A 55,303-nucleotide genomic window follows, 5' to 3' on the forward strand; every position below is an offset into this window, starting at 1 on the left:
CATCGTTGGTGCCGGTAACAGTGATATCGATCGTCCGGCTTGCCGTTCCGTCCAGCGACTTCACCACCAGGGTGTCGTGGACTATCTCGCCACCATAGAGGTGGTTGGCCTTGTCGTGGTCGAGGTTGTAGGTCCACTGCCCGCTCAGCGCGTTGAAGGTGAAAGTGCCGTAGGTGCCGTTGAGGCTGGCCGCCGCGGGCGCCTGGAAGACGTTCTGGCCAACATCGAGGTCGTCGACAGCAAGCGTTCCCTGGGCCTGCGTCTGGCCGGCAGTATCTTCAACCGTGCTGCCTGTGGAGGTGCCGGTGATCGTCGCGGCATCGTTAACGCCGGCAATCTTGATCTGCGCCGTCGCCCAGCTCAGCGTGCCGTTGGCCATGCGGATGGCATAGGTGAACGTATCGGTGAAGTACTCCCCTGCTCCGAGCCCCTGGATCTGCAAGAGCTTGGCCGCACTCAGGGTGCTCGCGTCATAGCTGACCTGGCCGTCGGCGGTAATCCATATCCGGGCGCCGTTGGCGCTGGTGTCGGTGCTGGTGGCGGCAGTGCGCCCCATATCCTGCGTCAGCAGATCGGTCGGGCGGATCCCGCCGTCGCTCGTCCCATTGTCAAGCGAGTAAAGCGTCTTTGCGCCGCCCGCCTTGTCGTTGGCCATCACGTCGATGAGGATGGGAGTGAAGGGGCCGCTCGAACCGATGCCAAGCGCCAGCGCCGTAGCGTTGAAGACGTCGTCTACCGCCTGAGGCGTGTTTCCGAACGACGTGACAATGCCCTTGGTGATCGCGGCCATTCGATATCCCCCATTGGCCGCGTCGGAGCGCGGCATGCTCTAAGTCTGCCCCAGGTCCCGGCCGCAACGGGAATTAAGACATAATTAGCAATTACTACTTCGAACGACTGTAGATGGACCTTCTTAATACCTGGAATATGGACCGAGGTCGCCATTGAATGCTCGGGATACGGGTGAGGTAAGCAGACCCTACTCGCCGCAAAATCCACTATTAGGCCCGAGAAGCGGGAGACGGACCACGAGCCAATACCCGGACGGAGCGCTAGGGACCAAGGTCGCCATCGGTTACCCCCCGATTCCACGCTAAGGTTAATGCTGGTGTTCTCTTGGTCCGTGACGCTATTTTGCGGCAGACCAACAAGACAAATATTTCGACCCTCCGCGCAGAGCATTGTCTGCTCATCGTCACGACTACGAGACCACAAGGTGACCGAACTGCTGACTAAGGACCATCGGCAGCCATATTCATCCGGCCCATCCGGACGCCGACGCCTTGCTCATCTTTCCTGTGTGATCGCCGCGCTCGGCCTGTTGCTGAGCTGGCCTGCCATCGCTGCCGGGGCAAAGTGGGTTGCCGTAGCGGTCAGCGGCACAGTGCTGTCGATGAATGGCGATCAATGGGCCGAGCTGCCGGCACGCTCGCAGGTGCTCGACGGGATTCCGGTTCGAACGCTGCAGGGGGCCGAGGCCGAGCTGGTGCGGGGCGAGATCACGCTCAAGCTCGGGCCCAACACCGCGCTGCAGGTCGACCAGGCCACCCACAACCTTACCCTCATCACCCAATATGCCGGAACGGTAAGCGTCGACGCCCGCATCCCGTCAAATCAGCGCCTCATGCTGAAGACGCCGAAGATGACAGTGGTTGTGGGGATGGGACATAGCCGTCTGATCGTTGCCGGCGACACCGGCGAGGTGATCGTGGACCTGGGCAAGGCGACGGTGGTCGACCTGCTGACGGGACAAGAGCAGACTGTACCCGCCGGCGTCACGCTTGCCGAGGCCACGGCAGGGGCGGCGCTGCTGGAAGCCGGCAACGGCCGGAACAGCGGCGGAAACGAGAACGTCAACAGCAGCGCCGGCGGCAACGGCAACGGTAATGCCGGTGGCAATGGCAACGGCAATGCCGGCGGGAACGGTAACGGCAGTTCCGGTGGCAACGGCAACGGCAGTTCCGGCGGCAATGGCAACGGTAATTCCGGCGGCAATGGCAACGGTAATTCCGGCGGCAATGGCAACGGTAATTCCGGCGGCAATGGCAACAGCAATGCCGGCGGGAACGGCAACGGCAGTTCCGGTGGCAATGGCAATGCCGGCGGCAATGGAAACGGCAGTTCCGGGGGGAACGACAATGCCGGTGGTAGCGCCGGGGGCAATGGAAATGGCAATGCCGGCGGTAACGGCAACGCAGGCGGCAACAGCAACGCCGGGGGCAACGGCAACAGCAATGCCGGTGGTAATGGCAATGGCAACGGCAATGGTGGCGGAAATGGCAACACACCCAGTGAGTGACGCTGCCGATCGCTCAGCGCCGGACAGCCAGCCAACCAGCATCGCCTTCGTGGATGATCATCCGACCCTGCTGGCCGGCATCGCTTCGCTGTTCGCCGACGATCCTCGCTACACCATCGCGGGCACGGCCTCCTCGGCCGATGGGGCCGTGGAGTTGGCCGCATCGGGCCGTCCCGACATCATGACGCTCGACCTGAGCATGCCGGGCGACGTGTTCTCGGCCATCCGTTCGATCGCCGAACGCTGTCCCGCCACCAGAGTGGTTATTTTCACCGCCTATGCCGATGTCGACATGGCGCTGCGTGCCCTCGATGCCGGGGCACACGCTTTCGTTTTGAAGGGTCGCCCGTCCGAGGACCTGTTTGCGGCTATCGAAACGGTAAAGAGTGGCGGCCTGTTCGTTTCGCCCGATTTCTCTCCGATGCTGATCGGCGGCTTCCGTAACCGCGCGCGGCGCGAACGCGAGCGTCCGGCCGCGAAGCTGAGCGCCAGGGAGCAACAGTTGCTGCAAGGGCTGTTCGAGGCCAAGACCAACAAGGAAATCGCGCGGGCGCTGGGCCTGACGGAGAAAACCGTCAAGCACTACATGACCAACCTGATGACCAAGCTGAAGGTGAAAAGCCGCCTCGAGGTTGTGCTGGCAGCAAAGCGCCTGGGCTCGCCATACAACATCGACGGCTTAGCCCCGGACGAGAACGACTAGACCACTCTGCCAACTGGAATGTGGGCGCCAACCCTGGCCTGGTCGGCATCGATGTCGACCGACAGGCTGCCGCCCTGCGACTCGACGCGAAAGCGCATCGCCCTGAGGCCCACCTGGTTGGCCGACGAGGTGCCGGGTCGGCGAATGGTCGTGCTGTTGGTGACCTCGAGGCGAAGCCAGCCGGCGTCGACGCTGGCCCGAACCCTCTGGTCCTCGCCGCCGCCGTGCCGGTAGGCATTGTTCAAAGCCTCCTGCACCACCCGATAGGCGCAGATCCTGACGGTGATCGGCACCTCGACGTCGTTGGCGAGATTCAGCTCGTGCCGGACCAGCGTGCCGGTCAGGTTCTCGTGACGGCTTATCGCCAAGGCGATGGTCTCGGAGATGCTGAGCTTCGCCAGCTCGGGCAGCACGAGCCCGGCGGAAATGCCGCGCAGATCTTCGAGGGCCTCGCTCGCCAGCTTGGCCTCTGCGGCAGCCTGATCGCTCGCTGCGCTACCCCGCGTCCCGGTCAGCTTCAGGATCAGCAGGGTCAGCAGTTGCACCGGACCGTCATGAATGTCGGACCCCACCTGGGCCAGCACATGCTCATTGGCGAGGCCGGAGTCGACACGCAGTTTCTCCGAGGCGAGCTGCAGCGCGACATTTTCCTTGAGCAGCGCCCGCGTGGCGATGAGGTTGGCAGCCAGCCGCTGGCGCTGTCCGGTGATGATGCGGCCCGTCACATCCACCAGCAGCGCCAGGGCGCCAACCGACACCATGCCGATGACCGCCACGATGATCCACACGTCGGAGCGCGCCTGCGCCTGCAGTTCACGAACCGTCCTGGCGCTGAAGTAGAGCTCGGCGATGGCGGCCACCCGATCACCGTCACGCCGCAGCGGCGTGTAGATCTTGAGGATCGGCAAGGTCGACCTGGGCAGATCCCCGACAGAGCGCAGTGGCAGATCGACCACATGCGCAGTCACCATGCCGCCCGCGGCCTCGGACAGACCGACTGCCGATGCCTCGTCCTCCAGCCCACCGAGGGATTCGAAGGCCACCCGACCGTCTGCGTCCCGCACACGGATCTGCAGCAGCCGCGTGCTGTCGGCACTGTTGGCCACCTTGAACACGGCTTGGAACGCGGACTGGCTGTCGGCTGCCGACAGCGCGCCGTCGAGACTTTGAGCCATCAACGCCTCGAAACTCGCCGCGGCCGTCTCGGCCACCCCTCGGGTGATGCTCTGGCTGATATAGGCGTTGGTCCAGTTGCCCAGCGCCAGCATCGCCGCAAGCACAACGGTCAGAGCCACGAGGAAAAAGCGCTGCGACAGCGAGACCCGGCGCCAGACTCGGGCCACCACGGTTCTGATGCGCCGGGCGACGCGAGGGTAGTGCATCAAGTCGAAGCTCGGTTGGGCTGCACGGGCAAACGTTACACGAAATACGCCCCGCCACAAAAGTCGTCTGATTGCCTGCCACCGGCACCTCAAAATTCATCATACGTTCAGTCGAAAATTCATCATACGTTCAGTCGCGAGGTGGAAGAAGCGGCGGCCTGGTCTACGCGGCGAGGGCGGCCGCTGTGCCACGCCGGGGTAGACGTCTATGCAGCTGACCTTTGGTCCCTTCGTCCTCGACGAGGAAGCCCGTGCGCTGATGTTGCGCGGCCAGGCGCAGCACATCCAGCCGCGGGTTTTCGATCTGCTCGCCTATCTGGTTCGGAATGCCGGGCGCGTGGTGCCCAAGGACGAGCTTCTGGACGCGCTGTGGCCCAATGTCACCGTAACCGAGTCATCACTGCAGCGCGCCGCGAGCCTGGCGCGGCGCGTTTTAGCGGAAGGTGGGGTCGGCGAGGCGCTGCGCAATTTTGCCCGCCATGGCTATCGTTTTGCGCTCGACGCGCCAGAGTTTGCGGTGGCGGCGCCGAAGTCATCCGCCGCGGCGGGAGGACGGTTGGCGGCGGCCCGCGCAGCCGTGAGCAGATACGATTGGGTCACGGCCACCCGCCTGTTTGCCGAGGCCGCAACGACCGACCCGCTCGATGCCGAAGACCTCGAGCTCTGGGCGCTCGCCGACGAATGCCGCGGCCATGCCGTCGCCGCATTGCCGGCGCTGCAGCGGGCGATCGAGGCGCACCTGGCGGCCGGACGGAACGACAGGGCAGCGCGGACTGCAACAACGGTTGCCCGGGTGGAACTCGAACGCGGCTCGAGCGCCGCAGCGCAAGGCTGGCTCAAACGGGCCGACACCATCCTCGCCGACTCGGACAATGCCGGCGTGCGGGCGCACCTATTGTGGATGCAATCGCGCCTTGCGGCCTCCGGCGGCCGGCCGGAAGACGCCTTGCAGCTCGCCTGCAGGGCAGCCGAGCTCGGGGCCAGCGCGGGCGACCCGGGCCTCGAGGCGCTGACGCTGGTCTATAAGGGCTTTTTCCAGATGTCGCTGGGCCAGGTCGAGGAAGGCAGCAGGTTGCAGAACCATGCCGCCGCCATCGCGCTCTCCAGCCATGTCGACCCGATCACCGGGAGCCTGGTCTATTGCAACATCCTGTGGACGTGCCGGACCTTTGCCGATTGGGAGCGCGCACTGCAATGGAGCGATGGCTTTGATAGCTGGTGCGATGCCAGCTTTGCCGAGCGCCCCGGCTCGTGCAACCTGCATCGTGCAGAGATCCTGGGCGCCCGCGGCACGCTGATCGAAGCGTTCGACTCGATCAGCCGGGCCTTGCCCAAACTGATCGAGGAGGAATCCTGGTCGCTGGGCGATGGATATCGCGTGCGCGGCGACGTTGCCGCCATGCTGGGCGATTTCGCCACCGCCGACACGGACTATGCCATGGCCTATGGGCTGGGCTGGGATGCCGAGCCGGGCCACGCGGTTCGGCTGTTCGAGCAGGGCGACGCCGCGGCGGCGCTGACGGCGCTCGACCGGACGATGCAGGGGCGCGGCTGGTTCCACCTGCAGCGCCGTGGCGTGCTGCTGGTCAATGCGGCGCGCATCGCCGCCAAGTCCGGCGACGCGGCGCGCGCCGAGGGTTACCTGGCGGAGCTCACGGACAGCGAGGAGCGCTGGCCGCAACCCGCCATCCGCGCCATGCTCGCCGAGACGCGGGCTGCCCTGCTGCCGACGGGCGACCTCAGGGCGACGCAGCTGCGCATCCTCGCCCGCCAGCTCTGGACCAGCGCCAAGGTCGATTATCACGCCGCCCGCGTGCGGCTCGAGCTGGCGGAGGGCTACCTCGTTGCAGGCGACCGGCCGGGAGCCGAAGCCGAGCTCGGCGCGGCCGAGATGACGGCCCGCCGCATCGGCTCGCCGCGCCTGGTCGAAGCCGCCCTATCGCTGCGCCGCGAAGCGAGCATCGGCAAATGATCAGCGTCTGATCAGGTCGCGGTAAGGACAGTCAGCCCCGGTCCGCCTATTGCAATCCCCGTTCCGCAGCCTCCCGCCCGGGCGGCTGCAGCGCATGAGGATTGAAATGCAACTCTATGTCGTCCGTCGCCCCAGCGCCTGGGTTGCCATGCCCGATATCGAGCAGGTCAGCCAGGTCTGCGACCGCATCGCCAATGATGAGATGCAGGGTCGCGTCAGCTGGATCCGCAGCTACGCGGTGCACGAGCCGGATGGCCGCCTCGGCACATTCTGCGTGTACGAGGCGACCGATGGCGAAGCCATCCGCGAACATGCGAGGCGTGCCGGCATACCGGGAGAAGAGTTCTACCCGGTGGCCGAGACCCTGGTGGTTCGCCCCGATCCGGGGCGGCAACAATCCTGAGGCTGGACGTTTCAAAAGACCCTACCGGCGGGGCGCCATGCGTCGCCGAGGCAGGGGGGCATCACCACAATCTGTTCAGGACCCAAGACAAATGAACTTCACTCTCCCCCGTCTGGCGCACGACGCCAGCAGGCGAGCCTTGCTCGCAACGTGCATGCTTGCGGCGGCAGTCATCGCCCAGCCGTCCCTGGCGCACGACCATGCCGCCGGCGTTTCGCCCGACAACCCGCTCGCCAACAAGGTGCGCGAGATCAACGCCCGCTTCGCCGATGTGAGCGTCGCAACCGCCGAAGGCTATGCCCCGATCCCCTGTGTCTCGGGTGTCGAGGGTGGCGCCATGGGCATCCACTACGTCAACGGCGCACTGATCGAGGACGGCGTCGTCGATATCGGTAAGCCCGAAGCGGTGATGTACGAGCCGCAGGCCGATGGCAGCATGCAGCTGGTGGCGGTCGAATACATCACCACCAAGGGCCCGGCCAATCTCGACGGGCACCTGTTCAGCTTCACCAACGCGCCCAACCGCTATGGCCTGCCGCCCTTCTACGAGCTGCATGTCTGGGCCTGGCGCGCCAACCCCACCGGCACCTTCGCCGACATGAACCCCAATGTCTCCTGCGACGCGACCGTCGCAGCCACCAACTGAGGAGAACTGAGAATGAAACGCTATGTGATTGAACGCATGATCCCCGGTGTCGGCAAGCTCTCGGCCGAGGAGCACCGCGAGGCGGCCAAAGTCTCGAACGAGGCCCTGGCCAAGCTCGCGCCGCGGGTACAGTGGGTGCATTCCTACTTCGCCGACGATATGACCTATTGCGTCTATCTGGCCGAAGATCCGGAAGACATCCGGCGCCACGCCGAACTCAGCGGTTTTCCGGCCAACAAGATCACCCAGATCCGGGTGGTGGTCGATCCGGGCACCGCTGAAGCGGCCTGACGCAGCGACCGGGCGGAGTGCCTCGCATGGCGCTTCGCCCGGGTTACGCCGGTGAACTTCTCTTTGGAACCGATCGAGCCACGGGGACTTCCCCCTTTGGCGGCGGAGACAAGAAGAAGGATTGCAAAAATGAAGAAACTGATCCTGGCCACCCTGGCAGTGTTCACCCTTGGTAGCGGTACGGTGCTCGCGCAGAGCGATGCCGGCGCCGCGGTCGGCGGTACGGCAGGCGGCGTCAGCGGCGCCATTGCCGGCGGCCTGATCTTCGGCCCGATCGGCGCAGTCATCGGCGGCTTTACCGGCGCGGTGATCGGCGCGAGTGCGGTCGCCGATACCTCCATCGAGTATGCGCGCCTCAACCCGACCGAACCGATCATCATCGAAGGCGATATCGACGTCGGCTATGTGGTGCCAGACACCATCGAGCTGCACGTGATCGATGGCGACCCCGACCACGCCTACTTCTACACCAACGACCGCCTCTACTTCGTTGAGCTGGAAGGGCGAACGGTCGTCTACTCGCCGGGCATCGTCGTCGCGGCGAACTGACCGAGAAACCGGCACGGCGCGGGCCAAGTCCCGCGCCGGACCTCCGGGGCTAGGTTGCCGGCGCGGGCGGGATGCGCACCGTGGCCTCGAGCCCGCCGGCTTTGGAACGGCCGATACTCAGGGTACCGCCGTTGAGTTCAAGGATTTCGCGCGCGATCGAGATGCCGAAGCCGGTGCCCGATCGCTCCTCATCGAGACGCCCACCGCGTTTGCCGAGTTTGCCGATATCTTCGTCCGACAGCCCCGGGCCATCGTCGCGGATGATGAACTCGGCCAGCTCGCCGCCCGGCCGGCAGACCACCTCGACTTCGGTGCGCGCCCATTTGGCGGCGTTCTCGAGCAGCACCCCCACCAGTTCCATCAGATCATGGGGGTCCATGTCGACGCTGGCCGGGTGGGCATCGAGCTTCCAGAACAGCTCGGGCCCCCGACCAGCCTTGCGCATCACCGTGACACTGCGCAGCAGCACGTGGTCGAGCGAGGCAGTGAGCACGTGCTCGGCGCTGCGCATCCGCAGTTGCGCCAGCCGCAACTGGTAGTCGATCCGCTCCGCCATCTCCTCGCTGAGCAGCTCCAGCACCTCGGCATTGCCGGTGTCGCCCTCGGCTCGGAGGCGCCCGGCGGTCGCCGTCAGCACGGCCAGCGGGGTCTTCAGCCCATGCGCCAGATCGTCGGCGCGGGTACGGGCGAACTGGATGGCACGCTCGTGGCTGGTCAGCAGCGCATTCACCTCGTGCACCACCGGGCCGACCTCCTCCGGATAGGGTCCGTCCAGCCGCCTGGTCCGTCCCTGCACCACGTCCTCGACGGCGCGCTGCAGGGCCTGCAGCGGGCGCAGCCCGAGATAGACCTGCAGCCAGGCGGCGAACACCAGCGCCGCCCCGACCGCGAGGAGCGCCGTCGCAATGTCGGTGGCGAAGCGCCGGAGATCGTGCCCCCTGAGACTCAGGTCCTCGGCGACACTGACCCGCAGACGCCGTGGCCCCGTGGCGGCGTCGATCAGCACATCCTGTGTCGCGATGCTCAGCATCTGGCCCTGCGGCCCCGGTACGTGGGCAAAGGTCGGCTCCCCGGCAGTTGCCGGCTCCGGCGCCCGGATCTCGGTGTCCCAGAGTGACCGCGACTGGCCCAGCTCGCCGCTATCGAGGTCGACGACCTGCCAGTAAAGACCTCCCGCCGGGGCGGTGTAACGGGGATCGCTGAGGCGGGGGCTCAGGTCAGCGAGGGAGACCTCCGAGTCGATGCCGCTCAGCACGCGGTCGAGGCTGGCGAGCAGATCCTCACGCTGGTCGCGCTCGACCGTGGCCGCGAAAATCGAGACGATAGCGACGCCGGCGAGCAGCAGCGCCACGAGGATCCACAGGCCGGCGCCTGCCAGCAGCCGGAGCCGCAGCGAGTGCAGCTTCACCCCTCGTCACCGGGCAGCACGTAGCCGTATCCACGTCGCGTCTCGATGATTCCTGGTCCCAGGCGCCGCCGCAGCCGGCCGACCAACTGCTCGATCGAGTTGGGATCGCGGTCGCTGTCCTGGCTGTAGAGGTGATCGGTCAGCTCGATCTGCGACAGCACGCGGCCACGGCTGTGCAGCAGTTGCGACAGCAGCCGGAACTCGAGTGGCGTCAGCTCGATCGGCACGCCATCCTTGCTCACCTGCATCTGCCTCGCGTCGAACACGTAGTCGCCGAAGTTGATGCGCGAGGAGGCCAGCCCGTTGGAGCGGCGGATGATGGCGCGAACCCGAGCCAGCACTTCCTCGACGCGGCAGGGCTTGACCACGTAGTCGTCAGCGCCGGCCTCGATGGCTTCGACTTTCTCCTCCCAGCGACCGCGCGCGGTCAGCACCAGGACAGGAGAGTTCCGATCGGCACTGCGCCAGCGCTTGAGGATGGTGAGACCGTCGAGCGTCGGCAGGCCCAGGTCGAGGATCACGGTCTCGAATTCCTCGGTATCGCCGCGATACCAGGCGACCTCGCCGTCGGTCTCGATTTCGACCACGAAGCCGGCACTGGTGAGCGCCATGCTCAGCGGCTGGGCGATGCGTTGGTCATCTTCGGCGATGAGAATGCGCATCAGTGGTCCACCAGCGCTCCGGAGCGCGCATTGTAGTAGAGCTTGTGCAGGCGGCCATCGGGCTCGAGCACGGTGACCTCGTAGAGATATACGCCCGCAAGCCGCACCAGTTCCACATCGAGCACCCGGCCCTTGGTGCTCTCGCCGACGAGCGCCGTGACGGTCGCCAGCGACAGCACCTCGCGCTTCTTCACCGCCTCGCGCGCGACGTTCTCGTCCTTGGGAACCCTGGTGAGCTGGTTGCCGGCATTCGCACTGGCGTTGCCACTGGAATTGCCGCTGTTGTTGCCGCTGCCGGCATTGGGGTTACCGGAATTCTCGCTCCCCTGGCCGCCGGCGTTGCCGCCGCCATTGCCGCCACCACCATTGCCATCGCCGTTACCGGGGTCGGCAAGGACCGGGGCAGCCAGAGCGGCGGCCAGCAGCAGGGCGAGGATGGGAGTGAAGGTGCGCATAATGTGCAATTGTAACGAAGCTCAGCTGTAATTTCCCTGAAATTCGAACTCAGGCGCGCATCAGCATGTGCCTGCTAGGTGAGAGGTGTCCTGGCAGTTGCACACACCGCCGGGGCGGTGCCGAAAGGCACCTTCCAACCCGGCGGCATCGCGCGCCCCCATCCGCTAGCCCACGATGCCGCCACCCCGCCCCAGCGAGCCGCAACCCTCCAGAACGGGCTGCTCCCGTTGCCATTACTACGCCAGTACTTTGAGGCGTGCTGGAACCTGCAATTTCGCTGAGACGGCGCCTCAGCGGCACATCAGACGTCGAATGCTAGCCTTGGATTGCCCTCCCTGCCCCCAGGGTCGGGCGCGAGCGCCGAACGGCGCTCCAAGCGTGGCGGCACCGCAAGTCCATCTCCGCCGCAACCCATGCGGTGCCGCCATCCCGATCAGCCGACCCGACTATGAGGGACTGACTTGCCAATGACTGAAGCTTGGTTTTCGGCGAAACGACAGGTTCGCCGCGCCCAGATCATCCTCGACAAACTTGGAACGCGCCTTGCCTGCGAGGTGCATAACGGCTCGCGCGCCGGCGCGACGCTGCGTGTCAACAGGGCAGCCAACGTGCCTTCCTCGTTCGACCTCGAGCTGCAGCCCGGGGAAACACTCAGCTGCACAGTGGTGCGGCGCTCGCGGATCGATATCTCCGTCCGCTTTCAACCCGCCTGATTTGAGGGGAGAAGTCCCGGGCACCGGGCCCGGGACTGATCGTCACTTGTCAAAGTGCGTGTTGCACAGCTCTTCCGCCGACGCGTATCGACCGCCAGTCACCAGCGGATCGCTGGTGTAGTCGAACACCCGCTCCCTGCTGGGATCCTTCTTGGCCTGCGCCTCGGCGGCCTTGCGCGGCAGCCACTTGGTGCCGGTCACATCGACATCGTTGAAGCTGTTGGGCGTGCCTGTGGTGACCAGGCAAACACGATCCTGGCCAGGAGCGCCAGGGTTCGCGTTGTTGTCCTGGGCCACCGCTGGTCCGATGCTCAAGGCCATGATGGCGGCAAGGATGGGTAGGGTTCTCATTGTTCTTCTCCTTTGCGTCCATCTCCATTCCCTCAACCTCGCGCTGCCGGCATGGTTCCGTAGAACTGCGCAGCGTGGGAACAATCCTCTTACCGGCGGTGTTTAGCTGATGCGGCTGTGACGCGGCACCGTGAAAAGAGTCGATCACCATGACGGCCTATACAAAGCACGCGCGACTTCCGGGCCAGATCGTCATGCTCGGGTTCGGTAGTATTGGACAAGCCGTCCTGCCCCTGCTCATCCGTCATCTTGACCTGCCAGACGAACCGATCACGATCTTCGCGGCTGACGCGAATGGCGCGGAAATCGCCCGCGAGTCGAATGCCAAGCTGGTGGTCGAGGCGGTGACGCCGGAGAATTACCGGGTGCTGCTCGGCCCGCTGCTCACCAAGGGCACCCTGCTGCTCAACCTGTCGGTCGGGATCTCCAGCACCGCGCTGATCGAGCTCTGCCAGCAGAACGGTTCGCTCTATCTCGATATGTGCCTTGAGCCCTGGCCGGGCGGCTATGTCGATCCGTCACGCCCGCCGGCGCAACGCTCGAACTATGCGCTACGCGAAGCGGCGCTGGCGCTGCGGCAGAAATATCCGACCGGCCCGACCGCCGTGCTGACCATGGGCGCCAACCCAGGTCTCGCCTCGATTTTCGTCAAGCAGGGCCTGTTACGCATCGCCGCCGAGAACGGTCTGCAACTGTCGCCGACGGAAGCGATCGACTGGGCGGCACTGGCGCGCCGGCTCGATATCAAGACCATCCATATCGCCGAGCGCGACACGCAGGTCACCGGCCGACGCAAGCAGCGCGGCGAGTTCGTCAACACCTGGTCGGTGGCGGGGTTCATCGGCGAAGCGCTGCAGCCGGCCGAACTGGGCTGGGGCACGCACGAGCAGCATTGGCCGACCGACGCTTCGCGCCATGGCAATGGCTGCGATTCCTCGATCTATCTCAACCAGCCGGGCGCCGCGACGCGGGTGCGCAGCTGGACGCCGCTCGAGGGCGCCTATCACGGCTTCCTGATCACGCACGGCGAGTCGATCTCGATCAGCGACCACCTGACGATCTGGGAAGACGGCGAAGTCGCCTATCGACCGACCGTCCACTACGCCTATTACCCGTGCGACGATGCCGTGCTGTCACTGCATGAGCTCGCCGGCAGCAACTGGTCGGCGCAGCGCACGCGGCGCATCATCCGCGATGAGATCACCTGCGGCATGGACGAGCTGGGCGTGCTGCTGATGGGCAACTGCAAAGGCGCCTACTGGTTCGGCTCGCGGCTCAGCATCGCCCAGGCACGGGCGCTGGTGCCGCACAACAATGCCACGAGCCTGCAGGTGGCGGCGGGCGTGCTGGCCGGCGCCGTGTGGGCGGCGCAGCACCCAAACTCAGGCATCCTGGAGCCGGACGATCTCGGCTATGACGAGGTGATGCAGATCGCCAGGCCCTATCTCGGCGATGTGGTGGGGGTCTATACCGACTGGACGCCGCTGGAGGGTCGCGGCCAGCTGTTCAGTGAAGACCTCGACCGCGACGACCCCTGGCAGTTCAAGAACATCCGGGTGCACTGAGAGCTTCCGCTTACCCCTCTCCCCGCGGAGAGAGGGGCTGCCGGTTTCTCTCTGCTAGAAGCTGTTGCGGCCGTCGCTGCGCGGATCGCCGGCGACAAAATGCGGTTCATAGAGTCCGGCCCGGGCCGTCCGCCGCCATGGACGCGACGGGTCGGCCGGATCAGTGGTGATGTCGGCCAGCGCGACCGCCGGTGTTTCGTCCGCCGGGCACTGAGCCACCCATCGACCATTGGGGCCGACAATACCGGCAGGCGCGCTCAGGCTGTGCTTGGCGAGAACCGCGAAGCTGACCCAGTAGCTATTGCTGGCCGCGTGCCCTTGCGCCTCGGCCGCGAACGCGCCACCGCCATGGGGAAGTCCGTCCCCGGTGCTCGAGAACAGCACGCAATCGACGTCAAGCCGCTCGTACTCGGTGAAGATTTCGGGGAAATGCGTCTCCATGCCGAGTGCGCAGCCGAAACTGATCCCATCGACCTCGAACGTCATCGGGATCGACCCCGGGGCATACATGAAGGAGATCTTGGTGTTGGAGAGCAGGCGCTCGTCGTAGCGCGTGACCAGCTCGCCACGATCGGAAACGATGTAGAGGCTGTTATGCGGCCGGTGCGGCGACGACAGCCGATGCACTGCACCAAACACCACCCAGATGCCGAGCTCACGAGCGTAGCCGCGGGTCCGCTCTAGCTCCTCGTTGAACACGCCCCAGTCGCAGCGATCCCAATCGGCTGGCCCGATCTCGTCTGGCCCGGTGGACGACAAGATGCGCTTATTGGGCGAGCAGATCGCGCCTTCGCCGAAGTGAACGATCCGCGCACCGGCCTCGGCCGCCTGCTGCATCAGGCGCCGCAGCGCTTCGCCGCTGGCGCGCAGGGCCACGGCGTCGCGCGGATCATCGCACAGCGTCGTCTGCGCCACGGCCAGGCGAACCGAGCGGGCCATGGCGTCTGGCGGGGAGCTGGCACGAACGTGCCGCAGAGCGGCGGTGTAGGATTCGCCGGTCTTTTTGGCGCGGCTGCGCACGCGGCGCTTGAAGTTCTGGTTTTGCGTCATTTGTCAGGCCTTTCGCGTCCCGGACGAGTTCCCCAGCAACGGCATCCGAAACGGAATGAGACCAATGACAGCGACCCGAGACTGAAGTCCCTTTGCCTCCGTTCGAGACCATGCTGGGGAAGGTCCTGGGAGGTTCGGCGATGGGCCACGCACAGGTTGAAGATGGCGGGGTGAGGGTCGATTCGTCAATGATGGGGCGGCCGAGCCGTCGTGCCCTCCAAAACCCCCTCTCTTGCAAAATCTAAGGCTTAGCCAAACGGCTAAACCTAAGATTTTGCTTTCTCCCCCGCCAAGGGGGAGATGATCCGTGCCTTCCACTTGCGCCTGAGTATCAGTCGGGACTCTCCCCCTTGGCGGGGGAGAAAGCGAAAACTTGGGCTTAGCGCAGCTAAGTCCTTAGTTTTCGGGAAGAGAGGGGGTTGTTGGGAGCCACCCGGGTTTGCCGCGGCGTGAGCCGCGAGACAAGACCGGCAATCCTGGAGCGCGCACAAAAACAGCAGGGGAGCGATTTTCATCTGCTTCCCTGCCGCTTTGCAATCTGATCGACTCTTTCGAGTGTTCACGGATCGCACATACAAAACGCCTTAGCCCGATGTGGGTTCCAGGCTTTGGCGAAAAAAACTAGCCGAAACGATGGGCCGCGATCGAGGCGGGCTTCATCTCGATGGAGAAGCCGGCCCGCTTTGGCGGCATGTAGGCGGCTTTTTCGATGACGCAGGGATCGAGGAAGTGCTCGTGCAGGTGGTCGACATATTCGATCACCCGGCCGGTCTTGGTGCCGGAGACGGCGAGATAGTCGATCATCGACAAATGCTGCACATATTCGCAGAGCCCGACGCCGCCGGCATGCGGCCACACCGGCAGGTTGTATTTGGCGGCCATCAGCAGCACCGACAGCACCTCGTTGAGGCCACCGATGCGGCAGGCATCGATCTGCACGATATCGATGGCGCCGCGGGTGATGAACTGCTTGAACAGGATACGGTTCTGGCACATCTCGCCGGTCGCCACCTTAACCGGGGCAATGGCCTCGCGGATCTTCCGATGCCCCTCGATATCGTCGGGGCTGGTCGGCTCTTCGATGAAATAGGGCTTGAAGCGGGAGAGCTCCTTCACCCAATCGATCGCCTGGCCCACTTCCCACACCTGGTTGGCGTCGATCATCAGGTAGCGATCGGGGCCCATGATCGAACGGACGATCTCGAGCCGGCGGATATCGTCGGCGAGGTCGCGGCCGACCTTCATCTTGATGTGCGAGAAGCCGGCTTCCACCGCCTCGGTGGCGAGCCGGGTCAGCTTCTCGTTGGAATAGCCGAGCCAGCCGGCCGACGTGGTGTAGCAGGGGTAGCCATTCTGCTCGAGCTCGGCGATGCGCTCGGCCTTGCCCACCTCGGCTTGCCGGAAGATCGCCAGCGCGTCATCCGGGGTGATGGCGTCGGTCAGATAGCGGAAGTCGATGATCGAGACGAGCTGCTCGGGCGTCATGTCGGCGACATAGCGCCAGACCGGCTTATCGGCCTGTTTGGCGAGAAGGTCCCACACCGCGTTGACCACGGCACCGGTGGCGAGGTGCATGGCGCCCTTGTCCGGACCGATCCAGCGCAGCTGGCTGTCGCCGGTGACATGGCGCCAGAAGCGGCCGGGGTTCTCGGCGATCCCATCGAGTTCAAGCCCGGTGACGCGATCGCGCAGCGCTTCGATCGCCGCCACCACCACCTCGTTGCCGCGACCGATGGTGAAGGTCAGGCCGTGCCCCTCGAGTGCCCCATCGGTCTCCAGCACCACATAGGCGGCGGAGTAATCGGGGTCCGGGTTCATCGCATCGGAGCCATCGAGCGAGGCAGAGGTCGGGAAGCGGAGGTCGTAGGTGCGAAGGCCGGTAATGCGGGTCATGGATCTGGTGAGGTTCTTTGGTCTTAGGTCTCTCAGGCGGCGAGGGCAGCGCCGGTTTTGCTGTCGAAGCAATAGACGTCGGACGCCCCGATCGCCAGCCCGATCACCTCGTTGTCGCCGAAGCGCTGCTGGCCCTGACGCCTGATGACGATGCGAGCCGGTTCGGCCGCCTCGCCGACATCGCAATAAAGGAACGTCTCGCCGCCCAGCTGCTCGGTGAACTGCACCCGGGCCCGCGCCGCGGCGCCCTCGGGGGCTACCACTTCGAGATGCTCGGGGCGAATGCCGATCTCGATGGTTTCGCCCTGCCGAGCCGGTTGCGGCAAAGGCAGCACGCCGCCGGGAACCTCGACACAGGGACCGGACACCGTCTCGGCCACCCTGCCCTGGAGGAAATTCATCCGGGGCGAGCCGAGGAAGCCGGCAACGAAGCGGTTGGCCGGCTTGTTGTAGAGATCGAGCGGGGTGCCGACCTGCTCGATGCGGCCTTCGTTGAACACCACGATGGTATCGGCGAGCGTCATCGCCTCGACCTGGTCGTGCGTCACGTAGATGGTGGTGCGGCCCATGCGCTTGTGGAGGTTGGCGATCTCCACCCGCATGTGGACGCGCAACTCCGCATCGAGGTTGCTGAGCGGCTCGTCGAACAGGAAGATGCGCGGGTTGCGCACGATCGAGCGGCCGATGGCGACGCGCTGGCTTTGGCCGCCGGAGAGCTGGCCGGGGCGGCGCTGCAGCAGCGGCTCGATCTTCAGCGTCTCTGCCGCTTCCAGCACCAACTCGCGGATCTGCGCTTTGGGGAGCCTCGCCTGTTCGAGGCCGAATGCCATGTTCTGGTAGACGGTCATGTTGGGATAGAGCGCGTAGCTCTGGAACACCATGGCGATGCCGCGACGGGTCGGGGTTTCCTCGTTCATCACCGTGCCATCGATCAGCAGCTGGCCCTCGGTGATGGTCTCGAGCCCGGCGATCATCCGCAGCATGGTGGATTTGCCGCAGCCTGAGGGACCGACGAAGACGACGAACTCGCCATCCTTCACGTCGAGGCTGACGCCGTGGATCACCTCATGCTTGCCGAAGGATTTGCGGATGTCGCGAAGGGCGAGCGTCGCCATGTCAGTGCTCCCTGATCGCCATTTGCTGGCGGTATTCGGATGGGGTGGTGCCGAGGTATTTCTTGAACACGCGCGAGAAGTATTGCGAGCTGCCGAAGCCGAACTCGACGGCGATGTCGGTCACCGGCTCGCTGGTGGTCGCCAGCCGGGTGCAGCAGCGCTTGATGCGGAGCCGCTGCGCATAGTCGCTGGGCGACATGCCGACTTCCTTGCGGAAGCGGTTGTGCAGGTAGCTGCGCGAATAGCCGAGCCGGGTCGCCACCTCGCCGATATTGAGTTCGGTGTCGGGGTCGGAATGCAGCACCTCGAGGAAATCATCGATCAGCGCACTGTTGTCGCGGTCGGCGAGCTTTTTATCCTGCGCCTTCCAGGCCTCGATCAGCACGGTGTGCAGTGCCGCCCGCATCTCGGCAATGAGGAGGCTCGAGCCGGTATAGATGCGCGGGTCGCTCATCAGCCGGTGCAGCTCGCCGATGGCATCCATGCAGCGCGCCTCGATGTCGTGGGTCAGCCCACGCCGCCCGAGATAGTTCTGAAAGTCGCGGAAACCGTCGCGGGTCAGCAGCGCCGGATCGGCGACGTTCGTGGCATTGGCCATGACGATCCAGAACGAGTGGCTGGGCGGATAGAGGCCGTTGACGATGCGGTGCTTCTTGCCGGCGGGGAACAATGCGAACTGGCCGCCCGAGACTGGCACCAGCGCCTCGTCTTCCAGTTCCCAGCAGGCCTCGCCCTCAATGACGAACACCAGCTCCGGCCCGCCATGCGACGTCCAGCTGTCGGTGGTGGCCATCGCCTTCTGGAACGTGGCAAAGCCGAAGGTCTTGATCTCGGGCACGCCGATATCGGCGCCGCTGATCGAGGTGTTGAGATCGAGGATTTGCGATCCGAGCATGATGGTCTCCGCTTAGCGCTTGATGCCGGTGCTGGCGATGCTCTCGACGATGAAGCGCTGGGCGACGAGAAACACCACGAGCAGCGGCAGCACGCACATGGTCACGGCCGCCATGATAACCGACAGCGACAGCGCGCCGAAGGAATCCGACAGGCCGAGCAGGCCCACTGGCAGCGTCATCACCTCGAACTTGCGCACGAAGATCAGCGGCAGCAGGAAGTTGTTCCAGCTCGAAGTGAAGACGATGATGGAGAGCGCGGCGATCGGCGGGCCCATCTGCGGCAGCGAGATGCGCCAGAAAATGGTCCAGTAGCTGGCGCCGTCGATAAAGGCGGCCTCCTCATATTCGCGCGGCTGGCCTTCCATGAACTGGCGCATCATGAAGATGGCGAGCGGCGAGGCGAGACCCGGCAGGATCAGCGACCACAGACTATCGAGCAGTCCGGCAGCGGCCATGCCGTAGAACAGCGGGATCACCACCAGGGCATGCGGCACCATCAGTCCGACCAGTAAGAGACCGAACAGCAGCGAGCTGCCGGGAAAGCGCAGCCGCGAGAAGGCGAAGGCCGCCATGGCGCTGCTGACCACCACGCCGATGGTGGTGGCTGCCGCGACGATGAAGCTGTTGAGATACATGCGCAGGAACGGCAGCGGCGAATCCAGCACCGCGGCATAGGCATCGAAGTTGAGCCGCGTCGGCAGGAAGCTCGGCGGCAGCTGGTAGGCCTCGCTGGCCGGCCGCATGCTGGTGGCGAACATCCACAGGAATGGCAGCAGCATGAAGATGGCGCCGATGCCGAGGACGATCATCACCGGCAGGTTGCGCCAATCGATCACCTTGGTGGCCGAATGGACGCGGGCGGTGACGGAGGCTTGGGCAAGGCTCATGGCTATCTCCCGGCGAAGCGACGGCCGAGCGTCAGCTGGATGGCGGTGACGATGGCGATGACGACGAGCAGGGTCAGGGCGGAAGCAGCGCCGGTGCCCAGTTCGCCGGCGCTGAAGGCTTCGGAGAACATGTACATCACCACCGAGCGGGTGGAATCGCCCGGCCCGCCATCGGTGATGATCTTGATCGAGTCAAAGACCTGGAGCCCGCCGATGGTGGCGTAGGTGACGCAGAACAGGATCACCGGGGCGATGTAGGGCAGCTTGATGCGCCTGAGCGCGGTGAAGGGCGAAGCGCCATCGATGCGCGCGGCTTCCATCAGGTTGCGCGGCACGCCTTGCAGCGCGGCGAGCAGAATGATGACGAAGAAGCCGACATTCTTCCACACGTCGATGATGACGATCGAGAACATGGCGACGTTCTTGTCGGTGAGCCAGCCGACCGGCGGCAGGCCGAGCATGCGGATGTAGTAGTTGATGGCGCCGAGGTCGAACGAGAACATGAAGCGCCAGATGAAGGAGACGAAAGCCAGCGACACCAGCACCGGCAGGAAATAGGCGAGACGGAACAGATAGAGCAGCGGGCCCGGGATGTTGCGGTCGAGCAGCACGGCGAGGCCCAGACCGAGCCCGACATTGCCCACCACCGCCAGCGCGATGAAGTAGAAGGTGTTGCCGAAGGTTTTCCAGAAGCGCGGGTCGGTCAGCACCCAGTCGAAGTTGGCCCAGCCGACGAACTGGGTGGCGAGGGTCAGCCGGTCGACTTCCAGCACCGAGAGCAGGAGCGACGCGACCATCGGGATGGCCAGGAACAGCAGGTAGATGAGGTAGGCCGGTGCGAGGAAGCCATAGGCTGCCAGCGTTTCGCGTTGCCTGAGGGTTGCCATGGTGTCCTCCGCCGGTGGCGAGAGGGGGCGCCCGAGCGGGCGCCCCGGGTCAAGCGTCAGTTGTAGGCGCGCTTCATGGCCCGCGACAGTTCACTGTCGAGGCCGCTGATGGTGGTATCGAGGTCCTCGTTGCCGTTGAGGTAGGCGCCGACGTAACGCATGGTCATCTCCTCGACCTGGGCAAAGTTCGGCGGCGAGGCGACCGGCTTGGCGGTGGCGGCCGAGCCGTAGAAGATCGCGGCGTTGTCGGGGAACGACAGGTACTTGTCGGTGGTGGCAAGGCTGCGCCAGGACGGGATCGAACGCTCGGAATCGGCGAGCTCGGTCTGGAACTCCTTGCCGGTCATTTCCTTGACGAATTCCCAGGCGAGCTCGGGGTTCTGCGAAGCGCTGGTGACGGCGAGACCGCCAATGCCGAACACGGTGGTTTTCACCTTGTTCACCGGCATGATCTGCACCCCGACATTGGTTAAACCGCTGGCGCGGATCTCGGGGATCGGCCAGTGGCCGGCCGAGAACATCGCCACCTGGCCGGCGACGAACTTGCTGTCGCCGACGCCGGACTCGAAGGCCGGGGCGGATTTGTCGACATTGATCAGGTCATGGAGGAACTGCAACGTCTCGCGGAAATTGTCGGTCGCGACGGCCGACTGCTTCCAATCCGCATCGAGCACGCTCGCCTCGTTGGTGAGGAACCAGGGCGTCAGGCCGAAATTGAAGCCCGGCACGAAATAGCCGTACTGGGTGACGTTGCCATTGGCATCGGCGATGGTCAGCTGCTTTGCCGTCTCGCGGAAATCGGCCCAGGTCCAGTCATCCGCCGGGTAAGCGACGCCGGCTTTATCGAACATGTCCTTGTTGTAATAGACGACGATGTTGTTCCACTCGGTGGGAAAGAAGTTCAGCTGCCCGGTGGAGCGGGTGCGCATCCCGTCGAGGAGGTTGGGGTCGAGCTCGTCGAGCACCGCCTTGGCGGTCGGATCGGCGTCGATGAGCGGCCCCAGGTCGCGCAGCAGGCCGCGATTGGCGGTCTCGGCAAACCCCTCGATGGCCGAGAACATGATGTCGGGCGCCGCGCCGGTCGCCACCTGGTTGATGAACGAGGTGTTGTACTCGCCCCAGGAGGGCTGCGGCACAAACTGCGGTTCGATGGTGACGTTGGGATACTTCAGCTTGAAGCGGGCGATCGCCTTGTCGGTCGAGTCGATCATCTGCTGGTTGACCGGCTGGAAGATCGTCAGCTTGGCGGTGATATCGGCCGCCGGCTGGGCGAGCGCGGGCGATGCGGCCATGGCAAGCGCCATGACGCTGAGGGTCAATCGGGTGCGCATAGGGTCCTCCCTGTTGGCGCTAAGCTTTTATTGGGCGATGTCCGGTTGGTTGCTGACGGCGATCCCCGCATGGCGGAGCATCAAGCCCATGCCGGGGTTGAAGATCGAGCGGCCGTCTCGCCGCTCGGGTTTGCCGCCGAAATGATCGGTGGCTTCGGCCTTGAAGACGTGGCCGCAGATGGAGATTTCGGCGACTTCGAGCGTGCCGCCGATGACGGTGAGGCGCGCCTCGCCATCATCGATGGCGACGCTCCCCCAGGCCGTGCCGGTCGACCACAGCGAGCGGAAGCGGCCCTCGCTCATCAGCTTGGGCGCGAAGGCGATGCGGCCCTCGCTGAGGTCGAAGCCGAAGCCCGAAAGCACCAGGACGGCGGCATAGCTCGCCATCGAGCGCGCATAGTTCGAGCCGCACTCGATCTCGTTGAAGGGGTTGCGGTTGTGGCCGCGATAGCGGTCGCGCACCGCGGCGAACACTTCGATGGCCTTGTCCAGCTCGCCGATCATCATCAGCTGGCAGCCGAAGGCATATTCGAAGCCGTGCATCGATTCCTGGCTGTAGGGCACTGGGATCGCCGGGCGCACCGCGCCCTCTGGCCAGGCGCACATCAGCGTGCCGGCCTCGTTCTCGAGCCCGAAGACGCGGCACGGGTTGGCCTCGTCGCCGAGCCGGCGCTTGAAGTTGTGCTGGTAGACGGCACGCACCGCCGAGGCAAACTGCTCGGGCTCGAACACGTCGCCCAGCCCGTAGAGCCCGGCATGCCACTGGGCCAGCACCTGGTCGATCTCGCAGCCTTCGCCGACCTGGTACTTCACCTGGCCGTGCTCGTCGGACCAGTAGAGGTCGTAGATCGAGCCGCGCACGTAATTGGATTGACCGAGCTTGGATTCGAAGCGCGCCAGCTGCTGCTTGTCCTCGAGGTCAACGTCCTGGATGAAGTAGCTGCCGTTGAACAGGTTGTCGTGCGTCCACCTCCGGCCGCGGGCGTAGATCTCGGCGAACTCGGCTGCCGTGTCGGCCTCGCCGACCGCTTCGGCCATCTTCGAGCCGGCGAGCAGTGCGCCGAGGTAGAAACCGTTGAGCCATGAGCTCGGCCCGAACAGCTCCATATCGAGCGTGTGGTGCTGGCGGCCGGTGAGCACACCGGATTTCTCCGGGTCCCATTTGTCGTAATTGTCGGGGTGCCAGGCGTAGCCGATGGCTGCCTTCACCTCGGGCCAGATCGAGCGCAGCCAGGCGAGGTCGCCGGTAAGCTTCCAGTCGCGATAGGCCTTCAGCACATTGCCGAACTGGCCATCGACGCAGGGCCGGTCGTTCGAGGTGCCGATGCCGAGCGGCAATGCCAGCCGGAACGCCATGCCGCCCGATGGTACCTGGTTGTTGAAGAAATCGGCCTCGCGCATCGAGCGTTCGAGGTCGGGAAACAGGAAGGGCAGCACCTGCTGGTAGTTCCAGACGTGGGTACAGCTGCCCTCGCACGAGCCGGCATCGGGGTGGCAGCCCTCCCAGCCGTAGAAGGTGCCATCCTCGAGCCGCAGCACGGTGGCGGTCTTGACGATCGAGAGGTTGGCCGACACCGCGTCGAGCACCGGATCCGGCAGCGTCGAGGCGAGCAGTTCGGCCTGCAGGCGCTTGGTCTGGCTCGCCAGGCGATCCCAGCCGGCGAAGGCCTCGGCGGCGACTGCGTCGGCGCTCGGCCACTGCGTGGCGTAATAATTGCGCCAGACGCTGGGGATATCCTTGGGCTCGCCGATCAGGGCGTTCTGCGACACCCAGTACTTGCTGGCGTTCGGCACGTACCAGGCGATGGCGACGCGCAGTGTGCGGCTCTCGCCGGCGGGGATGGTGACGTGCGAGGCGAGCGTCGAGTGCTCGGCCACGGCACGGCTGCCCGACATGCGATGCGTCGCGGCATCGTCGTAGAAGCGGTCCTTCAGCCTGCCGGGCCGGTTGATGTCCTGCCAGTAGACCTCGAGCGCGTCGAACCAGCTGCCGCGGAAGAAATGGCGCTGATAGCTGGTCTCGGCGCTGTCGGTCGTGATGCTGAGCTCGCTGTAATGGATCGACTTGCGGTCGGAAGCCGAGCGCCCGGTCAGCGCGGTGCGGCCATCCGGCGCGCTGGCGGTGACACCAGCCTGGTCCTTGAACTCGAAACCGAGGCAGCCGAACAGCGTGTAGTCGATCGGCTCCGCGGTGGTGTTGGCCAAGGTGAACTCGAACATCGCCACGGGCAGCGAGGAGAGCCGGCTCTCCATCGGCAGGTAGGGGCTGAAGGCCTCGAGCTTCACCGTGCCCGGGAAGCGCTTATCGGCGAAATCGAGGGTCGCCACCGGATAGGGACCAGAGAGCGTCGCCGCCTCGAAGCTCGGGAACCCCGCCATGTGCTCACGGCGGACGCCGAAGCCAAACGAGTTGAAGTGCTTGCCGAGGTAATCGCCGGTGAGCGAGCCCTGAAACGGGCCGTGCAGCACCCGGGTATCGAGCACCTTGCCGTCGCGCTCGGCCTTGACGGCGAAGTGCGAGAAGCCGTTGACGCTGCCCTTGCTGGGACGGTTGTAGATTTCCCAGTCGCGCAGACGCCCATCGCCGCCGATGCCGATGGAGCCGGCGCCGATGCCGCCGAGCGGAAACACGACGTTGCGGGCGTTTTCGCCGGCGTAACGGAAATAGGCTGCACGATCCATGTGCACATCGCTCCAAGAGGCAGGACACGGAGGGTGGTTCCCCCGTCATTTCCTGCCTAATAGCGCGATCTCACGCGGCGCGCGTTCAATCCTGTCGCGAGGACATTTGTGCACATGGACTGACGCGCAGCGCCGGAACCCCGGCGCTACGACACGGCCCAGTCCAGCGAGCAGTGAATAGCTCGGTCGCCCTTTGGTGGGTATGAGGGCGCCGGCAGATCGTGTAGAGGGCTAGCCGTCTCATGATGCGGTGGTAGCTCAGCATGAAACTGCAAAATCGGCGGGTGCTGCTGATCATCGGCGGCGGGATCGCTGCCTACAAAGTGCTGGAGCTGATCCGGCGGCTGCGTGACGAAGGCGCCAAGGTGCGCTGCGTGATGACGGCGGCGGCGGCCGAGTTCGTGACGCCGCTTTCGGTGGCGACCCTCAGCGCCGACCGGGTGTTCACCAACCTGTTCGATCGCAATGACGAGCACGATGTCGGCCATATCCGGCTGTCGCGCGAGGCCGACCTGATCGTGGTGGCGCCGGCGACGGCGGACCTGATGGCCAAGGCTGCGACTGGCGCGGCGAACGACCTCGCCAGCGCCGTGCTGCTCGCCTCCGACAAGCCGGTGCTGATGGCGCCGGCGATGAACCCACTGATGTGGTCGGCGGCGCCGACCCGGCGTAACCACGCGACATTGCTGGCCGACGGCGTCCAATTCATCGGGCCGAAGTCTGGCGCGATGGCAGAAGCGGGCGAGGCCGGCGAAGGCCGGATGGCCGAGCCGGCGGAGATCCTCGCGGCCATTGTCGAGCAACTGGCCCGGGCGACGCCGCTGTCGGGCAAGACATTTATCGTCACCTCGGGGCCGACGCACGAGCCGATCGATCCGGTGCGCTACATCGCCAACCGGTCGTCGGGGAAGCAGGGGCACGCCATCGCCGCGGTGCTGGCGAAGCTCGGGGCAAACGTGCGGCTGATCACCGGGCCGGTATCGATCGCCGATCCCGATGGCGTCGCCACCACGCATGTCGAGACGGCGCGTGAGATGCTGGCCGCCGTAGAAAGCGCCCTGCCCGTCGACGGTGCGGTGTTCGTCGCCGCGGTGGCGGACTGGCGGGTCGACAGCGTCGCCGCCGACAAGATCAAGAAGCAGCCGGGGACAAGCGCTGTTCCCAGCCTCAGCATGGTCGAGAACCCCGATATCCTCGCGACAGTCGGACACCATGCCCAGCGCCCCGGGATCGTCGTCGGTTTCGCCGCCGAAACGCGCGATGTGGTGGCGAATGGCGAGGCCAAGCTCAGGCGCAAGGGCGCCGACCTGATCGTCGCCAACGACGTCTCGGCCGAAGGTGGCGCCATGGGTGGCGACCGCAACAAGGTGACGCTCTTGAGCGCCGCGGGCGCCCAGGCGTGGCCCGAGCTGGACAAGCTTGAAGTGGCGGAGCGACTGGCAAAGGTGATCGCCGCGCGGCTCAATGGCGGGCCGACGCGCGCATGACGCAGCCGGCTGAACTCTCCCCCTACCACCACTTCAGCAAGGCGGAATGGGTGGCGCTGCGCGCCGACGAGCCGATGACGCTGAGCGCCGACGACGTGATGCGGCTCCGCGCCCTGTCGGACCCGATCTCGCTTCAAGAGGCCGAGCAGGTCTACCTGCCGCTGGCGCGCCTCCTCTCGCTCTATGTCGAGGCGATCCAGGGGCTGCATCGGGTGTCGCAGCGCTTCCTCAATACCGGGGCACCGAAGGTGCCGTTCATCATCGGCGTCGCGGGGTCCGTGGCGGTGGGCAAATCCACCACGGCCCGCATCCTGAGGGCGCTGCTGCAGCGCTGGCCGTCGAGCCCGAAGGTCGATCTCGTCACCACTGACGGGTTTCTCCACCCCAACGCCACGCTGATCGAGCGCGGGCTGATGCGGCGCAAAGGCTTTCCGGAGAGTTTTGACCGGGCGCGGCTGGTGGCGTTCCTGGCGGCGGTGAAATCGGGGACGCCGGCGCTCGAAGTGCCGATCTACTCCCACCTCGTCTATGACGTGGTGCCGGGCGAGCACCTGATCGTCGACCAGCCGGACATTCTGATCGTCGAGGGGCTCAACATCCTGCAGCCGGGGGCACCGGGCAAGGCCGGCACGCCGATCCTCTATGCCTCGGACTTCATCGACTTCTCGATCTATATCGACGCCGACCCCGAGGATCTCGAAGCCTGGTATCTCGAGCGCTTTTTCCGGCTGAGGGAGACGGCGTTCCGTAACCCCGACTCGTTCTTCAAACGCTATGCCGACATGAGCAAGGACGAGGCGGGGAAGTTCGGCCTCGACAACTGGCGCTCGATCAACCTGCCCAACCTGATGGACAATATCGCGCCGACGCGGACGCGGGCCGACCTGATCCTCAAGAAGGGCAGCGATCACCTGGTCGCCGATGTGCTGCTGCGCATGGTGTAGAATGGCCCTTCATGGCGCGCCCGCAACGGGTTAGGCTCCGCTGCCTATTCATGCGGGGATGAACCATGGCCAGCCTGCTGACACTCACCTATTCATCGCCGACGCTCGATGTCGCCAAGGGCGAGGAGCTGGTCACGCAGGGCACGCCCGGGCGCGATCTCTACGTGCTGGAGAGCGGCAAGTTCGTGGTCGAGCGGAACGGGGTGGCGATCGCGACGATCGAGCATTCCGACGCAATGATCGGCGAAATGTCGGTGCTGCTCGGCCGGCCGCACAGCGCCACCGTCCGGGCCGAGCGCGACAGCAAGGTGCGGGTGGTGCGCGACGCCATGCGCATCCTCGAAAAGCACCCGGAGCTGGCGCTCAGGATCGCCCAGTTGCAGAGCCAGCGGCTCGACGCCACCTCGGCGCTGCTGGTGGAGCTCAACCACGAGCATGTCGATAAGCCCGCCGAGCGGAACCTGATCGGGCGGATTTTCTCGACGCTGATGACGCCGGGGCAGCACTAGATATTTGGCACGGTGCTTCAGCTGTCGCCTCCCTCCCCCCGGCGCTACGCGTCCGCTAGGAGGGGAGCTAGGTCAGATCGCCACCAAGCCTTCGCGCAGGATGATCGACACCGCATCGGCGCGGTTGCGGGCGCCGAGCTTTTCGAGGATCGCGGTGACGTGGAACTTGGCCGTGTGCACCGAGATATCGAGTGCGCGGGCGATCACCTTGTTGGAGGCCCCATCGACCAGCAGTTCCGCGACCTGGCGTTCGCGCTGGCTGAGCCGCGGCAGGAGAGAGGCGGGCAACCGCTCGTTGCTGGCGCGCTCGACCGTCTCGCGCTCCAGCGCATAGCCGGCGCCGATCAGCAGGGCGGCGGCGAGGATCAGGCCGGGATCGAGGCTGTCGATGGCGTTGCGGCGCGCTTCGTCGGCGCCGACGCGCAGCACGCGGTGCGCACCGGTGACGCCGCCCAGCGCAGCCGGGCGATCGGTGATGGTGACCGCCGCCTCTTCGGCGTCGGCTTCGTAAAGGTCATGACGGCCGGCGATCAGAGTGCGGAGCACCTGTTCGAGGGCCGGGTCGGTGAGATCGAAGGCGACGCCGAGGACCAGCCCGCCGAGGACGGACTGCCCAACCGAAGCTTCAGCTCCGCGGACGTTCGCCGATAGTGATCTCGAGTTCCAATGCACTGCCACCGCGTTGCACTCCCAAGCTGATAGTCTTACCGACGGTGCCGGCGTTCAGGCGATCGGCGATATCGCTGACCGAATGCACCGCTGCTCCACCCCATGTGGTGATTATGTCGCCAACAAGGAAGCCCCCATTGGCAGCCGGGCTCGCCGGCTCGAGACCGACGACGATGGCGCCGCCAGCCGCTGCGAGTGGATGGAGGCTGACGCCGAGCCAGCCGCGCGGGATATAGCCCTTCTCGCTGAGCGTCGCCACCGAGCGGGCGATGGTCGAAGCCGGAATGGCGATGGTGCGGCGGCGAGCCCCGGTAACGGCCATGCCGATCAGGCTGCCATCGGGCGCTACCACGGCGCCGCCTTCGCTGCGCGGCGAGAGCCGAAGCCCGAGCGTAATGCGCGCATCGATCTCGCCGCCGCGCATGCTGCGCCAGGCCGAGCCGACCTCGGTGACCGAGGCGAGGCCCGACAACACCGAGTCCTCACCGCGTCCGACCAGCACTGCCAACGAGCCCGGCGCCGGCAGGGCGGCGTGGGTCCAGTCGGCAAACTCTGGGGTATCGAGCTTAAGCAGCGCCACGTCGGTGCTGGGATCGCGGCCGATGATCTGGGCGGTGGCGAGCTTGCCATCGGCGCCGAGCGCGGCGATTTCGTCGTCGCCCTCCAGCACCTCATCGGCGGTGATGGCAAGGCCGGTGCGCCAGATGAAACCCGAGAGTTCGCGGCCATCACGGCCCTGCAGAGCGATGATGCGGGGGGCGACGCCGGCGGTGAGCGCCGCAAGGGAAGCGGAAAGCGCCTGGAGTTCGGGGAAGGACATGTGAGTGGCCTGTTGCGGATGCTGGCGAAAACTTGCTCCCGGACCCGGCACCTCGAAAGCTCCCCATATGGGCAGGATCGCGGGCGGCGACCGCGAAACCCACATTTCTCGCTACACGAAACTGCCGGAGCATCCCAATGGCTCAGCCCTTGCCCTTCCCCACCGACCAACGTCTGCTCGATGTCTATTCGCTCACCGTTTCCGAGGTCGCCGAGACCGTCGGGCCGGCCGTCGGCATGGTGACCACCGACGGCAAGGGCCACGGCTCGGGCGTGGTGCTGTCGCAGGATGGGCTGGTGGTCACCAACTCGCACGTTGTCGGCAGCCACAAGGACGTGCATCTGGCGCTGCCCGACGGGCAGCGGCTGGCCGGGCGGGTGCTCGGCGCCGATCCCGACACAGATCTCGCCATCCTCAAGGTCGATGGCAGTGCGCTGCCGATCGCTTCGCTGGGCGACAGCAGCGAGCTCAAGCGCGGCCACATCGCCATCGCCATCGGCAACCCGCTGGGGTTCGAGTCGACGGTTACCGCCGGCGTCATCTCGGCGCTCGGGCGGAGCCTCCGCTCGCCTTCCGGGCGGCCGATCGAGGACGTGATCCAGACCGATGCGGCGCTCAATCCGGGGAACTCGGGCGGCGCACTGGTCTCGAGCCTCGGCGAGGTGGTGGGGATCAGCACGGCGATGATATCAGGGGCGCAGGGCATCTGCTTTGCGGTGGCCAGCAACACGGTGAAGCTGGTGCTGGGCGAAGTACTGCAGCATGGCGGAGTACGGCGCGCCTATCTTGGCGTCGCGGCCGACACGGTGAACCTGCCGCGGCGGGTGGCCGACGCCGCCCATGTCGGCACGCAGACGGCGGCAGTACTGCACTCGATCGTCGTCGATGGCCCCGCGGCCCGGGCCGGGGTGCGTGAGGGCGACGTGCTCTTGAGCCTCGACGGTCGTCCGGTCGAAGGCCCCGGTCCGCTGCTGCGGATGCTCACCGCCGACGCCATCGGCCGGCGCGTCCGGCTGCAGCTGTTGCGGCAGGGCCGGCTGCTGGAACTGGATGTGGTGCTGACGCAGCGGCCGAGCGGGCCGGAGGGACGCTGAGTTCCGAGCGTGTGGCCCACCCCCACCCTTGATCCCTCCCCACAAGGGGGAGGGAGACCCTCACGCCGACATCTCGGTTCCATCGTCTCCCTCCCCCTTGTGGGGAGGGCAGCAAAGCTTGTGAGCGAAGCGAACTAGCGTCGCTGGGTGGGGGCGCCCCACGCACCGGCTGGAGTAACCTCACCACCGTCTTGCTGCTGTGACGCCCGTTCACTACGGTGCCGCTCAATGGCGGAGGACATGTCATGGCGGCTGAGTGCAAGGTGATCCGGGGCGGCGAGGGCTTCCGCGGCAAGCAGGGGCTCGACTATTTCGCCGGTGTTTCGGCGCAGTCGGCCGGCGCGAAGGGCATCTGTATGCACATGGCGGTGATCCCGCCCGGCGCCGAGGCCAAGCCGCACTATCACGAGGCGCATGAGACAGCGATCTTCCAGATCGAGGGCTCGACCTCGTTCCGGCACGGGCCGAACCTCGAGTTCACCGATGTCGTGAACGAAGGCGACTATGTCTACATCCCCGCCGGCGTGCCGCACCAGCCGTTCAACCCGACCAACAGGATGGCGCGGGCGATCATCGCCCGAACCGATCCCAACGAGCAGGAAAGCGTGGTGCTGATCTAGCTCCCGCTGTTCGCCACTTTCCTCGATCCCGCTCAGTTTGTTTGTCGCGCAATCGATTTTCCTGATCACGCTCCGGAAGCTCCACGATGCAGAAACTCCTCGTCCTCCAATCGCTGTGGACCATGATCGGCCTCAAGGGGGCGCCGCGCGAGCGCTCGCTCGAGGCCAATGTCGAGATCATCGCCAATGCCGGGTTCGATGGCTTCGGCACCCAGTGGATCGATCCCGAGATGGCGCAGCGGGCGGGCCGGCTGGCGAAATCCGCCGGGCTGGTGGTCGAGGGTCTGTGCTTTCCCACCGATATCGACAGCCTCCTGCCGGTGCTCGAATGGGGCGCGGCCTATGGCGTGCACCACATCAACATCCAGCCCAACCTCCGCCCACGGACGCTGGCCGAAGCGGTGCGAGTGGCGGAGGGCTGGCTCAAGCTTTCCGAGCAGGTGCCGTTCCCGGTCTATGTCGAGACGCATCGCGACCGGATGACCAACGACCTGCATTTCACCCTCGACCTGATCGCTGCCCTGCCCGAGCTGAAGCTGCTCGGCGACCTCTCGCACTACGTGGTCGGCCGCGAGATCGCCTTGCCGGTGCCCGAGGAAATCGAAGCGCAGATGACGACGATCCTCGAGCATTGCTGGGCCTTTCACGGCCGGGTCGCCAGCAGCGAGCAGGTGCAGCTGCCGCTGTCGTTTCCCCAGCATGCCCCGTGGCTCGAGCAGTTCGGCACCTGGTGGCGCAACGGCTTTGCCGACTGGAAGAACCGGGCCGGCGCGGATGCGGAGCTCAGCTTCCTCTGCGAGCTCGGCCCGCAGCCCTACGCCATCGCCGGGGCTGATGGAACCGACCTCACCGACCGCTGGGCGGAGTCGCTGCAGCTGCGCGACCTGGCGCGGGCGGCGTGGGGCCGAACGATAAATTGATCGACAGGCAACTTGCCTGAGCCATAATGGTGCGCAAGCTGAGGTAGTAATCAGCTCTGGTGGGCAGCCTTTCAGGGGGCGAGTTCCGTGCAGGCGAAGACGATCGGCAATAACGGCCCGTCGCGGCGGGCCTTTCTCTTGGGTGCAGCGAGTTTCGGCGGGTTGGCGCTGACCGGTTGCTCGACCACCATCGGCAATCGGCAGGTGACGGTCCCCAACCTGCTGCCGGCGATTATCTCGCCCTATTACCTGCAGATCTACGGTGCGATGCCGGAGGAAAAATTCCCGGTGCCGGCCGTCGACCTCAATAAGGTCGACCAGCGCTATCTGAGGACCGAGGTGGACGATCCCACTGGCGAGAAGCCCGGCACCATCGTGGTCGAGACTTCGGCGCGCTTTCTCTACCTGGTGCAGGACAATGGCACCGCCATCCGCTACGGCGTCGGCATCGGGCGCGACGGCTTCACCTGGTCGGGGCGCGGCAGTATCGGGCGCAAGGCGCAATGGCCGACCTGGTATCCGCCGGCCTCGATGATGCAGCGGCAGCCCGAAACGCGCGAGTTCGCCGGCGGCATGCCCGGCGGCATGAACAATCCGCTGGGCGCACGGGCGATGTACATCTACCGCAACGGCGTCGACACCATCTACCGGATCCACGGCACGCGCGAGTACTGGAGCATCGGCAAGGCGGTGTCGTCGGGCTGCGTGCGGCTGATCAACCAGGACGTGATCGACCTCTACTCACGCGTGTCGGTGGGGACACCGATCATTGTGCGCGGCTGATCAGTTCTGCTTGCGGATTGTCGCCTTGGGCACCGGGCAGTTCATCTTGCCGGTGAAGGGATCGAGGGTGCAGGTCGGCCAGATGTGGCAATTCAGCTTCTTGGTGAACGGGTCGAGCGTGCAGTTCGGGGGAATGCTGTCGCCGTTGTTGCGCTCGGCAAAGGCGGGCGCGGCGCCAAGGGCAGTGACGAGAACGGCGGAAAGCAGAGCAATGCGGAGCATGGTCTTGGTCCTCTCGGCTGGTTCTATGGTTCCGACCGTGCGCCGGGCCGACTGAACGAGCGCTGAGGAGCGCGTTCAGGGAACCAAGCGGCCAGGACCTACTTGTTCGATCACCATCGGAGGGAGATGCGATGAGTGCCGACGTGAGACGAACGCCCAAGGTGGCGCGAGTGGATCAGTTGATCGACGAAAACGGCCAGCCGATCTCGCTGCCGGAGAACTCCACCCTCAGGGTGACGCGCGATGTCGAGGAGAGCATCGGCGGCACCGGGCCGACCAATTGGTGGAAACGCGGACTGATCGGCTTGGGGATCGTGGCGGTGATCCTCCTCGGCTTCCAGCTGCTCGCCAGCACCACCCGCTCGCCGGCCACCGCGCCAGCGGCCACGACCGCCGGGCAATGAAAAAGGCCCGGGAGATGCCCGGGCCTCGATCTCGATGTCGCCGAACTCAGCCCTGGATGGGCGAGAGCTGGATTTCGACGCGGCGGTTCTGCGCGCGGCCCGACTCGGTGCCGTTGGAGGCGATCGGATCCTCCTCGCCCTTGCCGGTGATGTAGAAGCGGCGCTGGTCGACGCCCTGGCTGGCGAGGATGGTCGCCACGGCCGTGGCGCGCTTCTGGCTCAGCTCCAGGTTGTAGCTGTCCGAGCCTTGGGAGTCGGTGTGGCCATAGACGTCGATGACGGTCTTGTTGAACTTCTTCAGCACCAGGCCCACCGAGATCAGCGTCTCGCTGAACTTGGGCTGCACTGTCGCCGAGTCGGTGGAGAAGGTGATGTTGGACGGCATGTTGAGGATGATCTGCTGGCCGACGCGGGTCACCGAAACCCCGGTACCCTGCAACTGGGCGCGCAGCTCGGCCTCCTGCTGGTCCATATAGCTGCCGATGGCCGCCCCGGTGAGGCCGCCGACGCCGGCGCCGATCAGCGCCGCGACACGCGGGTCAGCGCCGGTCGCCGCGCCGATAATGCCACCGACCACGGCGCCGCCGCCCGCACCGAGCAGCGCGCCGCCGGTGGTGTTGGAGAGCTGGCTCTGGCCGGTATAGGGATTGATCGAAGTACAGGCGCTCAGCGACAGGGCCGCGAGGCCGGCGATCAGTATCTTGGATTTCATCGAGTCCCCCGTAGGTGTGGCGCACGTTCTCGCCACCGATTGCGGCAGCAAGGTGTCGCCTCGCCGCCTTTGCCCGCGGCGAGACTAGATCATGAACGCCCCGTGTTGAAGCAGTCGTTTGCGGCCGATCAGCCGTGCGCCCAGCCGCCATCGACGATGAAATCCTGAGCGGAGATCATCTTGGAATCGTCGGCCGCGAGGAACAGCACCATGCGGGCGATATCCTCGGGGTAGAGCCGCCCCTTCAGCGCCTGCTGCTGGTCGAGCGAGGCCATCGCCTCGGGAGTGGCCCAGAGCGAAAGCTGCCGCTCGGTCATGATCCAGCCCGGCACCAGGGTGTTCACGCGCACGCCATGCTGGCCATACTCCTTGGCCATCGAGCGCGACATGCCATGCATGGCGGCCTTGGCGGCGGTGTAGACAGTGAGCTGCGCCGAGAGCGTCATCCAGCTGACCGAGCCGAAATTGATGATCGAACCGCGGTTGGCGGCGACCATACCCGGGGCCACCGCCTGCGCGGCGAAGAAGGCGTGCTTCAGGTTGACGGCGATACGCTTGTCCCAATCCTCGGGGCTGACCTCGGCGATATCGTGCCGGTGGTCGTTCGCCGCGTTGTTGACCAGCGCCAGGGTCGGGCCGTGTGCCGCCTCGAAACCCTTGATGGCCGCCTGGTAGGCAGCAATGTCGGTGACGTCGCAGCGGGTGAATCTCACCGTGCCGCCGGCTGCGTTCAGCTCGGCCGCCAGCTTGTCGCCCGCCTCGCCAGAGATATCGACGAAGCCGACTTTGCTGCCCTGCGCCGCGAAGGCGCGGACCATGCCCTCGCCGATACCCGAAGCGCCGCCGGAGATGATCACCGGCATGCCCTTGAGACTGGGATAGATTGCATATTCAGACACGGAAACCCCCGGGAAACAGTATTGGCGGGGGATTTAGCGCGCGGTTAGGCGCGCGACAAGGCGCGATCCGTACGCCGGTGCGTTTCACCGTTTCGATGAAACGGCGATACGCACCAGATCGTTGATTTGTCGCGCTTTCGAACCGGAAAAGTCTGCAACTTTTCCTGAAAGCGCTCCGGGTTACGCCAACCCACGATTTGTCACCGGGACGACATATCGGCTGGCTAGGGGAGGCGTTCCCCTCCTCGCTGACCAAGTGCCAACACCCATGTCTCTCGATCTCGTCAAACCCGCCCAGATTGCCCTGCTGCAAGGGCCGCCGCAGGCCGAGCGCGACCGGCTGGACGCGCTGGAGCGGACCGAGGCCAACCATGCCGAGGCCCTCGCCGGCCTCGCCTGCCTGCAGCGCGTCGAAGTGCCGGTCGCCGAACGCGGCGACGTGCTGGCCTTCCCGCTGACCGTCGCCGCCTGGAACCTTGAGCGCTGCTACAATGTCGAGAAGTCCGCCGCGGTGCTGCAGCGCGAAGGCGCAGAACTGGTGCTGCTGTCGGAAGTCGACAACGGCATGGCGCGCACCGGCCAGCGGCACACCTCACGTGACATCGCGGTCGAACTCGGCATGAACTACGCCTTCGGGGTCGAATTCCTCGAATTGGAGCTCGGCGCCGAAGTGGAGCTCGAGTTCTGCGAAGACGATTTCAACCGCCATGGCTTTCACGGCAACGCGCTGCTGTCGAAGGCGGCGTTGCAGGCGCCGGTGATGATCCGGCTCGAGCCGCATGGGCACTGGTTCACGCCGGAAAGTCCGGCCCGCCGGGTGGGCACGCGCTGCGCCATCGCAACGGCGGTTGAGACGACCGAGGGGCCGCTCTATGCGGTGTCGGTGCATCTCGAGAACCGCGGCGATGCTGGATATCGCGAAGCACAGGTGAGGCGCCTCATCGACGCGATCGACGAACTCGCCGGCGCCGCGCCGGTGATCATCGGCGGCGACCTCAATACCGGGCTCGCCGATGGCGGCGACTTCGAGAAGGAAACGCTGTTCGCCCACGCCTATGGCCGCAGCTTCGAACGGCATGGTGGGCCGATCGGCCAGACCACGACGCGCCCGAGCCGGGTCAGCCGCAGCCCACGGGGAACGTGGAAGCTCGACTGGTTCCTGACGCGCGGGCTGCTGGTGGAGGACAGCCGCATCGTGCCGTCGCTGGCCGACGACGGCGAGGTGCTGTCGGACCACGATATGGTGGTGGCGAAGCTGGGTGGGTTCAGGGGCTGAGTGGCCCTCGTCCCCACTCACGGTCAATCGACGACCGCGATTGCATCGACCTCGATCAGATAGCCGGGTGATAGCGTAGCGACGCCGAGGACCGTATCTGCCGGCTTGTGATCGCCGAACAGTGCAACCCGCGCCTGCTCGATAATCGGCAGGCACGCGTCGCGCTCGTAGTTGACGACATAGATGTTGATCCTGGTGACCTGGTCGGTCCGAGCTCCGGCGGCAGAGAGGGCACGACCGAGATTGTCGAAAACCTGTCGTGCTTGGGTCGCCAGATCGCCGCGACCTACGAGCTTGCCATGGATATCCTCGGGCTCCTGCCCTGCGATGAACACCAACTTGCTGCCGGTGGCCACAACGACCTGGGTGTAGGTTTGTGGAACGGGGAGATCGCTGGGGTTGATGAGTTCAAGCGCCATTGTTCAGCTATCCGATGGTGGGCGGCGAGGACGGGGTGCCGCCGAAGCGGGATATGGTGGTGACGCGTGGCGGCGATCAACAGCAACAGCGACCGGCCGACAACCACCGGCCGTCAGCCGGAGCCCAGTGCTCAGGCCCATCCACCGGCACAACCGTGCCGACCTTGCTGTGAAGGATCGGAGGGGTTGCATCCGGACCGACCGTCCGAGCAGTGGGTCCCGGCTCTCGCCGGGATGATGGCCGGTGGGTATCTGCGCTATCTCGCCTTGGCTCAGACGGTGTCGTCTTCGACGATCACCTTGCCGGTCGGGGCGACGTCCATCGCTTCGACCTTCTGCAGCAGCTGCTCGATCTTTTCCACATTGGCGATGTGGCGGGTTTCCATCGAGAAGTTCAGCGTGATGTACTCGCGGCCGGGACAGAAGGTGCAGATATTGGCGGCCGGGTGCCAGGCGCCGCAGTAGATCGGCTCCATCATGCCATGGGTCATCGGGCCATAGGTGCGGTGCGGCGGCACCAGGGTGAGCACGATGTGGATGCCGCCGTTGAAACGCCAGAAGCGCTTGCCGGGCAGGAACGGCGCGATGCGGTTGAGGCCGCGCAGCGCCTTGAACATCGAGTTCATCATCACCTGGAACTTGGTGATGTCCTTCTTCTCGATCTTGTCGATGGTGTCGTCGACCTTGCGGACATAGGCGACGAAATCGTCGATCACCTCGAACTTGGCTTCGAGCGCCCGGACGCGGAAGAAATCATCATCGGCATCGTGGCGCTTGCCATCGAGCATGGTGTAGGCGGCGCCGATCACCTTTTTCGACATGTGCCGGTCCTCACCCTCGCCGTTGAGGGCGTGGGTGACGAGCGCGAACATCAGCGAGCGCTGGCGCACGCCGAGCTTATTGGCGAGCAGCCGCAACCGGTGGCGCTTCAGCGCCAGGGTCTTGAAGCCCCACGGTTTGTCCGGCGGCGCGAGGATGTTGGCGAGGGTCACGTACATGAAGGTCATGCCCCAACCACGCAGCGTGCCCTTGATGCGGGCGCCGAGCCCGACCTTGTTGGATTTATCGCTCATCACGCCATGGCCGGCGGAGGCAGAGCGGGTGAGCAGCGCCGAATCGGAGCCTTCGAGCAGTGCGTGGCTCGAGCGCACCTGGATCATCGAGGCGCGGCCCATCTCGTCGGGTCCGCTGCGGCGGACCACCGCGGAGACGCGGAACAGCGGCAGGTCGTCACGCTCGAAGATATCGGGCGATTTCGACACCCACTTGTCGGGATAGCCGTCGAACTCGTCGACTTCCTCGACATGGGTGATGGCATCGAGCAGGTGCTTGGGGAACGGCTGGCCCGGCCGGGCGCCGACGAAGCCGTGGCTCAGCTGCGGGGCCAGCGCCACCATGTCGGCGACCAGATTGCCCAGCGATTCCTTGTCGAAATGCGACTTCGAAGCGGCGGTGAAGAACACCGTGTCGCGCGCCTCGTAGAGGAACCACTGGAAATCGGTGAACAGCGCCTGCGGATGCTTGTTAACGGCGGCAAGCGCCAGGTCGAGCACCTCGGCATGGTCGTTGGCGAAGCTGGACGAAGAGAAGCTCTTCATGGCGGATCCCCCTGTTTCCGTAAGGTTGATAGTAGCGGACGCCGGAACCGGGTCAACGGAAAGGCATCGGGGCCGTTAATCCCACGTCGAACGGCCTAGCGAGCGCAGTGACACGATCGCGCTGAACCCATTCTGAACGCAGAATATCACCAGTCGGATAAGGCAGATGCGACGAGTTGCGCACATCTGTTTGATTGGCAGCGAAGGCGCCATTGTTTAGGATGGTTCCAGGCTGCACCGGCAAGCTGCAGCCCGGCCAATGACTTGTATAAGCCGCCGCGCGGCGAATTGACCTATGTCAATGCCCGGGTCTGGGGAATAGCTATCTCCTTGACCGGTGAGGTCGCCAGCAGGCGAAAGGCCTGCGCTACGAGAGTGGAACTATGGACTATCGCGGGTTTTTCGAGGACGCCGTCGACACCTTGCGGCAGGAAAAGCGCTATCGCGTTTTCGCCGATCTCGAACGAATTGCCGGGCGGTTTCCCCGGGCCATCTTCCGGGACAGTGCCGACAACCAGCGCGAGATCACCATCTGGTGCTCGAACGATTATCTCGGCATGGGCCAGCACCCGGTCACCATCGCGGCCATGCAGGACACTGCAGCGCGACTCGGCGTCGGCGCCGGCGGCACCCGCAACATTTCCGGCACCAACCGGCCGCTGGTCGAGCTCGAGCGTTCGCTCGCGGACCTGCATCGCAAGGAAGCAGCGCTGGTGTTCACCTCGGGGTTCGTCTCCAACGAGGCCGCGATCTCGACCATTGCGCGGCTGCTCCCCGATTGCGTGATCTTCTCGGACCAGCTCAACCACGCCTCGATGATCCAGGGCGTGCGCCAGTCGGGCATGGAAAAGAAGATCTTCCGTCACAACGACGTAGCGCACCTGCGTGAGCTGTTGGCGTCGGTCGATCGCAAGCGCCCCAAGCTCATCGTCTTCGAGTCGGTCTATTCGATGGATGGCGATGTGGCGCCGATCGCCGAGATCTGCGACCTCGCCGAGGAATTCGGCGCGCTGACCTATATCGACGAAGTGCACGCGGTGGGCATGTATGGCCCGCGCGGCGGTGGCATTGCCGACCGCGAGGGCCTGATGGGCCGCATCGATATCATCGAGGGCACGCTCGCCAAGGGCTTTGGCGTGATGGGCGGCTATGTCGCCGCCAACCAGGCGATCATCGACGCGATTCGCTCCTATGCGCCGGAGTTCATCTTCACCACCGCCCTGCCCCCGGCGCTGTGCGCCGCGGCGCGCGCCTCGATCGAGCACCTCAAGCTCTCCTCGGTAGAGCGCGAAGGCCAGCAGCGCCAGGCGCAGCTGACCAAGGATATCCTTGGTGATGCCGGCCTGCCGGTGCTGAAGACCGACACCCATATCGTGCCGGTGATCGTCGGTGACGCGCGCCTCTGCAAGGCGGCGAGCGACATGCTGCTGGAAAAGCACAACATCTACATCCAGCCGATCAACTACCCCACCGTGCCCAAGGGCACGGAGCGGCTGCGCATCACGCCGACGCCGCTCCACACCGACGAGATGATCATCGAGCTCCGCCACGCGCTGGTGAGCGTCTGGGCCAGCCTCGAGCTGCCACGCGAACGCCCGACCGCCAAGGTCAGCTCGAACAAGCTGATCAGCGGAGACCTGACGCTCACTGGCGCCGGCGGCTGAGGCCTCTGCCTTCTTCTCCCCTGAGGGAGGCACCAAAGGCGCACCACACTCGATGTCATCCCAGCGAAAGCTGGGACCCAACTCGCCGCAACGCAAGTGGATGAATGGGTCCCAGCTTTCGCTGGGATGACACCGGTGGGGTGGCGGGTCTGGGCCATCCACCGCAAGTGTCACGCCACTGTCGGCACCACCTCTTCCAGCCGAAACCCGCGCGCCCAGATCTCGCCGCCACCGGCGAGCTGCAAGCCGTAGCGGATCAGTGCGGCCGTTTCGGGCACTGCCATCACCACTTCGCTGCCGGTCCAGCCGAAATCGCCGCGCGCCGGATTGTTGGCCACATTGATCGGGCGGCCGTCGGCGGCGTCGAGCTTCAGCCAGATGGCGCCGCGCTCCACGGCCTTGCCCATCAGTTCGGCGCCGAGCCGAACCGTCTTGCCGCGCCAAGGGGCGGCGGGGATGGTGCGCATCAGCCCGCCGAACTCATCGACGTCGACGATGTCGTTGGGGCTGGTCGAGGCGACGTGCATGGCGCCCGGCAGGTCGGGATCGAGCCCGGCCCGATAGGCGTTGCCCCGGCCGATGCCGGTGAGCGTCCAGCCCGCCGGCAGCGCCGGCGGCTGGGCTTCGGCGTTAATGCGGGCAGCGAGCCTGTTCCAGTCGGCAAAGCCGAACTGCAGCGCCACCAGCTCGAGGCAATCGGAATGGCTGAGTTCGAGTTGCCTGTCGGCAAGGCCCTGGCGCAACGCACGGGCCATCTGCTTGGCGTCAAGGAAACTATGCATGGTCTGGACCTTTCACCGGGCAGCAAGAAGGGTCAGTGCTCGCATTGCTGACGGCTTGCCCGAGGTCAAACCACAAGGATGAAGTCGCGCGGTTCACCGTCCCCAAAGGGTGCGAGCGGCAGGCTGCACGGGCCTGCCGCTCAGTCTCACCTTCGGCGATACGAAGTCAACCGGATCAAGCCACCGGCTGTTCGCCGCCGAAATCGAGATTGGTTGGGCGGCTCAGGTAGCGAGGACCGGGCTCGGTGGTGGCGACATCCACCCCAACGGGATGGAGGGCGAAGCGGCGGGCCCAGGCTTTGCCGCTGCCGCGCAGGAAGAAGCCGTAGTGGATGGTTGCCGCTGTCTCGGGCACATCGAGGACGATCTGCCGCTCGGTCCAGCCGAGGGTGCCGGCAAGCGGACCACCGGGCCGCTGCAGCAGGTTGTCGAAGTGCAGGTACCTTCCCTCGGCCGGATCGACACGCATCCAGAGCGTCGCGGTCTCCGCCGCTTCGCTACGCAGCTCCGCCGTCAGCCGCAGCCGGCTGCCGCGATAGGGGTCGGCGAGGATCGACTGCATCAGCACCGCCGTCTCGCCGGCAGCGCGATCGATCGCCTGGTCCCGGTCCGGGCGGCTTTCGATCAAGGCGGTGCCCGGCGCCTTCGGATCGATGCCAAGGCGATAGTTCCCCTCATTGGTGTGGCCGGCGACATGCCAGCCAGGCGGTAGCTCAAGCGGCGCCAGCTGCGCTGCCTCGATGCGAGCGGCGAGCATGTTCCAGTTGGCAAAGCCATACTGGCGGGCGACCAGTTCGAGCGCGTCGGAGTGCGAAATCTCCTGGCCGCGTTCGGCGAGGGCCTGGCGCAGCGCCTTGGCCATATGCTTGGAGTCGAGAAAGGAATGCATGGTCTGATCCTCTGGCGGACAGCGCGTGGGGTCAGTGCTCGCATTGCTGACGGGCTGTCCGTTGAAGGTCAAACCCGCTTGGTGGTGGTGCATTCACCTTTCCCGTGAGGGTGCGAGCGGCGGGCTGCACCAGCCCTGCCTTCGCAAGATATCGGCGCTGTCGAGTCTGTCAAATCGCTGGCAAGTCTGCAAACAGCTGGCAAGTCTCCAAACCGCTGGACTGTGACAACGGCTCCAGCCAAGCTTGTCGCCATGCAGCTCCGTCTTCATTCCCGCTACCAGAACTCCGCCGGCCAGCGTGTGCGGATCGTGCTCAACCTCAAGCGCATCGGCTACGAATATGTGCCGGTGCCCTCGGCCAGTTCTCCCGCATACCGCGCCATCAACCCGCAGGGGTTGATGCCGGCGCTGGAGATCGACGGGCGGATCGTGGCGCAATCGCTGGCGATCATCGGGCTGGTGGATGAGCTCTATCCCGACCCGCCCCTGCTGCCGGCCGATCCATTCGATCGGGCCGAAGCACGCGCCTTCGCGCTTTTGATCGCGGCGGATGTGCACCCGATCAACAACAACCGGGTGCGCAAGTACCTGGCCGGCCCGATCGGCGCCAGTGAGGCTGCGATCGACGGCTGGTACCGGCACTGGATCGCCACGGCGTTCGAGAGCCTCGAGACGGCGCTGGCGCGTCGGACACGCCCGACCCGCTACGGCTTCACCGAGACCCCTGGCCTTGCCGAAGCCTGCCTCGTGCCGCAAATGGCCAATGCCCGACGCTTCGGCTGCGACCTCGCCCCCTACCCGCGGCTCGAAGCGCTCGACGCCTCATGTCGCGACCTGCCCGAGTTCGTTGCGGCTCGGCCGGAGATGCAGGTGGATTATCCAGGGTAGGCATTTCGCCTGATAGCACTCTGTTGGGCACCGGCCCCTCCCCCATCCACGGTGACACCGTGCATGGGGTGGCTTTGAGTGCCCTCAACTGCCCAAGAGTTCATCCAACTCAGGCGACCTGCGAACGGCGTAGAAACGAGAAACGCACGCCGGCCAAGCGGCGTGCGTTCCAAAACGTCATAAGCGGGTTGCGCTTACTTCTGCGCCTTGATGGCGTCGCGGATCTCGGTGAGCAGCTTTTCTTCGGTGGTAGGAGCCGGCGGCGCGGCGGGAGCAGCGGCTTCCGACCTGCGCAGGCGGTTGATGCCCTTGACCACGAGGAACAGCACGAAGGCGATAATGGTGAATTTCACCACGGCATTGATGAACAGGCCGTAGTTGAGGGTCGCGACACCGGCAGCGCGGGCAGCAGCGACCGACGGGACCGGGACATTATTGGGGTTGGAAATGACGAGGAACAGGTTCGAGAAGTCGATGCCGTTGAGGATCAGCCCGATGATCGGCATGAACAGGTCGTCGACGACGGACGAGACGATGGCGCCGAACGCGGCGCCGATGATCACACCGATGGCCAGGTCAATGACGTTGCCCTTCAAGGCAAAATCGCGAAATTCCTTGAACATGTAAGTCCCCTTGGTTGGCGGCGCCGACCGGCCTCCCCGTGGCGGCAGATGACCCAAGCCGCGCCCTCGCTTGAGTTTTTCCCTGTTTGGACGACAAAGCAACTCAACTGTTGCGCCGGCCGGGCGTCGCTGTGGACGATGACACGGAGCGTTCCCGGCCCACCCATTGAAGAAACGGGGATAACAGCCCCGACTTTGTGCGGCCTTGCGACAGCGGGGGCCGGGGCAGATATTGGGGCGGGGCACGGAATTTGAGATGGTCGAGACGCTGACCGAGACACAGGAATCGCTGCGACAGGCGATTGAGCATATCCCGCAGGGCGTGGCGGTGTTCGATCGCGACCTGCGGCTGGTCACCTGCAACTCGCGCTATGGCGAACTGCTGGCGCTGCCGGCCGACCTGATGCGCTCGGGGACGGCACTTTACGACATGGCGCTGTTTGTGGCGCGGCGCGGCGATCTCGGCGCCGGCGACGCGATTTCGCTCGCGGCACAGCGGGTGCAGACACTGACCCAGTCGCACACCACGGTCAGCCAGCGGCTCGGCGCCAAGGGCCAGGTGCTGGAGTTCCACTCGGCGCGCCTGCCCGATGGCGGACTGGTGATCAGCTTTGCCGACGTGACGGCGCGGGTGGATGCCGAGACCGAGCTTGCCAGCATCAATCAATCGCTCGAGGGCCGGGTCGAGGAGCGCACGGCGGCGCTGATCCGGGTGAACTCGGAGCTCGAAGTGGCGCGGGCCAAAGCCGACGCCGCCAACCGCGACAAAACCCGGTTCTTTGCTGCTGCCAGCCATGACCTGCTGCAGCCGCTCAATGCGGCGCGGCTCTATACCTCGACGCTGGTGGAGCGCGCCGGCGGCACCGGGCTCGACGAGTTGGCGCATTCGATCGAAGCCTCGCTCACCGCGGTCGAAGAAATCATGGCGGCGTTGCTCGATATCTCACGCATCGACGCGGGCGCGGTGAAGCCGGCGGCGACACCATTCCAGGTCCGCGACCTGCTCAAGAAGGTCGATGTCGAGTTCGCTCCACTGGCGCTGAAGAAGGAGATCGACCTGAGATTGGTCGATACCTCGCTCGCCGTGGTGGGCGACCGGGCGCTGACGGCGCGCGTCATCCAGAACCTCGTTTCCAACGCCATCAAGTATACCCGCCCCGGCGGCCGGGTGCTGGTCGGCGCCCGGTTGCGTGGCACCAGGGTGCGGTTCGACGTGATCGATACCGGCATCGGCTTCAACAAGGACCAGCACGCGCTGATCTTTGCCGAATTCAGCCGGCTGGAGCATGGCGCCCGGATGGCGCAGGGGCTCGGCCTCGGGCTGTCGATCGTCAAGCGCCTGGTGACGGCGCTCGGCCTGACGATGGAGCTCGAGAGCAAGGAGGCGCGCGGTTCGCGCTTCTCGCTCTACCTGCCGTACCATCGCTCGCTCAAGGTGATGCCCGAGGAAGGTCCGGCGCGCGAACCGACCTCCAACCTTAACGGCTTGCGTATCCTCTGCGTCGACAACGAACGCGCCATCCTCGATGCCATGGAAGGGCTGCTTGGCGGCTGGGGCTGCGACGTGCGCTCGGCCCGCTCGCTCAAGGACATCGACAAGGATGGGCTGCTGCTCGGCTGGCTGCCGGACCTGGTGCTGATGGACTACCACCTCGACCAGACCTCCGGCCTCGATGCCATCGAGTGGCTGCGCCACAATGTCGGCGGCCACCTCCCCGCGGCCCTCGTTACCGCCGACCGCAGCCCGGCGGTGCGGGCGCTGGCTGAGGATCGCGGCATCACCGTGGTGACCAAGCCGGTGAAGCCGGCAGCTCTGCGCGCCACGATCAGCCAGCTGGCGGGCCAGCGCGGCCGGAAACGGGTCGAGGCCTAGGACCGGACTGCGCGCTACTGCGCCGGTGGCGTGGAAAACGTCGCGAGATAGGCGATGACGCTGGCGACGTCGTCGGGGTTGCGCAGCCCGGTGAACGCCATGTTCGAGCCGTTGACCACGCTGCGCGGCTTGGTGATGAACTTGCTGAGCGTCTCGACATCCCAGACCACCCCGGCCTGCCCTGCCTCGAGCATGGCCGGCGAATAGGTGAAGCCCTCCAGCGTGGCAGCCGGCCGGCCGATCACGTTGTTGAGCGACGGCCCGGTCTTGGCCGCCTCGTTCCCCACGGCATGGCAGCCGGCGCATCGCTCGAACGCCGCCGGGGCGAGCGCCGCATCGCCCTCAGCCCAGGCCCCTCCGGCGCTCAGCATGAGGGCGGCAATTGCAATCGCAGTTCGAAGCATCCACGACCTCCCTGATTGGCCTCGCGACCGAAATCAGCTCCCGGATCGTCGGGGCATCGCAAAGCAGGATATCGCAGCGCGGCACGCTCACCAACCGCCGATACAGCCGTTCCGCATTGCGGCTGCGGGTAGCCCCAATGGCGTCCTGCGGGTCAGCCCACAGACGACGCGTAGACGGCGTGCACCATGCCCGAGCCGAGCTGCCTGAGGTCGCGGAGGTCGAAGCGAGCGGCATAGTCGGCGGGGAACAGCCGAGTGCCGCAACCGAGTACGGTCGGATAGATCAGCATGTGTACCTGGTCGACCAGCCCGTGCGGCAGCAGCGAATGCACCAGTCCGGCGCTGCCATAGACCAGAATATCGCCACCTCCGTCGTCCTTCATCCGGCGGACTTCCCCGGCCACGTCGCGAGCGAGCACCGTGGTGTTGCTCCAGTCCGCCTGCTGCAGCGTGGTCGAGGCGACGTATTTGGGCATGCCGTTGAGCCGCCTGGCGAAGCCAGCGGGGTCATCGAGTGTCGGCCACACCGCGGCGAAGCCTTCATAAGTGGTGCGCCCCATGAGCGCGATATCGGCGGCCCATAGCTCCTGACGCATAATCTCGTCGCCCTCGGGACCGCGACTATAGGGACCAACCCAGTTGCCGAGGCCGGAGTTCTCCATGCCGACGGGATCCTGCACCACCCCATCGAGCGAGATGTAAACGCTCACCACCAGCTTGCGCGCCATTGGACTTCCTCTCGTTCTGGTTTCCGCTGATATCCATAGGACGATCAACGCAGCAGCGGGGCGACAGCTGCTGCCAAAACGAGCGCGAATTCTGCCAATGTGCGGTGGACCGCCAATGGCGGCCGGCAGGGCGACGAAGTCGCTTAGGTGCCCGACAGCAACTCGTCGAACTGGCCTTCCTCGATCTTCGACGCCGCGATCACCGCCTGGGTGCGGCTGTCGACATCGAGTTTCTGCAGGATGGCGGAGACGTGGGCCTTCACCGTCGCCTCGGAGATCGAGAGCTCGTAGGCGATCTGCTTGTTCATCAGACCGTCCGAAAGCATCATCAGCACGCGCACCTGCTGCGGGGTGAGCGTGCCGAGCCGCCGCATCAAAGCCGACTGGTTGTCCTCGGCCGGGAACTCCATGCCTTCGGGAACGAACACCTCGCCCGACAACACGGTTTCGATGGCCCGGCGGATATCGGCCGGGCCGACCGATTTGTGCAGGTAGCCCGAGGCGCCGAGCTCGAAGGCGCGGCGGATGATGCCGCCATCTTCGACGGCGGTGACGATCATGACCGGGATTTCGGGGTACTGGGCGCGCAGCAGCAACAGGCCGGAGAAGCCGCGCACGCCTGGCATATTGAGGTCGAGCAGCACCAGGTCGCAATCGCGATCGGCCTCGAGCGCGGCGCTGAGCGCCGTAAGGTCGCCCGCTTCCTCAACCGAGATCGACGGGTCGCCGCCGGCCAGCGTCTGGCGCAGCGCGGCGCGGAACAGCGGGTGGTCATCGACGATGATGATGCGACGGGTGGTCATCTTACGCGTGAACTCCTGGGCGCCCTACCTAACAAGCAGCTTGCCGCTTTTGTATCCCACTTAAGACGGGCGTGGGGACAGAGATTTGGCCGCTCGCCTTCTCCACAGCTCGCTGACGCCGATTCGCAAAATGCGATTGAGCTTAACGCGATCTTTACCATGTTTTCCCAAGAGTAACCGGATTGCTCATGGCCCGAACTGGGTCTGAGCTGTTCCGTTTCAGGTGCTTGGGATCGACCGATGGCCCGCGCGACTTCCACGTTCCAGACGCAAGACTACGGCCAACCGGGTTCCGGCGAATGGCAGGAGCTGCGCGGCGAGCTGGTGGCGCTGCTGGATCAGGTCGAAACGCAAGTCGCCCGCACTGCAAGGCCTGAGCCGACTTACCAGGGCCTCGCCGAACGGATGCGCGACCTGCGTCACCAGGTGACCGAGGCCGAGCCCGATACCCGGCATCGCGAAGCGCTGCGCTCGGTGCAGCGGGCCATCGACAAGTTCTCCGACCGCGATGAACCAGTGGCGCCGGCCAACCCGCGCGACACGCTCGAATCGGCGATCCAGCAGATTCGTTCGCGCCATTTCGGCGCCCCGTCTGCCCCTGCCCCGCAGCTGCCGCACCAGCAGCCGCCGCAGAGCGCGCCGCAGTTCGACGAACTGGCCGAAGCCGTGGGCGGCATTTCCACCCGTCTCGAGCGTCTCGAAGGCGAACTGAGGGTGCAGGCCAAAGGCCAGACCGCCAATGTGCGCGAGATCGCCGATCAGGTCGGCCAGCTCAGCCATGTGGTGGAGCTGCTGGCTGGCGCGGTGGGCGAAACCGGACAGGTGAAGCGGCTCGAGGGCCACATCGCCGGGCTCGCCAAGCTCATCGCCGATGGCCCCAAGCTCGACATGACAGCGCTGAACCAGCGGCTCGACGACGTGTCGCTGACCGTCGGTAAGCTGGCTGAGCTGCAGAAGCACTATGCTGACCGCTCCGACGTGAGCGGCATGACGGCGCGGCTCGACGACGTCAGCGCCACCGTGGGCCGGCTCGCCGACCTGCAGGTGCAGTACGCCAACCGGGTCGACAGCCCCAAGGATGGCCTCAAGGAGGCGATGGGCGCCATCGAGGATGGCGTCCGCAATATCTACGACCGGGTCGATGCGATCGAGCGGACCATGGCGATGCCGCCGGCCGAACTCGAAAAGATCACCGAGGAACTCGGGCGCGTGGCGCAGGCGATGAAATCGCCGCAGCAGCCGCAGGGGCTGATCGAGCTGATCGATGCCCTGAACGTCAGGATCTCCGATATCGAGGGGCGGAACACCGAAGTCGGCGAGCTGAAGCTCGATATGGAGGCGCTGCGCAACACCGTGCTCGGGGCGCTGGAGCCGCGCTTCGCGGCGTTGGAGCAGCAGCTCGAAGTCCTGACCGACAAGGTCGACGACCGGTCGTCCGAGGTCAGCATCAGCCAGCTCGAAGCGCAGGTGCGCCAGCTGGTGGCGCGCATGGATCAGACCGGCGAGCAGCTCACCGGCCTCGCAAAACTCTATGCGGCGCCGGCCGCCACTGAGGCGCCGGATTTCGACCAGCTTGCCGACCTGGTGGCAGCGCGCACCTCGGACGCCATGCGGCAGCTCGACCAGCCGGCCAAGGCCGGGCTCGACGAGGCCGGCTATGCCGAGATCGAGAAGCGCGTCAGCCAGGCGATGAAGGCGGCTGCCAAGGAGAAGCCAGCCGCCGAAACCGTCGCGCTCGACGCCACCATCCGTGAAGTGAACGAGCGGCTGAAGCGGCTCGAGACGTCGCTGGAGGCCAAGGCCCCTGCCCCGGCTGCTGCGGCTCCCGCAAGTTTCGCCAAGCTGCCCGAGACACCGGCGCCCAAGCTCGAGACACCCAAGCCGGAGAGCAAGCCGTTGGCTGCAGCCGCCGCGCCGGTGGTCAGCGAGCCGCTCAACCCGATCGCGCCGCTGCTCGACAACCTGTCGTTCGAAGACGAACTGCCGTCGCGCCCGCAGCGCGTTGACCTCGGCGACAGCATGCCGGCCGACCCAAGCATCGATGCGCCGCTGCTCGACAAGCCGTTCGGCGACGATCCCAATCCGCTGCGCACGGCGCTCGAAGTGAAGAACGGGCCGCGCAAGCGCCCGGCCGAGCCGAGCGCCGAACTGCCGCCGGCGCCGGTGCCCTCGCTCGACCTGATGGATGAGCCCGAGAAGCCGGCGTTCGACCCGACCCTCGCCGAGCGTCCGCCGCAGCCGAAATCCACCCTCGACCTGCCGGCCGACGAGGTGTTCGTCGCCAGCCCGAAGGCCGAACTGCGTCCGGCTGCGTCGGTGGCCGACGAGCCGCCGATGCCCAACCGCAACACCTTCATCGAGGCGCATCGCCGTGCCGCCCGCCAGGCGGCAGTCGGCAAGGCCGAGCCGGTTTCGGCGGCCGGTGGCTCGCTGATCGGCAAGGCGTTCGCGCGCTTCCAGGCGAGCCGCACCGAGGCGCCAGCTGTCGTTCCGGCAGTGACCATGCCAGCCAAGCCGGCCGCCGAGATGAGCAAGCCGGTGAAGGCGGAAAAGCTCGCCAAGGCCAAGGAGATCAAGCCGGTCGGGGACGAGACCGCCAAAAGCGGCCTGCCGTTCGCCGGATTGTTCAAGGCCAAGGCGCCACGCCAGTTGGCCGGCGACAAGGAGCCGGCGAGCCAGTGGCAGCCGGATGAGCCGGCGGCGCGCGTGCTGCCGGTCGCGCCCGAGCCCAACCTCGTGGCGCTCGGCGCCGAGGAAACCAGCCCGTCAGCAGACGACGCCAAACCGAAGCAGAGCTTCCTGCTCCGCCATAAGCAGCCGATCCTCTTGGCCGCAAGCGTCTTGGCGCTTGCCTGTCTCACCATCAACCTGATCAACCAGCGGATGAAGCCGTCCGAGGCCGAGGCACCGCCGCCGACCAGCCAGGCAACGCAGGACGTCGGCGACGCGGCCCTCACCCCGGTGCCGCTAGCCCAGCAAGGTTTCGCCGCGCAGCCTGGCAAGGCGACGCCCCGGGTGATCCCGACGCTCGACAAGCTGACCACCGCCTCGATCGGCGGCGGCGCCCCGCAGAAGTTCGTCTCCTCCGCCGAAGCCCCGAAAATGCCGCAGGCCTTCGAGGCGGCGACCGCCGTGGCCGAAAAGGCGCCCATCGGAGGCGAGGCGACGCCCGTCGGAGGCGAGGCGCCCGCCGGGGTTGCCAGCCTCAGCGACACGATCGAGCCGCTGGTCGACGCGATGGAAAGCCCGGTCAAGGTCGACCGGCCGCCGGCTTCTGTCGGCCCCGAGCCGCTGCTGGCTGCTGCCGCCAATGGCGATGCACGGGCGCAATTCGAAGTTGCGGCAATCTACACCGAAGGTCGCGCTGTCCCCGAGGACTTGAAGGCCGCGGCAATGTGGTACGAGCGCGCCGCCGGCCAGGGCTTTGCACCGGCACAATACCGGCTGGGCAACCTTTATGAGAACGGCCGCGGCGTGGAGAAGGATCTCGCCCAGGCGCGCCTCTGGTACCAGCAGGCCGCCGAAGCGGGTAACCGCATGGCGATGCATAACCTCGCCGCGCTCTATGCCGGCGGCGGACTTGGCACGCAGCAGTTCGACGCCGCTGCCAAATGGTTCGAGGAAGCAGCAAGCCGCGGCATGAAGGACAGCCAGTTCAACCTGGGCATGCTGTACGCCCGCGGGCTGGGGGTGAAGCAGGACCTCGCGGCCTCGTTCAAGTGGTTCAGCCTCGCCGCCAACAAGGGTGACAAGGATGCCGCCAAGTCGCGCGACGATATCGCCGCTTCGCTCGATGCCGCGACGGCGCAGCAGGTGACCGCCGACGTCGCTGCCTTCCAGCCGCAGCCCATCGATTTCGTCGCCAACTTCGCGCCGATCGGCACCTGGAGCGACAAGTTCGACCCGGGGGCCCCGATCACCAACCTCAAGGTGGTGAAGGGCGTGCAAATGGCACTGCACCAGCTCGGCTTCGACATCGGCACCCCCGACGGCATGGCCGGCCCCAAGACCGCTGAAGCGATCAAGAGTTTCGAGCGCTCCACCGGGATGAGCGAAAGCGGCGAGATCAATCCGCGGCTGCTGGCGGTGCTGGGCAGCCAGCCGGTTTAGGCAGGCGCAGGCCTTACCGGCGGCGCACGGTGGGACCCGTGTCGTCTAGCTCGCCAGCTTGATCGACAGCTCAACATCCCAGAGCAGCTTTCGCGGCTCGACCCGGGGATCGGTCAGATAGGCCTCGTAGCGGCACAAGTATGACTCGGCGCGCGTAGGGTCGATCGCCGCAAACGCGGTGCCGGTATCGCGGCCCCATTGCATGAGCGCCTGATTGCCGCGCAGGCCGTTGCCCCGGTAAATGAGCGAAGCATATCTGCCTCCTGGGAGCAGGCCGCCCTTGATTTGAGGATGGTCGAGCGGAGCGGCTCCAGTCAGGAAACCGGCCTCGATTTCCATGATGTCCCGCATATCGCAATGATAGTAGCGGAGGAAATACGGGCCGTCCTCCTCGAGGCCGTTGGCCTTGCTCCAGGCTCGCAGGTCCTTGAGCGCCCGTGTGGCGACGGCGAACATCCCTGGGAACGGGGTGTTCAACCGAATTCCCACGTAAGGCCGATCGGGCTTCTCGATGATCGTGACCGGACCGATGACGGTTTCTGCCTTCATGCCCCTCTCCAGGCCCACGCGCTCAAGGATTCTCGTCCTTGATCTTGATGGAGACGGTGGTCCGGCTCGACGCGGAGCCTTTGTCGTCTTCCGGGTTCGTACGATAAATTTCCGCCCGGTTCGCGAACCGCTCGCCGCTGCCCTCAGGCCGTGCGTCGAAGCTATGGCCAAGCCCTCGAGCCCAGATGATGAGCAGGCCGTTGACCTCCATCAGGTCGTCATAGGGGCCGATATAGGTGATTTCGGCATATCGTCCGGACGGCAGGATGCCACTCACGAAATCCCCCTCCGCAGGCAGCAAGCGCTCAACCGGCACGCCGAATTCCATCTCGATCACAGGCATGGCGACGAGGTTATGCTTGAAAAACACTGGGCCGGTGGGCACGACATTCTGAGTGTCCAGGCAGGATCGCAGCGTCGCCATGATGCTGGGAATTTCCGCTTCAAACGGCAGGGTGACGGTCCGCTTGAGGGCGAAATAGGGCGTCTCCGGGCGATCAACGATCCTGGGCAGCGTCAGCATGCCGATGTCCTTTGGCTCGGATCTGTCACAGGTTGCAACGCGGTGCAGCCGCTTGCCGCGGCCCGGTTGTTGGCGACGAGTCTCTCGATCATTGCTTGAGCTTGACCCAGATCTCCACAGTTCCGAACCCGGTCGATGGTTCGAAGTCTGGGCCGTAATACTCCACAAAACTGAACCACCGGGTGTCCGGCTCACGTCCGAGGGCTGGAATGCCGCTCTCGAATACGGCCGCACAGGTCGCGCGGATGCCCGAGATGTGCCCTTCATGCCTGAACTGAGCATAGGTTCCGGCGGGCAGCGTCATTTCGGTGAGGCCGGGCAAGAGATCACGGCCTTTTGGCAACGGCGCCGCCGCGAAGTAGTCGAAGCCGTCGCTGCCCTCCGGCATCGATCCAGTGACGCCGAACGCGGGGGGAGGTCCATCCACTCGCATCTCGGGCAGGTAGGGTCCGAAGCGCTGCCAGAGGTGTGGGATGGTATCCAGCGTCCTGAAGGTGAAATGGTTGCTGAGGCCGGCGATGCGCAGGGCATGCCGATCCTGCACGGCCGGCGGCGCGAGCTTCACTTTTTCGGGCGAGTCCATGCTCAGAGGCTCCACGAGATCGAGCGTGTCGAGCGAACGCCTCCGCCGTAATTCCTCGGGCGTCAGCCCGAACTGGTCGCGGAAGGCGCGGGTGAAAGCCTCATGCGACCCATACCCCGCATCGAGCGCCACATTGAGAATGTCGGGCGCTCCGTTGGCGAGTTCTTTCGCCGCCTCTGTGAGCCGCCGGCCGCGCAGGTAAGTCGAGAGTTGGTAGCCGGTGAGTATCGGAAAGGTGCGCGACAGGTGCGAGCGTGAAACGCCTGCATGGTCCGCCATCGCCTCAAGCGAAAGCTCATTGTCCCGGAAGCGGGTCTCGACGAACCAGACGGTCTTGAGCACTGCAGACATGGGCACTCCCAACATGAAGCCCCACTCTATGCCATCCCGCGAACTGCGGCTTGATCTGCGTTGAGGTCGCGAACCCCTGGGGTCCCGCTCAGGCGGGAACGCAGATGACGTCGCAGTCGGGCTTCGCCCAGGATCAGATGGCCAAAAGTCCGCTTCGAGCCGAAGCGGACTTTTTGAGGCGACCGGTCCCAACCGCGTTATCGTCGGGACCGGTGGGCTTGGCCATTCAGGCCGCCAGCCGCAGGGCGGGGCGCTTGTCGGTAGCGTGTTCGACGGCCCAGTTGAGCGCCAGGTCGGCGACGGCTTCCCAGCCCTTGTCCATCAGCGTCCAGTGCGAGCGATCATCGAAGATCTTGAGCTCGGTGGTCGAAGCGGCCTGCTTCTGCTTGCGGTAGATGGCGTCGGTCATCGAGGCGTCGGCGATCAGGTCCTTGCCACCACCGATGAGCAGCAGGGGCGCGCGGTTCTGCCCGGCCCAGTCGATCAGCATCGGGTTGATCACGCCATCCCAGTAGACCTTGCCGGCGGTCGGGATGACGTAGCGGTCATACTTGGCTTCGGGGTTCGGTTCAGTCTGGGCAAAACGCGTCGAGAAGAACTTCAGCGACATGGTCTTGGCCTTCTTCCACGAGAACAGATCGCCGAACACCGGCAGGGCGGAGACGATGGCCTGCGGACCAAGCGGCACGCCGGGGGTGGGAGCGGGGTTGATCGCCGCGCCGGAGACACCGAGACCACGAGCCAGGAGCTGCTGCACGATGACGCCGCCGAACGAGTGCCCGATGAGGATCGGCTGTTCCGGCAGGGCGCGGATGATCTTGTCGAAGTGGTCGACGATCTCACGCTGGCCGATCTTTGCCAGTTCCGGGGCCGGGTTGGCCCGCAGTGCCGACGGGGCGCGTTCGTCGAACGGCCAATCGGGGGTGAGCACGGTGTAGCCCTTGGCTTCGTAGCGGGCCTTGACGTTTTCCCAGCTGAGGCTGTTGAGCCAGGCGCCGTGGATCAGAACGATTGTCTTGGTCATTTTGGGTCTCTCCTTGGTTGGGCGAACCCTTGTCCGCCGCGATGTGATGACCCTAAGCTTGAGCTTGACCGGCGACGATTGCCGCAACTGACATAGTCGGGGCCAGAAGTGACAAAGACGATGGACGCATTGAGACACACCGAAATCGGCCTCCTGCTCTACCCCGGCTGCGCCATGGCGTCGGTGCACGGGCTCACCGATGCGTTCCAGGTCGCCAACGACTATGCGCGCCAGCATGGCGGTGCCGACCGCATCCGCACCAGCCACTGGCGGGTGGGCGAGGCCGGCTTCGAGCGCAGCTATGACAGCGACCCCGGCGCCAGCGGGCAACCCGAATACATCGTCATTCCCGGCCGGCTTGCCGATCCGTTGACCGCGGCAGAGGCGGCCGATTTCACCGGCTGGCTGCGTCAGCGTCACGACACCGGCGCAACCATCGCCTCGATCTGCGGTGGCGCCTTCATGCTCGGGCATGCCGGGCTGCTGTCGGGACGACGCGCGACGACGCACTGGCTCTATGCCGAGGCCTTCGGGGCGGCGTTTCCGGATGTCGAGGTCACGGCCGGCGATATCATCGTCGAGGACGGCGACATCATCACTGCCGGCGGCATGCTGGCCTGGACCGACCTGGGGCTGCGCCTCGTCCATCGCGTGCTGGGCCCGACGGTGATGGCCGACACGGCCAAGTTCCTGCTGGTCGACCCGGCCGGGCGCGAGCAGCGCCACTACTCGACCTTCGCGCCGCGACTGTCACATGGCGACGACGCGGTGCTGAGGGTGCAGCACTGGCTGCAGGCGCATCGCAGCGAAGAGATCAATGTCCCGGACCTCGCCGAACGGGCCGGGCTCGAGACCCGCACTTTCCTTCGCCGCTTCCAGAAGGCCACCGGCCTGAGGCCGACCGAGTATGTGCAGGCGCTCAGGATCGCACTGGCCCGAGAGCGGCTGGAGTTCAGCCGCGACACCGTCGAACGGATCGCCTGGAACGTCGGCTACAAGGACACATCCGCCTTTCGCCGGGTCTTCCTCAAGGTCACCGGCCTCTCGGCCAGCGCCTATCGCGACCGGTTCGGCGCTGCTGCCGCCTAGAGCATTGCACCGTTTCCTTGAATCGGCGCAATGCCCTAAGTCTTTGATTTGGTCGCGCTTTCGAACCGGAAAAGTCTGCAACTTTTCCTGAAAGCGCTCCAGCGCCCGCGCCTTTCAGTGCGGGCCGGCGGGGAGATCCTGCGTCGTGCCACAGGGGCCGCCGTCCATGTTGACGGCGATATCCTGCTTCTCACCGTCGAAACTCAGCGCCTCGTAATAGTGGCTCATTTCGACGGTGCTGGCCGGCACGTAGTGGAAAATCAGTGAGCGGCGGAAGCGATCGGTGCTGGTGTTCGGCGTCGAGCCATGAATGACGCTGCCATTAAAGAATAGCACGTCGCCGGCCTTCAGCTCCATCATCTGCGGCTCGAGGCCCGGCGGCGGCTCGACATGCTCCGTCGTGAAGAACAGCGTCGGGTCGGCCCTTTCGGGGCAGGCAATGTCGAGGCTGGCGGTCTGGGGTACGCACATCATGCCGCCATTGCCCGCATCGGCATCATCCACCGCGACCCAGGCGGCCATGCAGGTGCCCGGCTTCACCCTGAGGTAGAAGTTGTCCTGGTGCAGATCCTGTCCGCGGGCCCCGGGCGGCTTGAAATAGAACATCGACTGGCAGGCGAAGGGATCTTCGCCGAACAGTTCGGCGAGGATCGGCCGCAGCCGCGGGTCCCGCATGTAGCGCAAGGCGAGCGGGCCGACCGATTTGTCCATGTGCTTATGCGGGTGCATCATCCTGGGATAGCGCGCGAGGGGGTCGCTCGAGGCGGCCGGCGCCCCGGCGCGCGCCTTGGGCACGTCGGACAGACCCGGCACCGGTCCATCCTTGGCCTCGTGCATGAAGGTGTCACGGATCTCGTCGATCTCATCGCGGCTGAACAGGCCGCGCAGCGCCAGAAAGCCGTC

The 55,303-nt window shown here is 65.6% G+C and carries 55 protein-coding genes (1 of these 55 cut by a window edge); 23 read left to right on the forward strand and 32 right to left on the reverse strand.

Going from position 1 to position 55,303, the window contains the following annotated elements; genetic code table 11:
• On the reverse strand, positions 1-790 hold a 790-nt coding region (locus ACSQ23_RS00005), incomplete at its 3' end, for a VCBS domain-containing protein (protein WP_436089321.1).
• Positions 791-1,216: 426 nt separating this feature from the next.
• Between ACSQ23_RS00005 and ACSQ23_RS00010 the strand changes: the two genes are divergently transcribed.
• Positions 1,217-2,299: a hypothetical protein gene (locus ACSQ23_RS00010; RefSeq protein WP_436089322.1), complete on the forward strand. Its 1,083-nt coding sequence runs from the start codon at positions 1,217-1,219 to the stop codon at positions 2,297-2,299.
• A complete protein-coding gene (locus ACSQ23_RS00015) occupies positions 2,292-3,002 on the forward strand; it encodes a response regulator (protein ID WP_055887421.1) in 711 nt (236 codons plus the stop codon). The genes ACSQ23_RS00010 and ACSQ23_RS00015 overlap by 8 nt, the downstream gene beginning before the upstream one ends.
• On the opposite strand, the gene ACSQ23_RS00020 is transcribed toward ACSQ23_RS00015, so the two are convergent.
• Entirely contained in the window at positions 2,999-4,384 is a 1,386-nt protein-coding gene (locus ACSQ23_RS00020) for a sensor histidine kinase (protein ID WP_436089323.1), read from the reverse strand. The genes ACSQ23_RS00015 and ACSQ23_RS00020 overlap by 4 nt on opposite strands.
• A 208-nt stretch (positions 4,385-4,592) precedes the next feature.
• On the opposite strand from ACSQ23_RS00020, the gene ACSQ23_RS00025 reads away from it, so the two are divergent.
• From ACSQ23_RS00025 to ACSQ23_RS00045, 5 genes are all read left to right on the forward strand, one after another.
• Positions 4,593-6,356, forward strand: coding sequence for a winged helix-turn-helix domain-containing protein (locus tag ACSQ23_RS00025; protein WP_436089324.1), 1,764 nt, complete (start codon positions 4,593-4,595; stop codon positions 6,354-6,356).
• Positions 6,357-6,462: 106 nt separating this feature from the next.
• On the forward strand, positions 6,463-6,759 hold the full coding sequence (locus tag ACSQ23_RS00030; RefSeq protein WP_055887428.1) for a nickel-binding protein: 297 nt from the start codon (positions 6,463-6,465) through the stop codon (positions 6,757-6,759).
• Between the two features lie 154 nt (positions 6,760-6,913).
• A complete protein-coding gene (locus tag ACSQ23_RS00035; protein ID WP_436090551.1) occupies positions 6,914-7,405 on the forward strand; it encodes a hypothetical protein in 492 nt (163 codons plus the stop codon).
• A gap of 12 nt (positions 7,406-7,417) precedes the next feature.
• The gene (locus ACSQ23_RS00040) at positions 7,418-7,696 is read left to right on the forward strand and encodes a DUF4242 domain-containing protein (RefSeq protein ID WP_055887434.1); all 279 of its coding nucleotides are present in this window, start codon (positions 7,418-7,420) and stop codon (positions 7,694-7,696) included.
• 129 nt (positions 7,697-7,825) lie between these two features.
• A complete protein-coding gene (locus ACSQ23_RS00045; protein WP_055887437.1) occupies positions 7,826-8,245 on the forward strand; it encodes a DUF1236 domain-containing protein in 420 nt (139 codons plus the stop codon).
• Between the two features lie 49 nt (positions 8,246-8,294).
• Here ACSQ23_RS00045 and ACSQ23_RS00050 read toward each other — a convergent pair whose 3' ends face one another.
• From ACSQ23_RS00050 to ACSQ23_RS00060, 3 genes are read right to left on the reverse strand one after another with little or no spacing between them, the layout of a single operon-like run.
• Positions 8,295-9,653 (reverse strand): ATP-binding protein, encoded by a 1,359-nt coding sequence (locus ACSQ23_RS00050; RefSeq protein ID WP_436089325.1) that lies wholly within the window; start codon positions 9,651-9,653, stop codon positions 8,295-8,297.
• On the reverse strand, positions 9,650-10,315 hold the full coding sequence (locus tag ACSQ23_RS00055) for a response regulator transcription factor (RefSeq protein ID WP_055887444.1): 666 nt from the start codon (positions 10,313-10,315) through the stop codon (positions 9,650-9,652). The genes ACSQ23_RS00050 and ACSQ23_RS00055 overlap by 4 nt, the downstream gene beginning before the upstream one ends.
• The gene (locus ACSQ23_RS00060) at positions 10,315-10,770 is read right to left on the reverse strand and encodes a PepSY domain-containing protein (protein WP_055887448.1); all 456 of its coding nucleotides are present in this window, start codon (positions 10,768-10,770) and stop codon (positions 10,315-10,317) included. The genes ACSQ23_RS00055 and ACSQ23_RS00060 overlap by 1 nt, the downstream gene beginning before the upstream one ends.
• Before the next feature lie 468 nt (positions 10,771-11,238).
• Here ACSQ23_RS00060 and ACSQ23_RS00065 point away from each other — a divergent pair, with 468 nt between their 5' ends.
• Positions 11,239-11,484, forward strand: coding sequence for a hypothetical protein (locus ACSQ23_RS00065; RefSeq protein WP_055887451.1), 246 nt, complete (start codon positions 11,239-11,241; stop codon positions 11,482-11,484).
• A 42-nt stretch (positions 11,485-11,526) separates the two neighbouring features.
• On the opposite strand, the gene ACSQ23_RS00070 is transcribed toward ACSQ23_RS00065, so the two are convergent.
• Positions 11,527-11,835 (reverse strand): hypothetical protein, encoded by a 309-nt coding sequence (locus tag ACSQ23_RS00070; RefSeq protein ID WP_056002424.1) that lies wholly within the window; start codon positions 11,833-11,835, stop codon positions 11,527-11,529.
• 149 nt (positions 11,836-11,984) lie between these two features.
• Here ACSQ23_RS00070 and ACSQ23_RS00075 point away from each other — a divergent pair, with 149 nt between their 5' ends.
• A complete protein-coding gene (locus ACSQ23_RS00075; RefSeq protein WP_055887457.1) occupies positions 11,985-13,400 on the forward strand; it encodes a homospermidine synthase in 1,416 nt (471 codons plus the stop codon).
• Between the two features lie 54 nt (positions 13,401-13,454).
• On the opposite strand, the gene ACSQ23_RS00080 is transcribed toward ACSQ23_RS00075, so the two are convergent.
• The 8 genes from ACSQ23_RS00080 to ACSQ23_RS00115 all read right to left on the reverse strand — a co-directional run bounded on the left by ACSQ23_RS00080 (position 13,455) and on the right by ACSQ23_RS00115 (position 24,141).
• Entirely contained in the window at positions 13,455-14,450 is a 996-nt protein-coding gene (locus tag ACSQ23_RS00080) for a carbon-nitrogen hydrolase family protein (protein ID WP_436089326.1), read from the reverse strand.
• Positions 14,451-15,071: 621 nt separating this feature from the next.
• Complete coding sequence (locus tag ACSQ23_RS00085; RefSeq protein ID WP_436089327.1) at positions 15,072-16,343, reverse strand: L-fuconate dehydratase; 1,272 nt, start codon at positions 16,341-16,343, stop codon at positions 15,072-15,074.
• A 32-nt stretch (positions 16,344-16,375) separates the two neighbouring features.
• Positions 16,376-17,458 (reverse strand): ABC transporter ATP-binding protein, encoded by a 1,083-nt coding sequence (locus ACSQ23_RS00090; protein ID WP_436089328.1) that lies wholly within the window; start codon positions 17,456-17,458, stop codon positions 16,376-16,378.
• A gap of 1 nt (position 17,459) precedes the next feature.
• On the reverse strand, positions 17,460-18,353 hold the full coding sequence (locus tag ACSQ23_RS00095; protein ID WP_055887469.1) for an AraC family transcriptional regulator: 894 nt from the start codon (positions 18,351-18,353) through the stop codon (positions 17,460-17,462).
• A gap of 12 nt (positions 18,354-18,365) precedes the next feature.
• Entirely contained in the window at positions 18,366-19,241 is an 876-nt protein-coding gene (locus ACSQ23_RS00100; RefSeq protein WP_436089329.1) for a carbohydrate ABC transporter permease, read from the reverse strand.
• Between the two features lie 2 nt (positions 19,242-19,243).
• Positions 19,244-20,128 (reverse strand): carbohydrate ABC transporter permease, encoded by an 885-nt coding sequence (locus tag ACSQ23_RS00105; RefSeq protein WP_056002444.1) that lies wholly within the window; start codon positions 20,126-20,128, stop codon positions 19,244-19,246.
• A 56-nt stretch (positions 20,129-20,184) separates the two neighbouring features.
• On the reverse strand, positions 20,185-21,459 hold the full coding sequence (locus tag ACSQ23_RS00110; protein WP_436089330.1) for an ABC transporter substrate-binding protein: 1,275 nt from the start codon (positions 21,457-21,459) through the stop codon (positions 20,185-20,187).
• Positions 21,460-21,486: 27 nt separating this feature from the next.
• Positions 21,487-24,141, reverse strand: a complete 2,655-nt coding sequence (locus ACSQ23_RS00115) for a GH116 family glycosyl-hydrolase (protein WP_436089331.1) — start codon at positions 24,139-24,141, stop codon at positions 21,487-21,489.
• A 263-nt stretch (positions 24,142-24,404) separates the two neighbouring features.
• Between ACSQ23_RS00115 and coaBC the strand changes: the two genes are divergently transcribed.
• From coaBC to ACSQ23_RS00130, 3 genes are all read left to right on the forward strand, one after another.
• Positions 24,405-25,628 (forward strand): bifunctional phosphopantothenoylcysteine decarboxylase/phosphopantothenate--cysteine ligase CoaBC, encoded by a 1,224-nt coding sequence (coaBC, locus tag ACSQ23_RS00120; protein WP_436089332.1) that lies wholly within the window; start codon positions 24,405-24,407, stop codon positions 25,626-25,628.
• Positions 25,625-26,572: a type I pantothenate kinase gene (coaA, locus tag ACSQ23_RS00125; protein WP_436089333.1), complete on the forward strand. Its 948-nt coding sequence runs from the start codon at positions 25,625-25,627 to the stop codon at positions 26,570-26,572. Before coaBC ends, coaA begins: the two co-directional genes overlap by 4 nt.
• 65 nt (positions 26,573-26,637) lie before the next feature.
• On the forward strand, positions 26,638-27,081 hold the full coding sequence (locus ACSQ23_RS00130; protein WP_055887490.1) for a cyclic nucleotide-binding domain-containing protein: 444 nt from the start codon (positions 26,638-26,640) through the stop codon (positions 27,079-27,081).
• Positions 27,082-27,153: 72 nt separating this feature from the next.
• On the opposite strand, the gene ACSQ23_RS00135 is transcribed toward ACSQ23_RS00130, so the two are convergent.
• Positions 27,154-27,759 carry a helix-turn-helix transcriptional regulator gene (locus ACSQ23_RS00135; RefSeq protein ID WP_055887493.1) on the reverse strand — a complete coding sequence of 202 codons (606 nt, stop codon included), beginning with the start codon at positions 27,757-27,759 and terminating at the stop codon, positions 27,154-27,156.
• Positions 27,707-28,570: a S1C family serine protease gene (locus ACSQ23_RS00140; protein WP_436089334.1), complete on the reverse strand. Its 864-nt coding sequence runs from the start codon at positions 28,568-28,570 to the stop codon at positions 27,707-27,709. Before ACSQ23_RS00140 ends, ACSQ23_RS00135 begins: the two co-directional genes overlap by 53 nt.
• 137 nt (positions 28,571-28,707) lie before the next feature.
• Between ACSQ23_RS00140 and ACSQ23_RS00145 the strand changes: the two genes are divergently transcribed.
• The 4 genes from ACSQ23_RS00145 (at position 28,708) to ACSQ23_RS00160 (ending at position 31,987) form a co-directional block, all read left to right on the forward strand.
• The gene (locus tag ACSQ23_RS00145) at positions 28,708-29,664 is read left to right on the forward strand and encodes a S1C family serine protease (protein ID WP_436089335.1); all 957 of its coding nucleotides are present in this window, start codon (positions 28,708-28,710) and stop codon (positions 29,662-29,664) included.
• 245 nt (positions 29,665-29,909) lie between these two features.
• Positions 29,910-30,284, forward strand: coding sequence for a cupin domain-containing protein (locus ACSQ23_RS00150; protein WP_055887502.1), 375 nt, complete (start codon positions 29,910-29,912; stop codon positions 30,282-30,284).
• 86 nt (positions 30,285-30,370) lie between these two features.
• Entirely contained in the window at positions 30,371-31,204 is an 834-nt protein-coding gene (locus ACSQ23_RS00155) for a hypothetical protein (RefSeq protein ID WP_055887505.1), read from the forward strand.
• 87 nt (positions 31,205-31,291) lie between these two features.
• Positions 31,292-31,987 carry a L,D-transpeptidase gene (locus ACSQ23_RS00160; protein WP_436089336.1) on the forward strand — a complete coding sequence of 232 codons (696 nt, stop codon included), beginning with the start codon at positions 31,292-31,294 and terminating at the stop codon, positions 31,985-31,987.
• Here the strand turns inward: ACSQ23_RS00160 and ACSQ23_RS00165 are convergent, their stop codons facing one another.
• Complete coding sequence (locus ACSQ23_RS00165) at positions 31,988-32,209, reverse strand: hypothetical protein (protein WP_056002469.1); 222 nt, start codon at positions 32,207-32,209, stop codon at positions 31,988-31,990. It lies immediately after the preceding gene.
• Positions 32,210-32,340: 131 nt separating this feature from the next.
• On the opposite strand from ACSQ23_RS00165, the gene ACSQ23_RS00170 reads away from it, so the two are divergent.
• Complete coding sequence (locus ACSQ23_RS00170; RefSeq protein ID WP_436089337.1) at positions 32,341-32,613, forward strand: hypothetical protein; 273 nt, start codon at positions 32,341-32,343, stop codon at positions 32,611-32,613.
• A 46-nt stretch (positions 32,614-32,659) separates the two neighbouring features.
• Here the strand turns inward: ACSQ23_RS00170 and ACSQ23_RS00175 are convergent, their stop codons facing one another.
• Together ACSQ23_RS00175 and ACSQ23_RS00180 are read right to left on the reverse strand one after the other, a co-directional pair.
• Entirely contained in the window at positions 32,660-33,325 is a 666-nt protein-coding gene (locus ACSQ23_RS00175; RefSeq protein WP_055887516.1) for an OmpA family protein, read from the reverse strand.
• Positions 33,326-33,453: 128 nt separating this feature from the next.
• Positions 33,454-34,224: an SDR family NAD(P)-dependent oxidoreductase gene (locus ACSQ23_RS00180; protein ID WP_436089338.1), complete on the reverse strand. Its 771-nt coding sequence runs from the start codon at positions 34,222-34,224 to the stop codon at positions 33,454-33,456.
• A gap of 268 nt (positions 34,225-34,492) precedes the next feature.
• On the opposite strand from ACSQ23_RS00180, the gene ACSQ23_RS00185 reads away from it, so the two are divergent.
• On the forward strand, positions 34,493-35,500 hold the full coding sequence (locus ACSQ23_RS00185; protein WP_436089339.1) for an endonuclease/exonuclease/phosphatase family protein: 1,008 nt from the start codon (positions 34,493-34,495) through the stop codon (positions 35,498-35,500).
• A gap of 23 nt (positions 35,501-35,523) precedes the next feature.
• Here ACSQ23_RS00185 and ACSQ23_RS00190 read toward each other — a convergent pair whose 3' ends face one another.
• Complete coding sequence (locus ACSQ23_RS00190) at positions 35,524-35,919, reverse strand: RidA family protein (protein ID WP_436089340.1); 396 nt, start codon at positions 35,917-35,919, stop codon at positions 35,524-35,526.
• Between the two features lie 272 nt (positions 35,920-36,191).
• Complete coding sequence (locus tag ACSQ23_RS00195) at positions 36,192-37,517, reverse strand: hypothetical protein (protein WP_055887526.1); 1,326 nt, start codon at positions 37,515-37,517, stop codon at positions 36,192-36,194.
• Positions 37,518-37,900: 383 nt separating this feature from the next.
• Between ACSQ23_RS00195 and hemA the strand changes: the two genes are divergently transcribed.
• Positions 37,901-39,181 (forward strand): 5-aminolevulinate synthase, encoded by a 1,281-nt coding sequence (gene hemA, locus ACSQ23_RS00200; RefSeq protein WP_055887529.1) that lies wholly within the window; start codon positions 37,901-37,903, stop codon positions 39,179-39,181.
• Between the two features lie 170 nt (positions 39,182-39,351).
• Here hemA and ACSQ23_RS00205 read toward each other — a convergent pair whose 3' ends face one another.
• Together ACSQ23_RS00205 and ACSQ23_RS00210 are read right to left on the reverse strand one after the other, a co-directional pair.
• The gene (locus ACSQ23_RS00205; RefSeq protein WP_436089341.1) at positions 39,352-39,963 is read right to left on the reverse strand and encodes a glyoxalase superfamily protein; all 612 of its coding nucleotides are present in this window, start codon (positions 39,961-39,963) and stop codon (positions 39,352-39,354) included.
• A 175-nt stretch (positions 39,964-40,138) separates the two neighbouring features.
• Positions 40,139-40,852, reverse strand: coding sequence for a glyoxalase superfamily protein (locus tag ACSQ23_RS00210; protein ID WP_436089342.1), 714 nt, complete (start codon positions 40,850-40,852; stop codon positions 40,139-40,141).
• Between the two features lie 252 nt (positions 40,853-41,104).
• Here ACSQ23_RS00210 and maiA point away from each other — a divergent pair, with 252 nt between their 5' ends.
• Positions 41,105-41,740 carry a maleylacetoacetate isomerase gene (gene maiA, locus ACSQ23_RS00215; protein WP_056002475.1) on the forward strand — a complete coding sequence of 212 codons (636 nt, stop codon included), beginning with the start codon at positions 41,105-41,107 and terminating at the stop codon, positions 41,738-41,740.
• Positions 41,741-41,934: 194 nt separating this feature from the next.
• On the opposite strand, the gene mscL is transcribed toward maiA, so the two are convergent.
• Positions 41,935-42,363, reverse strand: coding sequence for a large conductance mechanosensitive channel protein MscL (gene mscL / locus ACSQ23_RS00220; protein WP_055887542.1), 429 nt, complete (start codon positions 42,361-42,363; stop codon positions 41,935-41,937).
• Between the two features lie 256 nt (positions 42,364-42,619).
• Between mscL and ACSQ23_RS00225 the strand changes: the two genes are divergently transcribed.
• On the forward strand, positions 42,620-44,236 hold the full coding sequence (locus ACSQ23_RS00225) for a hybrid sensor histidine kinase/response regulator (protein WP_055887546.1): 1,617 nt from the start codon (positions 42,620-42,622) through the stop codon (positions 44,234-44,236).
• A 14-nt stretch (positions 44,237-44,250) separates the two neighbouring features.
• Here ACSQ23_RS00225 and ACSQ23_RS00230 read toward each other — a convergent pair whose 3' ends face one another.
• From ACSQ23_RS00230 to ACSQ23_RS00240, 3 genes are all read right to left on the reverse strand, one after another.
• Positions 44,251-44,640: a c-type cytochrome gene (locus ACSQ23_RS00230; protein WP_056002478.1), complete on the reverse strand. Its 390-nt coding sequence runs from the start codon at positions 44,638-44,640 to the stop codon at positions 44,251-44,253.
• Between the two features lie 152 nt (positions 44,641-44,792).
• The gene (locus tag ACSQ23_RS00235; RefSeq protein ID WP_436089343.1) at positions 44,793-45,368 is read right to left on the reverse strand and encodes a dihydrofolate reductase family protein; all 576 of its coding nucleotides are present in this window, start codon (positions 45,366-45,368) and stop codon (positions 44,793-44,795) included.
• 143 nt (positions 45,369-45,511) lie between these two features.
• On the reverse strand, positions 45,512-46,171 hold the full coding sequence (locus ACSQ23_RS00240) for a response regulator (protein WP_056002484.1): 660 nt from the start codon (positions 46,169-46,171) through the stop codon (positions 45,512-45,514).
• A gap of 240 nt (positions 46,172-46,411) precedes the next feature.
• On the opposite strand from ACSQ23_RS00240, the gene ACSQ23_RS00245 reads away from it, so the two are divergent.
• On the forward strand, positions 46,412-50,281 hold the full coding sequence (locus ACSQ23_RS00245; RefSeq protein WP_436089344.1) for a peptidoglycan-binding protein: 3,870 nt from the start codon (positions 46,412-46,414) through the stop codon (positions 50,279-50,281).
• Positions 50,282-50,326: 45 nt separating this feature from the next.
• Here ACSQ23_RS00245 and ACSQ23_RS00250 read toward each other — a convergent pair whose 3' ends face one another.
• The 4 genes from ACSQ23_RS00250 to ACSQ23_RS00265 form a co-directional block, all read right to left on the reverse strand.
• Positions 50,327-50,830, reverse strand: a complete 504-nt coding sequence (locus ACSQ23_RS00250) for a GyrI-like domain-containing protein (RefSeq protein ID WP_436089345.1) — start codon at positions 50,828-50,830, stop codon at positions 50,327-50,329.
• A gap of 22 nt (positions 50,831-50,852) precedes the next feature.
• Positions 50,853-51,353 carry a GyrI-like domain-containing protein gene (locus ACSQ23_RS00255; protein ID WP_055887571.1) on the reverse strand — a complete coding sequence of 167 codons (501 nt, stop codon included), beginning with the start codon at positions 51,351-51,353 and terminating at the stop codon, positions 50,853-50,855.
• An 88-nt stretch (positions 51,354-51,441) separates the two neighbouring features.
• Positions 51,442-52,287 carry an AraC family transcriptional regulator gene (locus tag ACSQ23_RS00260; RefSeq protein ID WP_055887575.1) on the reverse strand — a complete coding sequence of 282 codons (846 nt, stop codon included), beginning with the start codon at positions 52,285-52,287 and terminating at the stop codon, positions 51,442-51,444.
• Positions 52,288-52,513: 226 nt separating this feature from the next.
• Entirely contained in the window at positions 52,514-53,311 is a 798-nt protein-coding gene (locus ACSQ23_RS00265; RefSeq protein ID WP_055887579.1) for an alpha/beta hydrolase, read from the reverse strand.
• A gap of 120 nt (positions 53,312-53,431) precedes the next feature.
• Here ACSQ23_RS00265 and ACSQ23_RS00270 point away from each other — a divergent pair, with 120 nt between their 5' ends.
• Positions 53,432-54,400, forward strand: coding sequence for a GlxA family transcriptional regulator (locus ACSQ23_RS00270; protein ID WP_436089346.1), 969 nt, complete (start codon positions 53,432-53,434; stop codon positions 54,398-54,400).
• Positions 54,401-54,514: 114 nt separating this feature from the next.
• On the opposite strand, the gene ACSQ23_RS00275 is transcribed toward ACSQ23_RS00270, so the two are convergent.
• Positions 54,515-55,303, reverse strand: partial view of a phytanoyl-CoA dioxygenase family protein gene (locus tag ACSQ23_RS00275; protein ID WP_055887587.1) — the 3' portion only. 39 nt of this gene lie beyond the right edge of the window; 789 of the gene's 828 nt are visible here — the last part of the coding sequence; the start codon falls outside the window, past its right edge — the gene reads right to left on this strand; its stop codon occupies positions 54,515-54,517.

Source organism: Devosia sp. LjRoot16, assembly GCF_964252795.1.
Lineage (GTDB): Bacteria > Pseudomonadota > Alphaproteobacteria > Rhizobiales > Devosiaceae > Devosia_A.

Bases quoted from the DNA above. Each gene is read 5' to 3' on its own strand.
- ACSQ23_RS00020 (WP_436089323.1), bottom strand. From the start codon at position 4,384: ATGCACTACCCTCGCGTCGCCCGGCGCATCAGAACCGTGGTGGCCCGA.
- ACSQ23_RS00025 (WP_436089324.1), top strand. From the start codon at position 4,593: ATGCAGCTGACCTTTGGTCCCTTCGTCCTCGACGAGGAAGCCCGTGCG.
- ACSQ23_RS00030 (WP_055887428.1), top strand. From the start codon at position 6,463: ATGCAACTCTATGTCGTCCGTCGCCCCAGCGCCTGGGTTGCCATGCCC.
- ACSQ23_RS00035 (WP_436090551.1), top strand. From the start codon at position 6,914: ATGCTTGCGGCGGCAGTCATCGCCCAGCCGTCCCTGGCGCACGACCAT.
- ACSQ23_RS00040 (WP_055887434.1), top strand. From the start codon at position 7,418: ATGAAACGCTATGTGATTGAACGCATGATCCCCGGTGTCGGCAAGCTC.
- ACSQ23_RS00045 (WP_055887437.1), top strand. From the start codon at position 7,826: ATGAAGAAACTGATCCTGGCCACCCTGGCAGTGTTCACCCTTGGTAGC.
- ACSQ23_RS00055 (WP_055887444.1), bottom strand. From the start codon at position 10,315: ATGCGCATTCTCATCGCCGAAGATGACCAACGCATCGCCCAGCCGCTG.
- ACSQ23_RS00060 (WP_055887448.1), bottom strand. From the start codon at position 10,770: ATGCGCACCTTCACTCCCATCCTCGCCCTGCTGCTGGCCGCCGCTCTG.
- ACSQ23_RS00065 (WP_055887451.1), top strand. From the start codon at position 11,239: ATGACTGAAGCTTGGTTTTCGGCGAAACGACAGGTTCGCCGCGCCCAG.
- ACSQ23_RS00070 (WP_056002424.1), bottom strand. From the start codon at position 11,835: ATGAGAACCCTACCCATCCTTGCCGCCATCATGGCCTTGAGCATCGGA.
- ACSQ23_RS00075 (WP_055887457.1), top strand. From the start codon at position 11,985: ATGACGGCCTATACAAAGCACGCGCGACTTCCGGGCCAGATCGTCATG.
- ACSQ23_RS00080 (WP_436089326.1), bottom strand. From the start codon at position 14,450: ATGACGCAAAACCAGAACTTCAAGCGCCGCGTGCGCAGCCGCGCCAAA.
- ACSQ23_RS00085 (WP_436089327.1), bottom strand. From the start codon at position 16,343: ATGACCCGCATTACCGGCCTTCGCACCTACGACCTCCGCTTCCCGACC.
- ACSQ23_RS00090 (WP_436089328.1), bottom strand. From the start codon at position 17,458: ATGGCGACGCTCGCCCTTCGCGACATCCGCAAATCCTTCGGCAAGCAT.
- ACSQ23_RS00095 (WP_055887469.1), bottom strand. From the start codon at position 18,353: ATGCTCGGATCGCAAATCCTCGATCTCAACACCTCGATCAGCGGCGCC.
- ACSQ23_RS00100 (WP_436089329.1), bottom strand. From the start codon at position 19,241: ATGAGCCTTGCCCAAGCCTCCGTCACCGCCCGCGTCCATTCGGCCACC.
- ACSQ23_RS00105 (WP_056002444.1), bottom strand. From the start codon at position 20,128: ATGGCAACCCTCAGGCAACGCGAAACGCTGGCAGCCTATGGCTTCCTC.
- ACSQ23_RS00110 (WP_436089330.1), bottom strand. From the start codon at position 21,459: ATGCGCACCCGATTGACCCTCAGCGTCATGGCGCTTGCCATGGCCGCA.
- ACSQ23_RS00115 (WP_436089331.1), bottom strand. From the start codon at position 24,141: ATGGATCGTGCAGCCTATTTCCGTTACGCCGGCGAAAACGCCCGCAAC.
- coaBC (WP_436089332.1), top strand. From the start codon at position 24,405: ATGAAACTGCAAAATCGGCGGGTGCTGCTGATCATCGGCGGCGGGATC.
- coaA (WP_436089333.1), top strand. From the start codon at position 25,625: ATGACGCAGCCGGCTGAACTCTCCCCCTACCACCACTTCAGCAAGGCG.
- ACSQ23_RS00130 (WP_055887490.1), top strand. From the start codon at position 26,638: ATGGCCAGCCTGCTGACACTCACCTATTCATCGCCGACGCTCGATGTC.
- ACSQ23_RS00140 (WP_436089334.1), bottom strand. From the start codon at position 28,570: ATGTCCTTCCCCGAACTCCAGGCGCTTTCCGCTTCCCTTGCGGCGCTC.
- ACSQ23_RS00145 (WP_436089335.1), top strand. From the start codon at position 28,708: ATGGCTCAGCCCTTGCCCTTCCCCACCGACCAACGTCTGCTCGATGTC.
- ACSQ23_RS00150 (WP_055887502.1), top strand. From the start codon at position 29,910: ATGGCGGCTGAGTGCAAGGTGATCCGGGGCGGCGAGGGCTTCCGCGGC.
- ACSQ23_RS00155 (WP_055887505.1), top strand. From the start codon at position 30,371: ATGCAGAAACTCCTCGTCCTCCAATCGCTGTGGACCATGATCGGCCTC.
- ACSQ23_RS00165 (WP_056002469.1), bottom strand. From the start codon at position 32,209: ATGCTCCGCATTGCTCTGCTTTCCGCCGTTCTCGTCACTGCCCTTGGC.
- ACSQ23_RS00170 (WP_436089337.1), top strand. From the start codon at position 32,341: ATGAGTGCCGACGTGAGACGAACGCCCAAGGTGGCGCGAGTGGATCAG.
- ACSQ23_RS00175 (WP_055887516.1), bottom strand. From the start codon at position 33,325: ATGAAATCCAAGATACTGATCGCCGGCCTCGCGGCCCTGTCGCTGAGC.
- ACSQ23_RS00185 (WP_436089339.1), top strand. From the start codon at position 34,493: ATGTCTCTCGATCTCGTCAAACCCGCCCAGATTGCCCTGCTGCAAGGG.
- ACSQ23_RS00190 (WP_436089340.1), bottom strand. From the start codon at position 35,919: ATGGCGCTTGAACTCATCAACCCCAGCGATCTCCCCGTTCCACAAACC.
- ACSQ23_RS00195 (WP_055887526.1), bottom strand. From the start codon at position 37,517: ATGAAGAGCTTCTCTTCGTCCAGCTTCGCCAACGACCATGCCGAGGTG.
- hemA (WP_055887529.1), top strand. From the start codon at position 37,901: ATGGACTATCGCGGGTTTTTCGAGGACGCCGTCGACACCTTGCGGCAG.
- ACSQ23_RS00205 (WP_436089341.1), bottom strand. From the start codon at position 39,963: ATGCATAGTTTCCTTGACGCCAAGCAGATGGCCCGTGCGTTGCGCCAG.
- ACSQ23_RS00210 (WP_436089342.1), bottom strand. From the start codon at position 40,852: ATGCATTCCTTTCTCGACTCCAAGCATATGGCCAAGGCGCTGCGCCAG.
- maiA (WP_056002475.1), top strand. From the start codon at position 41,105: ATGCAGCTCCGTCTTCATTCCCGCTACCAGAACTCCGCCGGCCAGCGT.
- mscL (WP_055887542.1), bottom strand. From the start codon at position 42,363: ATGTTCAAGGAATTTCGCGATTTTGCCTTGAAGGGCAACGTCATTGAC.
- ACSQ23_RS00225 (WP_055887546.1), top strand. From the start codon at position 42,620: ATGGTCGAGACGCTGACCGAGACACAGGAATCGCTGCGACAGGCGATT.
- ACSQ23_RS00230 (WP_056002478.1), bottom strand. From the start codon at position 44,640: ATGCTTCGAACTGCGATTGCAATTGCCGCCCTCATGCTGAGCGCCGGA.
- ACSQ23_RS00235 (WP_436089343.1), bottom strand. From the start codon at position 45,368: ATGGCGCGCAAGCTGGTGGTGAGCGTTTACATCTCGCTCGATGGGGTG.
- ACSQ23_RS00240 (WP_056002484.1), bottom strand. From the start codon at position 46,171: ATGACCACCCGTCGCATCATCATCGTCGATGACCACCCGCTGTTCCGC.
- ACSQ23_RS00245 (WP_436089344.1), top strand. From the start codon at position 46,412: ATGGCCCGCGCGACTTCCACGTTCCAGACGCAAGACTACGGCCAACCG.
- ACSQ23_RS00250 (WP_436089345.1), bottom strand. From the start codon at position 50,830: ATGAAGGCAGAAACCGTCATCGGTCCGGTCACGATCATCGAGAAGCCC.
- ACSQ23_RS00255 (WP_055887571.1), bottom strand. From the start codon at position 51,353: ATGCTGACGCTGCCCAGGATCGTTGATCGCCCGGAGACGCCCTATTTC.
- ACSQ23_RS00260 (WP_055887575.1), bottom strand. From the start codon at position 52,287: ATGTCTGCAGTGCTCAAGACCGTCTGGTTCGTCGAGACCCGCTTCCGG.
- ACSQ23_RS00265 (WP_055887579.1), bottom strand. From the start codon at position 53,311: ATGACCAAGACAATCGTTCTGATCCACGGCGCCTGGCTCAACAGCCTC.
- ACSQ23_RS00270 (WP_436089346.1), top strand. From the start codon at position 53,432: ATGGACGCATTGAGACACACCGAAATCGGCCTCCTGCTCTACCCCGGC.